Here is a 57671-nt window from a genome sequence, read left to right as displayed (position 1 = left end):
CATTAATTTATGTGAATTCTCATGTCTCTTTAAATGAAGTATGTACAATATTACTTGGAAAAGAGAAGGATAAAAATAATATCTTTTTAAAAGATTTTGCTAATTGGATTAGGAAAAATTATTCTAGTACATGGTATTTAAGCTTTATTGTTGAAAAAGGAGTTGCTACTTATAATAGTAATTTACATAGATCATTAACTCAAATTCAGTTGAGTATATATGAAAGCGAAATGCCACTAAATATAATAGTTTCGACTTCTTCTATTATTGAAGGGGTAAATACTTGTACGAAAAATATAATACTTTGGAGTAATAGAATTAGTAATTCTATGCTTAGTTTTTTCACTTATCGGAATATAATGGGTAGAACTGGAAGAATGTTCAAGTACTTTGTGGGAGAAGCATTTCTTCTAGAAAGGCCACCTGAAGAAGAAGCAGTAGTACTTGATCTAGAACTTCAAGAAGAAGCTTCATTATTATTGGATGAGGATGAGTTTGCGAATGAATTAAGCTCAGATGAGTTAAGTCGGATTATTAATTTCAAAAATAAAATGGCTGATCTTCTAGGGGTAAAATATTCTGAATTAAAGAATATTCAGGAGTTAGATGCTTCTGAATCATCTAATTTACAGAGAATAGCTTATGCTGTTCTGTCTAATCCTTCAAAGTTTACGAACGTAAATTTACTAAATGCAGAATATAAATATTGGGAGAGTCAATTAAATAATATCTTTTATTCAATAAAGCCAACAAGTTTGGGTGCGAAATATTCAGATATTATTAAAGTTCTTTTAGTCATTAGAAATAACTGGATAAAAGAAATACCTGAAATTATTACTGAATTAGAGGATTTTGATCTTAATATAGATGATTTTTTTAAGATTGAGCGTTTAATATCTCATAATCTTGCAAACTTTCTCAAATCTTTTGAAATAATTTATAACAAGAGAATTTATTATAAGCCTATAAATATCAATGCATTTATTGAAAAAATATCTCATTCATTTCTACCTAAAAACGTGTTTTATTTAGAAGAATTTGGTCTTCCTCGTTTTATTTCAAGAAAGATCCATCTTTCACGATTAATTGATTTAGAAAATAATGAAATGGAAGTAAATGATGTCATAAATTCTTTCCTAGAAATTGGTTTTGATAATCTGTTACAACAAGTGAATGATTTAGACACTTTTGATAAATATGTGATTGGTATTTTTTATAAAGGTATTGGCGGATAAAGATAAAACATAAAAAAAGCCCGACATCCTGTCGGGCTTTTTCGTATTTGGTTGCTAGATATGACTCCTGTCGTATCTCACGTCCTGATGCATGAACCTATTATTGTTGTTTTGTGTTCCGGAACATCCTGTTCCTGTATGAACTCATCATAGGAAAAAAGCAGGGAGTCGCCAATCCGCTAAATCCCTAAAAGTTTGTAAGATAAATCGTACAAATAACATTTTTTGCATTTATGCCATCATCATCGGTCGAAATGGACAATTGACAATCACTCTAACTGGGTTATATTCCTGTTTAATATCTATACGATTATAGGAATGCAATCATGGTAACAGCTGGCGAAAAACCCGGAACAGGCTTCTATTTCTGCGCTCAATGTGGCCAGAGAGTGTTTTTAGAAATTAATACAGATCGTTTACCACCATGCACTAAATGCTATTGCACTGAGTTTAAACGTTAAGAATAAAATAATATTTGCGTTCGCATTTAACAAAAAGCCCTGTCACCCGATGGGGCTTTTTGTTAGTTTAAAATAAGACTTACATAACAAGACCCGCGATGGGCACGAAAAAGGAAACCGTTATGGAAACTATCTTAGGTTTATGTATTGGCGTGGGGTTGAGCGCTGCCTGCGGTTTTCGCGTGTTTGTGCCGTTGTTGGTCATGAGCATTGCAACAATGATGGGGTGGTTTGAGCCATCAAAAGGTTTTGAGTGGTTGGCTATGCCATCGGTTTGCTTGGCTCTAGCTGTAGCAACGGTGTGTGAAGTTGCAGCGTATTATATTCCGTGGGTCGATAATGCTTTAGATACGGTCGCGACTCCTGCGGCAATGATTGCGGGTACGTTAACGACTATGGCTGTGAGTAGTGGTGAAATGTCACAGTTCGCAGGTTGGGCAGCAGCGATTATTGTGGGCGGTGGTACGGCAGGTGTGGTGCAAATGAGTACCGTTGCTGCACGTGGTGTTTCAACTGCAACTACGGGTGGCTTAGGAAATTTTGTTGTCGCTACAGGGGAGTGGATTGGAGCAATCTTGCTTTCGGTTTCAGCTTTGTTAGTTCCTGCGCTGGTTGCGATTGTGGTGGTTATTGCTGTTATTTGGGCAATACGTTGGATACGCCATAAAAAGCAAGAACAAGCACATAGTCCGTTATAGGTGAGCGCAAACATCATTTTTAAATGACCATAAAAAAAGCCCAACATCCTGTTGGGCTTTTTCGTATTTGGGTACTAGATATGACTCCTGTCGTATCTCACGCTCCTGGTGCTTGAACCTATTATTGTTGTTTTATGTTCTGGAACATCCTGTTCCTGTATGAGCTCATAATAGTAAACAAGCAGGATGTCGCCAATCCGCAAAATCCCTAAAAGTTTGTAGGTTAAAACGTACATTCAGAAATAATTTAACTTTTCAAAATGAATATGAATAATAGCCACCTTGTTACTTTAAGAAAAAAATCAAATGCGTATTAGAAAATCTTCAAGACTATTAGTTCTGAATGAAAGTCATCAAATTTTGTTATTTAAATTTACCCATACAAATGATGCTTTGGCTGGACAATCATATTGGGCAACTGTCGGTGGAGGGCTTGAAGAAGGGGAAACCTTCGAGCAAGCAGCTTACCGAGAGCTTTATGAAGAGTTGGGCGTAGTACGACAAAATGTAGGCACTCATGTTGCAACACGCAATTTTGAAATGATGTTGCCGAGTGCGGAAATTGTGATTTCTGAAGAAAGACTCTTTATTGTTTTTATTAAAAATGAAGAATTGAATACAGCAAACTGGACTGAACAAGAAAAGCTTGTGATTAGTAAAAGCCGTTGGTGGACATTTGATGAACTAAGTCAAACTGACGAGATTGTTTATCCAAACAACATTCCTAAAATTCTTGCAGAGAGTCTACCTGAGATTTTTAACCCCTAAAATTTCCTAATATTCAGACATAAAAAAAGCCCGACATCCTGTCGAGCTTTTTCGTATTTGGTTGCTAGATATGACTCCTGTCGTATCTCACGTCCTGATGCATGAACCTATTATTGTTGTTTTGTGTTCCGGAACATCCTGTTCCTGTATGAACTCATCATAGGAAAAAAGCAGGAAGTCGCCAATCCGCAAAATCCCTAAAAGCTTGTAGGCTAAAACGTACAAGAATGGGTAGGGTTATTCTTATATAAACGGATTTTCAGTTTCCCAAGGCTTGCTGCTAAAAATGATCTGCCCATTTTCAACACAAAGAATCCATGTATAGAAATACTCTTCTCCTAACCCTCGACATTCAAAATTTGCATTTGGAAATAGAGCGGTAATTTTTTCTATGAGTTGTAAGCAATAAACGGGATCGACATTAAAGGATGCCTGACCATCAGAAAAAGCATCTACTAAATCACCATAAACATCTTCGTGGATTGAATCCTCCGTTAATATTTCTAGGATCTTTTGCTTTTCAGTAGAGAAATCAATCGTGTCAAAATCTGTATAACGGACTTGTAGTTCTGTATAAAAACTCATTTTTATTAGCTCTATGATATTAATCGTAAAAAATACTACTTATTAAACATGACTTTATCGTTAAAAAAGAGTTGAGTATAGAAATATCTAAACTATAAGAGTTCAAATTTCTTAAAAATATTCTTCTTTAGGCCCCTGTGCCACAACAGACTTTAATCTTTTGCGCTGATTTAAAGTAATAAACCATTGCGGCACAGAGATAAAGAGCTAAGCCAAATGCGTAGCCAAGACTACTTTTGTCACACCGCTGCATGACGCTAAAAAAGTAGGGGCAAATTCCTGTGGGAGAACAGGACTTTGCAAACTGAAAAAATCATAGCTACCTAGAACAAAACTTAAAGCCAAAATAGGTTTATAAATTGTCATATTATTCTCATAAAGATTTATATCTATGAGTAGAATAAAAATATAATAGATTTAAATCTTAAAATAATTTTTAGATAATAATTAATCCTCCCATGCATGTAGGGAAATAGAATAATTAAAACTTTAAAATAAAAATAATTTATAAATTTAAAAAAAGGCAATAGAAAACCCGAATTTTAAATAAATAAAATGATTAAATTGGAGATGGAATAAGTTTGAAAAGTGTCATGGTCAACTCCTTAAAATTATGGAGTCCTACCACCAGATTACCGCGAATTAATTTATGGTGGTAGAACGAAAGGGGGTTGACAGACTGGGATCCATGGAACCAGCACGCACGGGGCGTCCCCCATCCGTCCTACCGCAAAGAAAAGGGGACGCAAGGGTCTAACGACTTATAGATTGTACTATAACCCGCCGTGGATCAACGGTCTGTCAAAACCGACTGGCAATGTGGCCAGCAACGAAATAATAATCGGTGATTTTAATTACGTCAATTTAATATTTAAAATATTCTTGATTTAATAATAAATCTAAATATATTTATTAAAATAATAAAATTATTATTAAAATTTTATTTATATTTGATTAGAAAAAATAATAAATATAGAAATATTTTGCCAGTTCCAAAATAGAACCTGATTGTTAAGATCTATTTTTATTATTTTTACAGAGATAAAAATGGAACGTGTTGTAATAACAGGTATGGGAATCAATTCTTGTATTGGAAATACATTAGAGAAAGTAACCGAGTCTTTAAAAGCAGGTCGCTCAGGCATTCGCTATAACGATGTCTATGCAAAATTGAATTTTCGGAGTCACGTCAGCGGCACAGCCGAAATGGATTTTGAAAATATTGATCCAGAATTAAAAAAACATATGGGTGTTTGTGCCATGTATGCATACAACTCGGCGGTCGATGCGCTACAACATGCCGAACTTGATGTGAGTGATATTGCCAACAACTCAAAATATGGCGTGATTGGAGGAACAGGGGGCAGCTCGACGGCTTCAATTATTGACATGCTGCATACCTTAAAAGAAAAAGGCGCAAGCGGAGTATCACCTGATTTAGCATCACGCTATCTTACAAATACGGTGAGTTCTAACTTAGCAAATGCTTTCAACCTAAAAGGTATATCTCAATCCATTGCAAGTGCCTGCGCTACTTCAGCCGACGCAATTGGCTATGCATTTCACCTTATTGCCGCTGGTAAACAAAACTTAATGCTGACGGGTGGCGGTGAAGAAGACCATTGGTCCCAAACAGCAATATTCGATGCGATGGGGGCTTTATGCTCTAAATATAACGATGCACCAGAAACGGCTTCACGCCCATATTCAGTAGATAACGATGGCTTTGTGATCGCTGGCGGCGGTGGCATGGTGATTTTGGAATCTTTAAGTCATGCCCAAAAGCGCGGAGCAAAAATTTTGGCAGAAGTGGTTGGGTACGCTGCCAATAGTGATGGTGTCGACATGGTAGCCCCAAGTGGCGAAGGCGCGACTCGCTGTATTAAGCTAGCACTCGCAGAAGCCAAGCAAAATGGCTCTGAAACGATTGACTATATCAATACGCATGGCACATCCACGCCAGCAGGAGACATTCCCGAACTATTGGCCATAGAAAGGGCTTTTGGTAGCGAAAAAGTACCGCCACTCAGTTCGACCAAGTCGATGACTGGACATAGTTTGGGGGCAGCAGGCGTACACGAAGCCATTTATTCTATTTTAATGCTGCAAAATAACTTTATTGCGCCGAGTATTAATATTACCGAACTGCGAGAAGAAGCTAAAAGTTTTGATATTGTTCAAACGAGCAGAGAAACCGAACTAAAAACAGTTATGAGTAATAGCTTTGGTTTTGGTGGGGTAAATACCTGTCTCGTTTTTAGAAAATGGGAAGGGTAATTTAAAATCGAAATGAATGTGGGCCTTATAAAAACAATAAAATAGGTCATACATGATGTTTTATAAGTAATAGAAATTTATTATTTTTTTAAGTCCAGTCATCTAAAAAATAAGATGCTATTTATTCTAAACTTTTAAGCATTTCTTTGGCATCTATATCGCCTGCATCGGCAGCTTGCTGAAACCATTTCTTTGCCAATTGGAGGTTTTTCGGCGTGCCTTCACCGTTTAAATACATTTGAGCCAAGTTGTACTGAGCATCGCTTTCATTGTGCTCAGCCGCTTTGGTGTACCACTTAAGCGCTTGCTCATCGCTTTGAGCGACGCCGTGACCTTTTTTATATAGCTGAGCTAAATTATATTCTGCGGGTGGGTAGCCTTGGTTGGCAGCACGACTGAACCATTCAAACGCCTTTCTATAATCTTGCGCAGTTCCTTCACCTCTGTCATATAACACCCCTAAGTTATATTGTGCTTTAGCATGACCCTTGGCCGCAGCCTTAGTGAAATAATCAAAAGCGCGCTTGGGATCTTTTTCGACGCCCGTACCTGTGTAATACAGCATTCCTAAACTATATTTTGCCCCCACGCTTCCATTTTGGTCAGCCGCAGTTAGCCATTTAAACGCTTGTTCATAATTTTTAACAACGCCTTGTTCGCCGCTTAAAAGCATCATGCCCAAATGATATTGAGCGACAGCTTGCCCTTGTTCTGCACGATATTGAATATCGGCCACACTCGGTTCAGCAAATGCTGAAGAATGAAGTGAGAAAATCACTGTAAATATATAAAAATCAGACTTTTTTATTTTCATATCTCATCCTGAATTTTATTAATTTTAATATTTATTTTTCTTTAATATCTATTTGAATATAAAAGAAAAATATTAAATATCTTTGGGTGATTTATAGCACTTTAAAATGAGTAAATTTTACGAATTAAATACCCATTTAATAACAAGTTAACGTAAAACCGCATATTTAGACTAGTTACATTTTGAAAATGAGTATAGATAGACAGATTAGTCTTTTTTTAATTAAAATGCGGCCTAAATATAAGTTTGATTGATAATAAAAATGCAGATGAGTGTGTCGAGTATATTGGAGCGTTTAGGCCTTGTTTCACAAAATCGCGCTGTTCATATCCAATTCTCAAATCAGTCTTTAAATCAGCAAGTCTTCTTACAACGTATTGAAGGCGAGCATACCCTCAACCAAGGCAGCGTTGCTGAATTACTGTGTCTGTCGACGAACGCGCATATTGCATTAAAACAATTTATTGGCTGTCAGGTTGCCGTTGATCAGGTGACGGACACTGGCCAGTTCTTTAGAACCACAGGCATTATTACCGAAGCGAGCCAAGGGCAAAGTGATGGCTCACTCACCATTTATAATTTAACCTTAAAAGACCCAACTGCACTCTGGCATAAACGCCGTAATAGTCGCGTGTTTATGAACAAAAGCGTGCGCGATATTAGCGAAATTCTGTTTAAAGAATGGCAGGGGAAAAGCCCGCTATTTGCCTCAAGCTTAACGCTCGATACATCTGGCTTAACGAAAGACTACGATGTGCGTCCATTTGTGATGCAGTCAAATGAAAGCGATTATGACTTTTTAACCCGTTTATGGCGTAGCGAAGGCATTAACTGGCTGGTTGATGAATCACAGCTTTTTGTCGCTGACCCGAATGCATCCATTCAACCACAAGTGTTACGTTTAATTGACGATAACCAAAATTATCAGGCGCTTGAACGCCGTAACTTACGTTACCAACGTAGCAGTGCTACAGAACAGTTCGACACCATTACCCAAGTTAAAGCTGAGCGCCGCTTACAACCAACCTCGGTTCATGTGCAACGCTGGCAAGCTGATGCCCTACAACAAGAAGAAGGCAGCGGTAGCGTACAAGGTAAGCAGCAGCACAGCGAACACTATGACAATGCCAGCCTAAACCTTGAAGATGCATGGCACGTTAGCCCAGCTTGGATGCAGGACTTAAACGGTGAAGACCAAGCCACCGCTTCTGGTAATAGCCAGATTGAACAGCTTAACCAGCACATCAATGCTTACTATCACCTGAGTTCTAAACAATTTACCGTTTCAGGTAACGTTCGTGATGCACAGGTGGGTTACTGGTTTGAACTCAATGACCATCCAGAACTCGATCAACATGACAGTGCTGATAAAGAATTCTTGATCTTAAGCAAGCATTACTATAACCAGAATAATTTACCGAAAGAATTACAACAGCAACTTGAGCGACTATTACCAAAAGACAAGCTCAACGCAGCCGAAATCGACAACCAAAACCCTGAGCAGCGCCACTTTGCTGAACTGAACGTTGTTCGACGCAACATTAAAGCTGTGCCTGAATATAGCCCGCTAGAACACCGACCAGCCGCTTACCCGCAGCGCGCTAAAGTGGTTGGGTTAGAGGGCGAAAGCATTCATGTCGATCAGTGGGGACGTATTAAAGTCCGTTTCTTGTTTACCCGAACTGACGACCATAGTCATGACGGTGGAGCAGGAAGTAACGACAATGACACCGACTCGGCTTGGGTCGATGTACTCACCCCGTGGGCAGGTGCAGGTTATGGCGCACGTTTCTTACCTCGCGTGGGTGAGATTGTTGTCATCGATTTCTTTGACGGGAACATTGACCGCCCATTTGTGGTGGGCCGTATTCATGAAGCTGAACGTCACCCAACGCAATTCGACCAAAAAGGCCAACTACCCGACACTAAAAAGCTCAGCGGCATCCGCTCCGAAGAAGTCGACGGCAAAGGCTTTAACCAACTCCGTTTTGATGACACCACAGGACAAATCAGTGCCCAGCTACAAAGTAGCCATGCAGCAAGCCAGCTCAACTTGGGTAACTTAAGCCATCCAAAAGACAAAGCGGAAAGTGATGGCCGTGGTGAAGGGTTTGAACTCAGAACAGACCAATGGGGCGCAGTTCGAGCTGGCAGTGGTTTACTCGTTAGTACCCATAAACAGGACCAAGCCCAAGGCGTACACCTAGATGCAAATGAGGCTAAACAACAAATCGACGGTGGCCTCAACAATGCCAAGGCACTCAGCGAAGTAGCCAAAAATCAGCAAACTGACCCATTAGAACATTTAGAAAACCTAAAATCTTTTATTGAAAAACTTGAGCAGCAAGACAACGCAAAAGCCAAAACCTTTAAAGAGGCGATTATGTTGTTGGCGAGCCCAAATAGCATCGCGCTGAGCAGTAACGAAGACATTCACTTAAGCGCAGATGGCCAGATAAACCAAACTGCTGGAGACAGCATTAATTTGTCTACCCAAAAGAATTTAATCGCGCATGCCCAAAATAAAATTAGCCTTTTTGCGGCTCAAGAAGGGGCAAGACTGTATGCAGGCAAAGGCAAAGTCGAGATACAAGCACAAGGCGATGGAGCGGATTTAATTGCCCGTAAAGCTGTTCAGATTATTTCAGCAGAAGACAAAATTGAAGCGACAGCAGCCAAAGAAATTGTGCTCACCGCAGGTGGCTCTCAGGTCAAAATTACCGGTTCGGGTATTTTTATGACCACAAGCGGTAAGTTTGAGGTGAAAGCTGGGCAGCATAAGTTTATGGGAGGCGGGAGTGTGAATAGTTCATTACCGTATTTACCTGAACAAGGAAAACAAAAATATGGTGTATGGTTTGATGTAATGGATAAACAAGGAAATAAACTGAAACCAGGCACGGAATATATTATTTTTGATGAACATGATAAAGAAATTGAGCGCGGTAAGTTAGATAGAACAGGCTTGGTCAAGTTAGAAACAGAAGAGCCGAATAAGCAATATAAAATACATGTGGTGATAAACGATGGGCACTGAAGTACAGGCTTATGCTAATTTGGTTAAGACAACAATGGGAACGGTTAATCCTGTGCCAGCAGTTGTACCAGTTCAACTTAAAGTTTATACCCAAAGTTTTACCGCCTTTGTTGGCGGGGCTGCTGATAAATATCCTTTTATATATGGAGATGTTAAACCACCAGGCGTGGGAGATTCTTTAGGGCCTACAGAAATTGTTGGAAATTATGCAAAGAACTTTAATACGGGGAATGCAAAAAATTTAAAACAATATTATGGCTATGAAGAGGCTTATAATAATAGAAAAGTAGCTGCTCCTGCAGCCTCAGGTAAAAGAAATGCTTTTAAAGATATTCTTGATGTTTATACAAAGAATCCACAAACTCAAATTAATATTATAGGTCATAGTCTAGGTGGTTGGAATTCATCAGGTTTAGTTGCAGAACTACACAAAGCAGGGGTACCAGTCAATTTATTAATTACTATTGACCCTGTTGGAGTTTTATTATCAAAAGCAACTCCAAATATATTAGCTACTCCAGCAGTAAGAGCACAAATTTATTTACTAGCACCACGACCTGTTGCAGATAATTGGATAAATATTTTTTGTAAACCAAATAATAATGTTGTCACCGATCTAAAGAATACGGTGCAATGGGAGGGCTATAAACCCAAATGGAAAGGATATAATCCTAGCCCTACTAGTTATACAACAGATGATGTAATTGCTGATGCTGGAGGGCAATGGGATAGTTATCCAAAAGAACACAGCAATACATTTCATGAAACTAAATTTAGTCATGCCTGGTTTAGCAAAATGATGCGTGAAACAATACCTAGTATATCTAAATCACCAGAGCAAATATTGCAAGCCGAATTAAAAAAGGTTCAAGTAAAATGAAATTTTTATCATGTATATGTATATTTTTATTATTTGGTTGTACTTCTAAAAACATAGACTCTCAATCTACCGATATTAATTTTGGAAAATTTAAATATTTCCAATCTATGTATAGTGGAGAAAAAACATACCAAGGTTTTGTTACAAGCTCTTCTTCTTTAAAAGAAATTTCTGAAAAAAATGCATTTCCTATTTCTAAGCTAAATTGTTTGGAAAATCAGTTTATGGTAAGAGGTGGATTAGACTTAGATTCAGAAGAAATTAATAATCAATTATATAGATATATGGCACATGTCGAAATATGTAAAAATGATGATTGTTCAGTCGATATTAAAAAAGCAAAAATTGATACTGAATGCAGAGTTGAATTAAGAAAAAATTACTCAAATGATGCTTATCAATCAAATAAAGCAAAGTTGACGAATGCTAATTTTGAATAAAATGGATGTATAAATATTTGTTAATTGTGCTCAGCCTTTTATTGTCAGGTTGTAATCCTTTAGCCAAAAATGAGAAAGAAAATTTTAAGGATATGGCCCTTAAGAATTTAACTTATTCTCATATGGATGGTATGAGTGGTGATGTTTTTAAATTTAATTTAGAAACAACTGATGATTTAAAGAGTGTTTATCAAAACGGGAGTTATAAATATTCACATTTTAAGTGCGATAATATTAAAAATTATCTTATTGTAGGTGCTATCTCAGTCGAAGGAGAAAAGTTAAAGAATGGAAAACATACTTTGTCTGGATACTTCAAAGTTTGCGAAGATGAATCAATGAATGTATGTATCGCTAAGAACCAATTGGAAAAATTATTAACTAACAATATTTCGTGTAGAGTAGTCTTTGGTGGCTTATTACAAAGCAGTAAAGTTGTGGCAGATAATATTTTAATATCAAAAGAAGCTATAAGAAAATCCAATTTCCAATAGAGTTTTAAATGAAAAAAATTCTTTACCTAACAGGAGTAATTTTTTTAACTGGATGTAGTGAAAAAATTTCAAATTTCACAATAGATCATATTATGAAAAGTAATGAAAAATTAAATTTTGCTATGAAAATTGAAGATAAGGACGTTTTAAATAAAATAAAAAAATCATCATCAAAAAAGTTCATTTGTGAAAATATGATTGATCCTCAGCAAATATTAGATGTGGATGTCGATAGATTCGAGAATAATCAAATTGAGGTATCTGTAGAGAGTTCTGCACAAATAATGATAATAGAAGCTGTGAACCTATAGATATCAGTTCAGTTAAAAAAATCAATTTAGAATGCCAAGCCATTTTCTCTGCAATGATTGGCAATGTGTCTAAATCAGAAAAATTTCCAATTGTATGGGAAGAAAAATAATTAAATAATTTTGCACTCTATAAGCATAAATTTAAAAAGTAGAAGGAGCGTAATAAATTACGCTTCTTCTACCATAAGAAAATTATTTAAGCAGCTTGAATTGCTTCTCCACAAAGAGAAACTGTTTCTTGTTTATGTTGATGTAAATACCAGAACTGCTCCGCAACCGTTTCTGGATGCACCGTGTAGGTTTTATCTTTCGCTTCAGGAGTTCCATCTATAAAACCATTTACAATCACTTGGCTCACGTAAACATTTGAGTCAGCGAGACTATGAGCAAGCAAGTTGGTGGCTTTGTATTGAGCGGCAGCCGTAGTTGCTAATGATGAATATTCTTTAGCAACTAAATCGATACCCACTGCATCAAAAGCAAAAATTCCGTTTGTCGATAAAATACTACCGTGGTTCTTTTCTAAATCACCTAAGCAAGCTTGCACGGTCGCAATATAGCTCGAAACACGAATATGAAAGCTTTTAGTAAGCTCTAGTGGAGGGGTTTTTAAGATATTGCCTTCAATATCATGGAAAGCATTCCAATGGATATTTTTAATCTCTCCTAATCGGTCTTTAATACGATTAATAAGATTTGGTATATCTTCAAGAACCGCTAAATCACATGTAAAAGCGTAAGCTTCAATACCTTGTGTTTTAAGTTCTAAAATGGCTTTTTCGAGTTTTTCAGTATTACGTGCCACTAACCCGATTTTATAGCCTTCTTTACCAAACTTATGTGCTACGGCTTTGGAAATACCTGTTCCATAACCAAAAATTATAATATTGTTGTTCATTATAAAGTTCCAAAAAACCAATTATTTGGTTAGAAATAGTTTATAATATGTTTTTATAATGTATTCAAGCGAAAAAATTAAATCTAAAAATAATGCAGAAAGAACAAGACAAAAATATGAAAAATACTAATTAAGTCAGTTGGTTTTGAATGGTCCAGCTGGCATAGCTTTTATTAAATATTTTTAATTTTATAAAAAATATAGAGTCGCAATTTTCAAATTGAAAAAATCTTTGCTGATAAAATAATTTTTTAATTTGACTTCTCTATCTTCCTATCATAAATTAATTGGAATGATCGTTCCTAATAAGTGTGTTTTATGCGAACTAAAGAATTTGAAACTGATGAAATTGCTGATGCTGCAATGCAGGTTTTTTGGCGTCGCGGTTATGCTGCAACTTCAGTTCAAGACTTAGTTGATGGTACGGGACTATCTAGAAGTAGCCTTTACAGCACTTTTCAAAACAAACAAGGTCTTTATCAAAAAGCGTTACAGCGCTATGAACTTTTAACTACACTAAATAATGTGAAGTTGTTGTCTGGTTCAGGTTCTGCGAAAGTACTTATTCGACAGTTACTTCTTAATATTGTTGAAGATGAGCTAAGTGACCCAGAACACAAAGGGTGTCTTGTCGCAAATGCATGTTTAGAACTGGCTGGCCATGATGAAGATGTCGCTCAATTTGTTGTAAGTAACCTACAGAAACTACAACATGCTTTAGAGAGTTTATTCATTAAAGCTCAAAAGTCTGGTGAAATTCCTTCTACCCAAAACCCACGCGCGTTAGCAAGTTTTTTTGTAAATACTATTCAAGGATTACGTGTTTTGGGAAAAGGCAGCCCGCTTGAACAAAGAAAGCAATCTTTAATGGATGTGGTCGAGGTTGCTTTAAACGTTTTATAAAACTCATTTAAACCTTAACTATGGTTGAGCTGAATAGTTAAGGTTTTTATTTAACTTAAATTGGAACGGTCATTCCGTAATAATGACTTTAGTTCATATGGAGAACAAATGTCTTCCCATCCTAACCTGATAAAACAAGCTTATAGCGATGCAGAACAGAGTAAGTACTCTGCAAAAAAATTTGAGAGTAAAGCTTTATGAATATTAAGAGTAATGAAACATCTCATCAGTTAACTGAAGAATTCTCTACTCAATTACCGATTTGGAAACTGTTGGCTTTTACAGTTGCAGGCTTTCTGACCATCATGACAGAAACCATGCCAGCAGGACTTTTGCCTCAAATCAGTCAAGGCTTACATATTTCAGAAGCTTATGCGGGGCAGCTTATAGCCGTGTATGCCTTAGGTTCTGTTTTAGCCGCAATACCGCTTATTAGCCTTACCCGTAGTTGGAATCGGAGACCCTTATTACTCAGTGCTATTGCAGGGTTACTTTTATTTAATGCGATTACTGCCTTATCAAATGACTATACTCTGACTTTGATTGCTCGTTTTATTGCAGGGATGGCAGCGGGTGTTATTTGGGGGCTTTTAGCAGGTTATGTAAGACGCATGGTCTCTACATCGTATCAAGGACGAGCTTTAGCAATTGCTGGGGTTGGCCAACCTATTGCTTTATCAATTGGTGTTCCTTTGGGTGCATGGTTGGGAACGTTGTTTGAGTGGCGTGGCGTATTTTGGATTATGTCTTTATTGGCATTAATTTTATTTGTCTGGATTCGTTTTAGTATTCCTGATTTTGCAGGGCAGTCAGCACAAAAAAGATTGCCCATTTTAAAAGTTCTTTTAATGCCGGGCATTAGAGCTGTTTTAGCAGTCGTCTTCCTTTGGATATTGGCGCATAGCATTCTTTATACTTATATTTCACCTTTTTTGGCCTCGACAGGGCATACATACAAAGTTGAGACTATCCTGTTTATATTCGGCATTTCTTCAATTGTCGGCATTCTCATTACAGGCATGTTTATCGACCGTTCATTAAGAAAAATAACGCTTTTAAGCTTATTTCTCTTTGCTATCGCAACGGCACTTTTGGGTGTTTATAGTTCTTCAAGTTTTGTTGTACTGGCGGGTGTTGTGTTATGGGGAGTTACTTTTGGTGGGGCTCCGACATTATTACAAACAGCTTTGGCAAATACTGCGGGTCACCAAGCAGATGTAGCGCAGTCTATGTTGGTCACGGTATTTAACCTTGCTATCGCATTTGGTGGAATGATTGGCGGAGGACTGCTTGAAAGTTTTGGGGCAGCTTCTTTTTCGTGGTTTATGCTGGCTTTTGCCCTGATTGGGTTATTTACTGTTTACCATGCTCGGAAACATGGTTTTATTTCTTCATAAAAGACTTTTGCCCTTCATGACTAAAAATGAAGGGTAATTTACTTTTATAGTTTGATGCACTTTTGTCAAAAACAGTTAATGTTTTGGTAAAATAAACCGAAAAATACAAATAAAATGGAATTTAAATATAACTAGTTATGAGTAAATGGGAATAAATTCTTTTAAATTTGCTGAATGGCGTAAAAATTCCCAAAAATATTAAAAATTCGCTTTTCTTAGAAAAACAATCCCGCAGGGTGCTGGCTAAACTATATCTCAAGGGTGTGATAGGGATCGAAAAGAGTAGCATGCACCAAAACGTATAACGTTAGTGTGTACTCACCCAAAAGGTCTCGATTCGGCTTAGGACGCTATAGATCAAAAGTTTATAGGCAAAAGGTTCTAACTTACAAAGTTATAATTGTTGAAGTAAACCATAGATGGTTTCCCTTGACACCCTAAAAAATTCTCTATAATAAAAACGATACTTTACAAGAATATAATTCATGAATAAGCCTTATCTTTCTGCTTTACCTACCGACAGCCAAATCTCATCTCAATTGAACAATGCTTACTTCCACGACTCGTGGAGTATTGTGCTGGGTCAGCCCGACCTGAATGTATTTGGGCAGCTCATTAAATTGTTCCGGCATACTCCGCAGTGGATAGAGTGGAGCATGAATGTGCGTAATAAAATTACTTCAAAAATTGGGCTTAAAGATTTAGGAAGTTTTAAGCAAATTGATTCGAATAAAAAAGAAAATGAGTATGTCGCAGGCGACCGAATTGGAATTTTTACCTTACGACAACGTACCGAAAATGAGTTAGTGATTGGAGACGATGACAAGCACTTAAATGTGACTTTATCTGTTTATAAAAATGAAGATACCCAAGTACTCACCATAACCACAGTAGTACATATTAAAAATTGGCTTGGAAGACTGTACATGGTGCCTGTGATTCCTGCCCACCGAAAAATAGTACCAGCAACTTTACAGATATTGGGTTAGAGCACTATTTTTATTTACGATGTGTTAGGCCGAAATCGTTTATATACTAATCTTATTATCATAATAATGGGCTGAATAATATGGACAATAAAAATCAGTATCGCCAATGCGCCGTATGCGGAAAGAGTTTTCCCTTGAAAGATCTGGTCTCTGGTGAAGTCATTCGAGATGTCATTGGTGAAGAAATCTTGAAAGATTATCCAGAGTGGTCTTTTTCAACTTTTATTTGTCGTGCTGATTTGGCGGACTACCGTATTAAATATGTGCAGTCCCTATTACGTTCAGAAAAGGGGGAGCTAACCACTTTGGAGAATGAAGTAATTGGTAGTATGCAACGGCATGAACTCATTACTCGTAATACAGAGACAGAGTTCGATCAGAATTGGACTTTGGGTGAAAAGTTAGCAGATAAAATAGCTTCATTTGGTGGAAGTTGGGTCTTTTTAACTTGTTTTGGGCTGTTTTTAGTGGCTTGGATCCTTTTTAATACCGTAGTGATGGTGGTGCATCCTGTTGATCCTTATCCATTTATTTTGCTTAACCTGATTTTGTCATGTTTGGCTGCAATTCAGGCACCTGTCATTATGATGAGTCAGAACCGTCAAGAAGCCAAAGATCGCTTACGTTCGCAACATGACTATCAAATTAATTTAAAAGCTGAGCTTGAGATTCGTCATTTACATGAAAAAATGGATCATCTTTTATCGCATCAGTGGGAAAGGCTTGCACATATTCAAGAAATTCAGCTCGATCTTTTAGCTGAAATGAATAAAAAGCGATAAAGATTTTTCGAGTTTCACGTGGAACATGATGAGAGCTTATAGATTGCTTTGCGGTAGGCCTGAAATTTCTTTATGATCTGCCGCCATGCTCCCTTGCTATTTCTACGACCATGCCTTTAAACGACAACTTTGTTTATGCTCCGCCACAAGATCCACTCTCAGTTTTATTTGAAGATGACGATTTAATTGTGGTTGATAAACCTGCGGGTTTGTTGTCGGTGATGGGTCGTTTACCTGAGCATCATGACAGTGCTTATTTAAGGGTGCTGGAAAAGTTCCCTTTGGCTAAAGTGACGCATCGTTTAGATATGGCGACGTCGGGCTTACTTATGTTTGCCAAGCACCGTGATGCAGAAGTCGCGGTAAGTAAAATGTTTCAGGCCAGAACAGTCAAAAAGCATTATATTGCGTTGGTGCAAGGCCAAATCACAGAAGAGGGTAGTGTTGAAGTTCCGCTCATTACTGACTGGGAAAATCGCCCAAGACAAATTGTACATTTTGAATTGGGCAAACATGCTAAAACCTTGTTTCAGCCTCTCACTTATGACGAAAAAACAGATCAGACTCGAGTGTTACTTGAACCAGTCACAGGCCGTTCGCACCAGCTCCGTGTGCACATGATGCACATTGGACACCCGATTATGGGCGACAAGCTGTATCACCCTGAACCTAAACGTTTTCATTTAAGCCGTATGGCTTTACATGCTGCCTATCTGGCTTTTCAGCATCCATTGAAAGGCACAGATGTAGTCATTCAATCCCAAGTGCCTTTTTAAAATTTACATACAATTAAAAATTCAATTTGATGCAATTGGGAACGGAATATATACCCAAACTGCAATAAAAGTCGGGTATTCTAAGTCCGAATAATATTAATACTGCGACAACAACAAGGATCACTTTATGACTCGTGACTACGAACAATTTCCAGATGACGATAACGGCAATGTACTTTGGCAAATGGCTGAAGATGGGGATGATTTAACCGAGCTGCATGAAATTGAATTTTCTATTGCTTTTCAAGATCAAAAGAATGCAGAGCAATGTGCACTCTATTTACTTTACCAAGAACAAAAAGTTTCACTTTTCCAAGATGACTCTGTTGAGCCAAACGAATGGGTAATTACCATTTTTGTGAATATGGAACCTGAGTATTCAGACATTGTTGACTTGGAGCAATGGTTTGCCAGCATCGCTGAAAAATTTCAGGGCGAATATGACGGATGGGGCTGTATGGCCTATGTCTTTGAGGAAGAAAGTGAAGAAGACGACCTCTTACAATAAGGTCTAAAAAGAGTAGGAGATACTCATGCACTTATCTCAAAAACAAATTGCGGTACGGTTTTTAGAACTTGCCGCAGCAGGCGAAGTTGATGAAGCCTACAGCAATTACACTGCGCCTAACTTCAAGCATCACAATCCTTATTATGCGGGTGATGCAACTTCGTTGAAGGAAGGTATGCGTGAAAGCGCGGCTGAAAATCCCAATAAAGTCTTTGATGTTCAGCATGTGATTGAAGATGGGACTTTAGTCGCCGTGCATTCGAAACTTGAAATGCAAATGAATGACAAACCTACCATTGTGGCCGTGGTTCATATTTGCCGTTTTGAAAATGGAAAAATTGCTGAGCTCTGGGACATCGGGCAAATGCAGCCTGAACAGCTTGTGAATGAAAATGGCATGTTCTAATAAAAAAGCCCGAAATAATTCGGGCTTTTTTATTTTATAGATGAATTAAAACTTCCACTGTGCGGAGATTGAAGCATTCAGTGGCTCACCCGGTTGAACCCACAAATCGCTATAGCTTGAAACATAGTAAGTTTTATCAAATAAGTTGTTTACGTTCAGTTGATAGCGTAAACGGTCAGATGGGGCATAGTAAGCATTTAAGTTCACGAGGGTATAGCTTGGTAAATTAAAGCCATTATCAAGATTATGTCCACTGCGTTCACCGACATATGTAAGGTTGGCACCTACACCTGCTTTTGTTGAACCTTCTTGTAGAAATTCATAATTGGTGCTTACTGCACCTTGGTGTTTTGGCACATTGCTCAGACGAGCGCCTTTTGGCAAGTCTTGGTCTTTTTCAATTTGTGCATCGGTATAACTATAGTTGGCATTGATGAACCAACGGTCATTGATTTGGCTATTTAAGTCAAACTCAATTCCTTTACTGCTCACTTCGCCTGCTGCAGTTTGAAAGTTACTGTCAATTGGGTCAGTTGTCAGTACATTTTGTTTTTTCATTTTAAACAGAGCAACACTCAGTACACTTTGGTCGCTTATTTTATATTTGGTGCCTACCTCGTAGCTTTCGCCTTTTTCAGGAGCGAAAGTTTGTCCATTTCGGTTCATGCCACTATTTATGGCAAATGAGCGACCATAGTTGCTATAAAACGCCCATTGGTCAGAGGCTTTAAAATTTACTCCGAAACGCGGACTATTTTGATGAAGTGTCTGGTTGCTTTCAGTCTGTGTCAGGTGATTTTTAAAGTCTTGTTCGACCTGATCAAAACGGTTACCAAATAGCACGCTCCACTGGTCATTAAAAAAGATCTGGTCTTGTACATTAAGCGCAAAGTAACGCTGCTGTTCTTTGGTATTAGTAAACGGAGCTAAGTTCGGTAAATATTTGCCATATTCAGGTTGGTAAATATCAATTGTGTTAGGCATGCTAGCACTGTGATTACGACGAAGCTGGTTTTGTTTATAGTCGAGTTGACCAAGCTCGGTTGAAAGTAAAATTTCATGGCGCGCCCACGAAGTATCAACCTTGCCAAGTAACTCTGTCTGAGCCAGCACATCTTGACTTGTATAATCACGATAGCGACGTTGACGCTCTAAAGTACGGCCATCGGCTTGCATACGACGAGGTTCGGTTGCAAAGCCGACCATTTTGGCATCTTTATAGCTGACTGCACTATTTAGCTTCCAGTCAGGGTTAAATTCGTGACTCAGACGTAATTGGTAAAAGTAATCTTTTATTTTCAAATCGCCGTCGTCAGGTTCACCTGTAAAGGTTTTCGGGTCCATCACAAACTGGTGATTGACTGTGCTGACACCACGGTCAAAGGTTCCTTTATGTTCTGTAAATTCACTATCAAAGTCGAGTTGTGTCTGGTCTGAAATTTTCCATGTGAGCTGTGGTGAAAAGAACCAGCGTTCACTGCTGACATGATCACGGAAGCTTTGGTTATCTTCGTGAGCCACTGCTACACGATAGGCCAGTTCATCGTTAATTGGCGCCGTGTGTTCTAGACTAATTCGATATTGTTCTTGGGTATTGGCACGTAGGTTAACTTCACTTTCGCTTTCCCACTGCGGTTTTTTACTGTTGAGGTTAAGCAAACCACCAGTTTCGCCGCGACCATATAGCGCAGCCATTGGCCCTTTTAAGAACTCTAAAGATTCAATATTTACGACATCTTTTGGCGCACTAATCCCTCGGTTGACACTCAAGCCGTTACGGATCATAGAAGCACCTAAATTGGGATCGGTACTAAAACCACGGAAAGAGTAGTTATCCCAAAAGCCGCCACCAAAACTGTTTTGATGAAAAACCCCACTCACCAAGCTTAATGCGTCATCAATCCGTTGAACGTCTTGTTGTTCCATCATTTGTTTTGAAACATAAGCACGGTTAAAAGGGACATCTAAAACATCGTGAGAAAATTTAGTCGCCGAGCTATTTTGGCTCACACTTTCTTGGGTACTTTCAGCCTGAACGCGTATGGTCTCAAGTACTGTTGAGGTTTCGTCTCCCCAAGAGAATGTTGATATAAAAGATAACCCTAATGAAGACAACAATCCTAATTTATGTTGCATAAATAATCAGCCATGAAAGACAAAAGAACTATAATGTAATAGTATAACGTTACATTATTTTATTTATTACCGCTATGCCTATAGAAAAAAATATTGAACGTTTACAGTCGATTGATGCATTGCGTGGTTTGGTCATCCTGATTATGTTGCTCGACCATGTAAGAGAAACATTCTATTTACATAAACAAGTTACTGACCCAATGGACGTAACAGTAACAGAACCAGCATTATTTGGCAGTCGATTATTAGCACATATTTGCGCTCCGGTTTTTGTACTTTTAACCGGGATTTCTGCATTTTTATTTCAGTCAAAAAAACAAAATTTACAGCAAACACGTGCTTTTCTATTAAAACGCGGCTTATTTTTGATTGTATTAGAGCTTACGCTTGTGAATTTTGCATGGACAGCGACTTTTCCACCCGAAGTCATTTACTTACAGGTGATTTGGGCGATCGGTATTAGCATGGTGGTGCTAGCTTGTTGTGTAAGTTTGCCTTTGCCAGTTCTTGCTGGTGTAGCGTTGGTCATTATTTTTGGGCACAACTTATTAGATTCTGTGCACTTTTCACAAGGCATCCTACAGAATATATGGTTTGTTTTACATGAACGTAGCTGGCTTGAGTTTGCGGGTATTAAGCTTCGCACAAGTTACCCTGTTTTACCTTGGATTGGGGTAATTTTATTAGGCTACGTTTTAGGTCAGTTCTTTAGTTCAAAATATACAGCAAAGCAAAGAGGCCGCGCTTTACTCAGCCTTGGTTTAGCAAGTATTGGGTTATTTGTTTTACTGCGTTTTATCAACGTCTATGGTGACCAGCCGTGGCAACATTTTGAGTCATTACAACTGAGCCTCATGAGCTTTTTTAACCTCACCAAGTATCCACCGTCTTTGTTATTTATTTTGCTGAATGTTGGAATTGGTTTGCTTGTGCTGGTTGCTTTTGAACGTATGCAGCAGCACTCGTTTTTAAAACCATTGGTGGTGTTTGGCTCGGTGCCGATGTTCTTTTATTTATTGCATTTATATGTGCTGAAACTGATGTATATGTTTGCACTCAGTCTATGGGGAGCCAACTACGGAAATTATTTGTCGGTCAGCCATGTGTGGATGTTGTGGTTAATCACAATTGTGCTGTCTTTTGCACTCTACCCAGCGGTTAAATGTTTCTCGAAATTCAAACATCAAAATAAACATATTTCGATTTTAAAATATTTCTAATTTCTAAAATGTGAGTAAAGCGAGTTCAATAATGCTCGCTTTACTTGCTTACATCTAAATATAAAGTTTCTTTCACTTCTTCCATGACCACATAACTGTGTGACGATGCCGATGCGGGGAGTTTCTTTAATAGATCGCCTAATAAGCGGCGGTATGCGCTCATTTCTTTTAAACGTGCTTTTACAAGGTAGTCAAATTCACCTGAAATAAGATGACATTCGAGCACTTCAGGAATCTCAACTAAATCTCTGGCCACTTGATCAAATACATCACCAGATTTGGCAGATAACTTAATTTCTAAAAAGACGAGCAGGTTACGGTCTACGTAAGCTGGGTTTAGACGGGCGTAATAACCCATGATAATGCCATCGCGCTCAAGGCGTTTTACACGCTCTGAACAAGGGGTGGTAGAGAGGTTGACTCTCGATGCCAATTCACTAATCGCAATTCGTCCTTCGCGCTGCAAAATGTCCAGAATCATGCGATCTATACGATCTAAGGGACGCATAGATATTTCCTCTTTTTTTAAAATTCTCGCGAGAAAAACATAAATTTACCTAGATTATACCCTGAAAAACAGTGAAATAAACTATTGAAGCAGAAATATACTAGTTAAATAAACTGGTGTGCGTGAGGGAATGGAAATGCGCGTAATTGTATTAGGTAGCGGCGTTATCGGAGTGGCAAGTGCCTATTATCTAGCTCAACAAGGAGCTGAGGTCACTGTTCTTGACCGTCAGTCAGGTCCTGCTGAAGAAACAAGCTTTGGTAATGCAGGTCAAATTTCGCCAGGGTATTCGACCCCTTGGGCAGCACCAGGAATCCCTTTTAAAGCTGTGAAGTGGATGTTCCAACATCACGCACCGCTTGCGATTAATTTAGATGGCAGCATGTGGCAGTTACAGTGGATGGCTCAAATGCTAAAAAACTGTAATCCACAAAGTTATGCTGTAAACAAAGAACGTATGATGCGTGTGGCTGAATACAGCCGTGATTGCTTACGTGAACTTAGAAAAGATACAGGCATTAATTACGAAAACCGCGCTAAAGGTACTTTGCAGTTATTCCGTAAAGAAGCGCAAATGGAAGCGGTTCAACGCGACATTAGCGTGCTACAAGAGTGCGGCGTAAGCTACGAGTTATTAAATGGCAACGAACTTGGCCGTGTAGAACCAGCGTTGGCAAATGCGCAAGATAAACTCGTTGGTGGTTTACACTTACCAAATGACGAGACAGGTGACTGTTATTTATTTACCAATGCTTTAGCTCAAATTGCTAAAGAGTTGGGTGTTAACTTCCAGTTCAACCAAAACGTAGAAAAATTGATTGTTGAAGGCGATGAAATTAAGGGCGTTCAGGTCAATGGTAAGGTCTTAACAGCAGATCGTTATGTTTTAGCGTTTGGTAGCTATTCACGTGATTTCTTGAAACCACTTGATCTACAGTTGCCTGTATATCCTGTGAAAGGTTATTCGTTGACGATTCCAATTGCTGACCCAGCTTTTGCTCCGCAATCTACGGTGCTTGATGAAACCTACAAAATCGCGATTACTCGTTTTGACCAACGTATTCGCGTAGGTGGTATGGCTGAGTTAAGTGGTTTCAATTTAGGTCTGAACGAAGACCGCCGTGCAACTTTGCAAATGGTCACTCAGGACTTGTTCCCAGGCGGTGATATGGCACAGGCATCTTTCTGGACTGGTCTACGTCCAATGACACCAGACAGCACTCCAATTATTGGCGCGACTCGCTTTAAAAATCTGTTCTTGAATACAGGTCACGGTACTTTAGGTTGGACCATGGCATGTGGTTCAGGAAAATTAATTAGTGACATCGTATTGAATCATAAGACTGAAATCAGTACCGATGGCCTTTCAATTCAGCGTTATTCACACGCGCATGCTGCATAACGGACGTTAGGAAAGTAATCATGCCTCGTCCTATTACCGCAGTGATCCACCGTCAAGCCTTACAAAATAACTTGGCGGTGGTACGCAAGGCTATGCCAAACAGTAAGGTCTTTGCCGTTGTAAAAGCCAATGCTTATGGACACGGAATTGAACGTGTTTATGAAGCATTTAAAGCAGCAGATGGCTTTGCCTTACTTGATCTTGATGAAGCAAAACGCATTCGTGCTCTAGGTTGGACAGGTCCAATTTTGTTGCTCGAAGGGATTTTCTCTCCTCAAGATTTATTTGATTGTGTGCAGTATCAACTCAGTTTCACCATTCATAGTGAAGCGCAAATCGAGTGGGTAGAAAAGCATCCTTATCCAGCTCAATTTGATGTTTGTCTAAAAATGAACAGTGGTATGAACCGCCTTGGTTTTAAACCACAGCACTATGTTCAGGCATGGAAACGTTTAAATAGCTTGGCAAATGTGTCCAAGATTACGCACATGATGCATTTTTCAGATGCAGATGGCGATCGTTTCGGCCAGCAAGGCATTGATTATCAAATCACTGCATTTGAAGAAATTATTAAAGATTTACCGGGTGAAAGGTCAGTAAGTAATAGCGCAGCAATTCTGCGCTATCAAGACCAGCTCAAATCAGATTATGCGCGTAGCGGCATCATGCTCTATGGCAGCTCGCCAGACTACCCGACGCATAGTATTGCGGACTGGGGCTTACAACCGACCATGAGCTTACGCAGCGAAATTATTTCCGTTCAGCATTTAGAACCGAATGAAAGCGTAGGTTATGGCTCAAACTTTGTCGCAGAGCAACCTATGATGATTGGGATTGTGGCTTGCGGCTATGCCGATGGTTATCAGCGTATTTCACCAACAGGTACGCCTGTTTTAGTGGACTCTGTCCTCACTCGTACAATTGGCCGCGTCAGCATGGATATGTTGGCAGTCGATTTAACGGGCATTGAGAGTGCCAAAGTCGGCAGTGAAGTTGTGCTTTGGGGCCAATCAAGTACAGGCGTCGTTTTACCTATTGATGATGTCGCAGTTTCATCCGGTACGGTGGGCTATGAACTGATGTGTGCTGTCACCGCCCGTGTTCAATTTATTAATCAGGTATAAGGAAATCCGAATGTCGAATTCAGATATACAAAAGATTAACACTAACGAAGTCATGAGCGCCGTGACTGTTTTTAACAAAGTGGTTTATCTGTCAGGTCAGGTACCTAAAAATACCGAGCAAGACGTGGCAGGCCAAACTCGTGAAATTCTTGCAACGATTGATGAACTTTTGGCATTAGCCAATACCGACAAATCTCGCTTGCTCTCTGCACAGCTCTATTTGAAAAATCTTTCTGACTTTTCAACCGTAAATGCAATTTGGGTTGACTGGTTAAAAGGGTGTGTTGCTCCATCGCGTGCCACAATTCAGGCCGATTTGGTCAATCCAGATTGGTTAATTGAAATTGCCGTGACGGCAGCACAAAAGTAATTCGTTTTTACTCCAAAAATGATGATGTATCTAACAGAAGGAAGATAGATACGGTTTATCCAGTCATTTTTGGTGAACAGATTCAGTGACCTATGGCATACGGTTCGATTTTCGCCATAGGTTGCTGATCTTAACAAAGGAATTCAAAAAGGAATTTTAATATGACAACGGCTCGTCATTCAGATACGGAAAACTCTCCTGATCATCTGCAACGAAAACTGTCTAACCGTCATTTACAACTGATTGCAATTGGCGGTGCAATTGGAACCGGCCTATTTATGGGTTCGGGCAAAACCATCTCCCTCGCTGGTCCTTCAATTCTTTTAATCTATATGATTATTGGAGGAATGTTCTTTTTCTTAATGCGGGCAATGGGCGAGTTGCTCCTTGCAAATCTGCATTACAAATCTTTTGTTGATATGGCTCATGACTTGATTGGTCCTTGGGCCGGTTACTATTTGGGTTGGACCTATTGGTTAGGTTGGGTGCTGGTGGGTATTGCGGACCTTTCAGCGGTCATTAACTATTTGAGCTTCTGGCTGCCCGATGGCACGAGCTTTTCGCCAACGCAACAAGCCATGATTAGCGCAGGTTGTGTAATGTTTGTTATGGGTCTTAACCTACTGACTGTACGCCTATTTGGTGAAATTGAATTTTGGTTTGCACTCATTAAGATTTTAGCCATTATTGGCCTGATCGGAGTGGGTGGCTATATGATTTTCAGCCATTTCCAAGCTCCACAAGGCGCTGTTGCAAGCATTAGCAATGTTTGGTCGCATGGCGGTTTATTTCCAAAAGGTACAGAAGGCTTCTTGGCAGGATTCCAGATTGCCGTGTTTGCTTTTGTAGGGGTTGAACTGGTTGGTACAACGGCTGCTGAAACCAAAGATCCAGAGAAGAATTTACCGAAAGCAATTAACGCGATTCCTGTACGTATTATTTTGTTCTATGTACTCGCACTCTTTATTGTGATGTCAGTAACGCCTTGGGATCATATTCGCGCAGACAAAAGTCCGTTTGTTGAGTTGTTCTTAAATGCGGGTATTCCTGTTTCAGCTATCATCATGAACTTGGTGGTACTGTCTTCGGTGATGTCTTCAATGAACAGCGGTGTGTTTTCAACCAGTCGTATGCTGTTCGGCTTATCAAAAGACGGTCAGGCGCCAAGTGCCTTGGGGCGTTTATCAAAACGTGCAGTACCTTCAAATGGTTTGATTTTCTCTTGTATTTTCATTATGGGCGGGGCAGTACTTCAGTACTTTGTTCCAAACACCATGGAAGCATTTACTTTGGCAAGTTCACTCTGTGTGATTCTATTCATTAGTGTCTGGAGTCTTATCATGGTGTGCTATTTACGCTATCGTAAATTACGTCCTGAATTACATGAAAAATCTACTTTTAAAATGCCCGGTGGCATTTGGATGAGCTATATCGTTTTGGCATTTATGCTTTTCACTTTAGTCATCTTGGCACTTGAGCCAGATACATTAAAAGCGCTCTATGTCAGTCCAGTATGGTTAGTTATCTTAGGTGTTACCTATCATGTGCTCTATAAACCACGCATGAAAAAACTAGGACGCGAACTCGTCAACGATCATTAAGTTTTATTAAAAGCCAATCAAACATGATTGGCTTTTTTTATTTTCTTTCGATTTTTTATCGGAATAATGTTGTTTATTTTTAACTCAATAGAGCAGTTTAGAGGGGGGCGTAAAAGCGACATCTAGCATTATCACATGCTACACTCCGGCTAATCTGGAGAATCCAGATATGTTAATTAAAATTGCCGTGAAGGCAGTACATAAATAATGTGACTTAAAAAAACAGGACAAACGATTTATCAATTAAGGAAAAAATATACTTGAACATCTTGTCCTGAGGTATAGACTCAGCAACCCACGATATACGGTTCGTTTTTCTCCCTATAGGTTGCTGATTTTAAGTTAAGCAAAATATAAAAAGGACTTCTAATATGACAATGGTTCATCATCCCGATGAGGCAGGCTCCCCTGATCATTTACAACGGAAATTAAATAATCGCCATCTACAAATGATTGCAATTGGCGGTGCAATTGGAACCGGTCTATTTATGGGCTCGGGCAAAACCATCTCCCTCGCTGGTCCTTCAATTCTCGTGATTTACATGTTAATTGGTGGCATGTTTTTTTTCTTAATGCGTGCATTAGGTGAATTACTACTCGCTAATTTGCATTACAAGTCATTTGTCGATATGGCATATGATTTGATTGGCCCATGGGCTGGTTATTATATAGGTTGGACCTATTGGTTAGGCTGGGTACTGGTCGGTATTGCAGATTTATCTGCGGTCATTAACTATTTAAGTTTCTGGCTGCCCGAAGGCGCCAGTTTCTCACCAACACAACAAGCCATGATTAGTGCAGGCTGTGTACTATTCATTTTAGGGCTTAACCTTCTTACGGTGAAGTTGTTTGGTGAAGTTGAATTCTGGTTCGCACTCATTAAGATTTTGGCCATTATTGGCCTGATTGGAGTCGGTGGTTACATGATCCTCACTCATTTTCAAGCTCCGCATGGTGAGGTTGTTAGTGTAAGTAATGTGTGGTCGCATGGTGGCATATTTCCAAAAGGCGTAAGCGGATTTTTGGCAGGTTTCCAGATTGCCGTATTTGCCTTTATTGGCGTCGAATTGATTGGTACAACAGCCGCTGAAACGAAAGATCCAGAGAAAAATCTACCGAAGGCAATTAACGCGATTCCTGTACGTATTATTCTATTCTATGTCCTAGCACTCTTTGTGGTGATGTCAGTAACACCTTGGGATCACATTCGTGCAGATAAAAGTCCATTTGTTGAGTTGTTCTTAAATGCAGGTATTCCAGTTTCAGCCATCATCATGAACTTGGTCGTACTATCTTCAGTGATGTCTTCAATGAACAGCGGTGTGTTTTCAACCAGTCGTATGCTGTTCGGTTTATCGAAAGATGGTCAGGCGCCAAGTGCATTGGGGCGTTTATCAAAACGTGCCGTACCTTCAAATGGTTTAATCTTCTCATGTATTTTCATTATGGGTGGGGCAGTGCTTCAGTACTTTGTTCCAAACACCATGGAAGCATTTACTTTGGCAAGTTCACTTTGTGTGATTCTCTTTATTAGTGTATGGCTTCTGATCATGGCGTGCTATTTACGTTACCGTAAGTTGAGTCCAGAGTTACATGCTAAATCGACTTTTAAAATGCCGGGCGGGGTGTTGATGGCGTATGTTGTCATTGCATTTTTCTTGTTCACTTTAGTGATTTTGGCACTAGAGCCAGATACATTAAAAGCACTCTATGTTAGTCCATTATGGCTAGTTGTTTTAGGCGTTAGCTATCATGTGTTTTATAAACCACGCATGAAAAAACTAGGCCAAGAAAGTTTTGATTAATTATTACTAATTTCAAAAAAGCCAATCATCCGTGATTGGCTTTTTTATTTACACTCTCTAATCAACCAACAAATGCTGATATTTATCGGCTTGTTTACGCAAATAATCCCAGACCAGTTTAATGCGCGGTTCATGCTGTAAATCAACAAAAGTCAGCATCCAGAAGGTATGAGTAAAGCGAACTTGCTGCTCTAAAACGACGTTAAGTTCTGGTTTATCATCTGCTAAAAACTTTGGCAAAATCGCAAGCCCTGCACCAGCACTCACCGCAATTTGTTGGGCTAAAATACTGCTGCTACGGAAGTTGGCATTAAGCTTTAAGGGTAACCGTTCTAAACAGTACAACTCAGGGCTATACACCAGATCATCAATATAGTTAACAAAACGGTGTTGGGTTAAATCTTCTAAACCACGAATGGGTGGGTTTTGCGCCAGATAGTTTTGGCTGCCATAAATTTTTAAGCAGTAGTCTGATAACCGCGTAATGATGTAGGGCCCAGACGTTGGACGATCAATTGACACCACAATGTCTGCCTCACGGTGGGAGAGCTTAATCATTTTCGGTACTGGAATCAGATCGATGGTGAGCAGTGGATATTGAATAGAGAACTCAGCCAGTAAACGGGCTAAAAACGCAGTGCCAAAACCTTCAGGTGTGCCAATTCGCACACGACCTTGCAAAGGTTGATGTGGTTTCTCAATTTGTAAGAAAGCTTGTTCCATTTGCTCAACTCGAGGAACAAGTGCCATCCCTTCGAGTGTCAACTCATAACCAGTCGCTTCACGCTTAAACAACGTTGTACCCAAAGCAAGTTCTAGTGCCTGAATCCGTCTAGCTACTGTACTGTGCTCGACACCAATAATCCGCGCAGCGTTGGTCAGCGTTTTAGTCCGAGCTAAAACCAGAAAAAAATGTAGATGATCCCAATCCACTTTCATTTTTGTTGTCATCCTTGTGCATATTTGCACAACAATCGTGCATGAATTTCCGTTGGTGGTCAAAGTTTTCTTTGCTAGTCTCAATTGAAACTGGAATAAAGAAAATACGATCAAGAAGTATTTTCTAATAATTGAACACAATAAAAATATGGCCTACGGAGAGGTTATGAACACAATCCAAAAAATCGAATTGGAAACCGCTAAATTACTCATTAACGGAAATTTTATCGAATCTGAAACACAGGAATGGCAAGACATTGTTAACCCTGCAACTCAGGAAGTGATTGGTCGTGTACCATTTGCAACGGTTAAAGAAGTTGACGCTGCTATTCAAGCTGCACAAGATGCTTTTGCTTCTTGGCGTCAGACCCCAATTCAGGCACGTATGCGCATCATGCTTAAGTTACAAGACTTAATCCGTGCCAACATGAAGGAAATTGCACAAGTCCTAACGGCTGAACAAGGCAAAACTTTGGCCGACGCAGAAGGTGATATTCAACGTGGTTTAGAAGTGGTTGAACATGCGTGTTCAATAGGCACTTTGCAAATGGGTGAATATGTTGAAGGTGTTGCGCGTGGTGTAGATACTTACACATTGCAGCAACCTTTGGGTGTCTGTGCGGGTATTACGCCGTTTAACTTCCCTGCCATGATTCCACTTTGGATGTTCCCAATGGCAATCGTGTGCGGCAATACCTTTGTTTTAAAACCATCAGAACAAGATCCGTTATCAACCATGATGCTAGTCGAGCTTGCGATTCAAGCAGGCATTCCAGCAGGTGTGCTGAACGTTGTGCATGGCGGTAAAGAAGTGGTTGACCGTCTGTGTACACATAAAGACATTAAAGCGATTTCATTTGTAGGTTCAACTGCTGTTGGAACGCATGTTTATAACCTTGCAGGACAACATGGCAAACGTGTGCAGTCGATGATGGGTGCAAAAAACCATGTGGCTGTTATGCCAGATGCCAATAAAGAGCAAACCTTAAATGCCTTGGTCGGTGCAGCATTTGGTGCAGCGGGGCAACGCTGTATGGCACTGTCGGTTGCGGTAATGGTGGGTGAAAGTAAACAGTGGATTCAAGAGTTAGTTGAAAAAGCGAAAACCTTAAAAGTAAACGCAGGCCATGAGCCAAATACTGACATTGGCCCAGTCATTTCAAAACGTGCCAAAGCGCGTGTACTTGATTTAATTAATAGCGGTGTTGAGCAAGGGGCAGAGTTGCTACTCGATGGCCGTGATGTTCAAGTTCAAGGCTATGAATCGGGCAACTTTGTCGGCGCGACGATTTTTAGCGGCGTAAATACCGACATGCGTATTTATAAAGAAGAAGTCTTTGGGCCTGTACTTTCCATTATTTGTGTAGACACCCTTGAGGAAGCGATTGCTTTAATCAATGCCAACCCATTTGGTAATGGTGTAGGTCTATTTACACAAAGTGGCGCGATTGCACGTACTTTCCAAAACTTAATTGATGTTGGCCAAGTCGGTATCAACATTCCAATTCCTGTGCCAGTGCCTTTCTTTAGTTTTACGGGTTCAAGAGGTTCAAAACTTGGTGATTTGGGGCCATACGGCAAACAAGCTGTACAGTTCTATACCCAAACTAAAACCATTACCAGTCGTTGGTTTGAAGATAGCCATGAAGTTGGCGGTGTAAATACAACCATTAGTTTACGTTAAGGGGATCACGGATGAATATCGCCTTTATCGGTCTAGGGAATATGGGCGGCAGAATGGCCCATAACCTACTTAAAGCCGGAATCAAAGTTTACGGATATGACCTCAGTGAAGTTGCTATTCAGCACTTCGCCGAGGCAGGTGGCATAGTATGCGACAGCCCACAGGCAGCAGCAAAACAAGCTGATGTGGTCATTAGCATGCTACCTGCGGCCAAGCACGTTAAAGAAGTTTACTTGGGTGAAAATGGTGTATTGGAAGTGCTAAAAGCAGGTAGCTTATGCATTGATAGCAGTACTATTGACCCACAAACCATTAAAGACATTGCCGCTGTTGCACATAGCAAAAATATTAAAATCTGTGACGCACCCGTCTCTGGTGGAACCATTGGTGCCCAAGCAGGAACTCTAACCTTCATGGTGGGTGCCGATGAGCAAACCTTTAATGAAGTAAAACCTGTGCTTAGTCACATGGGCAAAAATATTGTTCATTGTGGTGATGTCGGTGCAGGTCAAATTGCCAAAATCTGCAATAACCTGATTTTGGGTATTTCAATGGCTGCTGTTGCCGAAGGTATGGCACTTGGTGTGAAGTTGGGCATCGACCCACAAGCATTGGCAGGCGTTATTAACACCTCAAGTGGTCGTTGCTGGAGCTCGGATGTGTGTAACCCATGGCCACATATTAATGAAAATGCGCCAGCATCTCGAGGCTACCAAGACGGCTTTGCGACTCAGCTGATGCTAAAAGATTTAGGACTCGCTGTAGAGGCCGCGGGCCAAGTCAAACAGCCAGTTGTATTAGGTGGCATGGTACAGCAGCTCTATCAGCAAATGTGCATGCGCGGGAATGCCAATCTCGATTTTTCGAGCATTATTCAGCAATACCTGCCACAAGAGGCGTAACGGTAAAGCCAAAGGATGGCTTTAAACACATTAAACCCTGTCGTGAATAACAACAAATCCGGACTGAGGGAAAAGATATGATGGATTATCAAAATGCTGCACAGGCTTTCGATTTGGAAAGTACTGCAAAACAGATGTTATCAGGTTCACTTGATGCCTTAAATGCTTGTTATGAATGCTGTGATCGACATGCAGATGGCGACAAAATTGCGCTGTATTGGCAAGGAAAAGACGGACGAAAAGAGCAATATACCTTCCGTGAATTAAAAGAATGGTCGAGTCAATTTGCTAACTTTTTAAAATCACAAGGTGTGAAAGCAGGTGACCGTATTTCAGGTCTATTACCAAGAACACCTGAACTGGTCGTGACGATTTTTGCAGCTTGGCGAATTGGTGCCGTCTATCAACCACTATTTACTGCATTTGGCCCAAAAGCGATTGAGCACCGTATTCAGCTTGCACAAAGTAAGCTGGTGGTGACCGATATGGGCAACCGTAGCAAGCTTGATGAAATTGAAAATTGCCCTGCAATTGTGACGGTGGCCGACGCACAAGGTACTCCGCTTAAAGCAGGCGATTTTAACTTTTGGAATGAAGTGAAACAGCAGTCCGATCAATGCGATCTGGTGATGCGTAGCATTCAAGATCCTTTCTTGCTCATGTTTACTTCAGGTACTACAGGTCCTGCTAAACCCTTGGAAGTGCCATTAAAAGCACTGATTGCCTTTGGTCGATATATGCAAGATGCCATTGGTTTAACCGAAGAAGATTCATTCTGGAATATTGCCGATCCAGGTTGGGCATATGGCCTGTACTACGCGATTACTGGGCCATTATTTTTGGGCCACGCTACTTTGTTCTATGAAGGTGGTTTCAGCACGGATAGCCTATGCCAAATTGTGAAAGATTATAAAATTAACAACTTGGCAGGGGCACCAACGGCCTACCGCATGATGATGGCAGCTGATCCAGCACAAATGGCGCCGTTAAGAGGGCAGTTCCGTGTAGTGAGCAGCGCAGGCGAGCCGCTTAACCCAGAAGTGATTCGCTGGTTTAAACAAGTGCTTGATGCTCCGATTTATGATCACTATGGGCAAACTGAAGTGGGCATGGTGGTGTGTAATCATCATGGTTTAAAACATGAAATTCATGCCGGTTCAGCAGGTTTCCCAAGTCCGGGCTACCGTGTTGCGATTGTCAATGAACAAGGTGAAGAGCTTCCAGCGGACACCCCAGGAATTTTAGCAGTCGACATTAGCCAGTCTCCAATGATGTGGTTCGGCGGCTATAAAGAAAGCCGAAAATCACCATTTGTTGGTCATTACTATTTAACTGGCGACACTGCCGAGTTACATGCCGATGGCAGCATGAGCTTTGTTGGCCGTAGCGATGATGTAATCACCACATCGGGCTATCGGATTGGGCCATTCGATGTGGAAAGCGCTTTACTCGAACATGATGCAGTGGTTGAGGCTGCAGTGATTGGTGTGCCTGACCCAGACCGTACCGAAGTGGTTAAGGCATTTGTAATTTTAGCTACGGATGCTCAACCTTCAGATGCACTTGCTGAACAGCTCAGCCAATTTGTTAAAAGACGACTTTCTGCACATGCGTACCCACGTTTAGTTGAATTTGTGAGTGAATTACCTAAAACTCCAAGTGGTAAAATTCAGCGCTTTTTATTGCGTAATCAAGAAATTGCTAAACAACAAGCTAAAGCAGGGTAAAGGAAATAACAATGCAATTTACCGAAGAACAATTACTCATTCGTGATATGGCGAAAAGTTTCGCCCAAGAACAAATTAAGCCTCATGCCAGCGATTGGGATCGAGACGGGACATTCCCAAAGGAAACCTTGGCTCAAATGGGGCAACTCGGTTTTATGGGTATGCTTGTTTCAGAGCAATGGGGTGGTTCTGACACTGGTAACTTAGCCTATGTACTAGCCCTCGAAGAAGTTGCGGCAGCAGATGGCGCAACCTCAACCATCATGAGTGTACATAACTCGGTTGGCTGTGTGCCTATTTTAAAATTTGGTACTGATGAGCAAAAAGAGCGTTTTTTAAAACCTCTGGCGCAAGGTGAAATGATCGGTGCTTTTGCTTTAACCGAACCACATACTGGCTCAGATGCGGCAGCTCTTAAAACCCGAGCGGTGAAAGATGGCGATGATTACATTTTAAATGGTGCCAAGCAGTTTATTACCTCGGGTGATAATGCGGGTGTCATTATTGTGTTTGCAGTGACTGATCCGAGCGCGGGTAAAAAAGGCATTAGTGCATTTCTAGTCCCACGTGAAACTCCGGGTTATGAAGTGATTCGTGTTGAAGAAAAACTAGGTCTGCATGCTTCAGATACGTGTCAGATTGCGCTGACCGATGTACGTATCCATAAAAGCCTCATGCTTGGCAAAGAAGGTGAGGGCTTGAAAATCGCTCTTGCCAATTTAGAAGGTGGACGTATTGGTATTGCTGCACAAGCAGTCGGTTTAGCACGTGCGGCGCTCGAAGAAGCAACTCGTTATGCCAAAGAACGTATTACTTTTGGAAAACCAATTTTTGAGCATCAAACCATCGCTTTTCGCCTTGCCAGTATGGCAACTGAAATTGAAGCAGCGAGACAACTGGTTCACTACGCTGCGCGTTTAAAAGAAGCAGGTCAACCGTGTCTCAACGAAGCTTCAATGGCCAAGTTATTTGCTTCAGAAATGACTGAGCGTGTGTGCTCGAGTGCGCTACAAGTGTTTGGTGGCTATGGCTATCTCAGAGATTTCCCAATTGAACGTATTTATCGTGATGCGCGTATTTGTCAAATTTACGAAGGCACAAGCGATATCCAACGTTTAGTGATTACACGTAGTCTATAAAATCAGAACAAGGAATAAATAATGCAGTGGCAAAGTATTTTATTAGAAAAGCGTAATGGGGTTGGACTGATTATATTAAATCGCCCTCAAGCGCTCAATGCTTTAAACAGCGAATTAATTAGTGAAATTAATCAGGCATTAGATCAGCTCGAAAAAGACCGCGAAATTGGTTGCATCGTATTGGCAGGCTCTGAAAAAGCTTTTGCCGCAGGTGCAGACATTAAAGAAATGGCTGATTTAGCATTTCCTGATATTTATTTTGATGACTTTTTCCATCTTGCAGACCGTATTGCACAGCGCCGTAAACCTCTAATTGCAGCGGTGAGTGGCTATGCGTTAGGTGGTGGCTGTGAATTGGCGCTTATGTGTGATTTTATTTATTGTGCCGACAACGCCAAGTTTGGCTTACCCGAAGTGACCTTAGGGGTAATTCCGGGTATTGGTGGCACTCAACGCTTAACCCATGCCATTGGTAAAGCCAAAGCAATGGAAATGTGTTTTACCGCTCGTCAAATGGGCGCTGTAGAAGCAGAGCAAAGTGGTTTAGTCGCACGTGTGTTTAGCAAAGAAGAATTACTTGAACAAACCTTGCAAGCAGCTGAAAAAATTGCGGCACGCTCTTTAACTGCAAACATGATGCTTAAAGAAACCATTAACCGAGCTTTTGAAGTAAACCTTACTGAAGGCTTGCGTTTTGAAAGACGTATGTTCCATTCAATATTTGCAACATTTGACCAAAAAGAAGGAATGCAGGCATTCGTTGAAAAACGAAAGCCAAATTTTAAAAATCAATAAGAGATCAATAAAATGAATACAGAAAATCACTTAATGATTGAGCGACAAGGTAAGCTTGGCGTCATTACCTTAGACCGTGTGACTCATCTCAATGCATTGTCGCTAGATATGATCAAAAGTATTGGTGCCCAATTGGAACTGTGGCGAAATGATGCTGCTATTCAGGCCGTTTTAATCAAATCAAATAGCCCAAAGGCCTTCTGTGCAGGCGGTGATATTCGCTATCTCTATGACAGTTATAAAAATGGCACGGCCGACTACAAAGGCTATTTTAGTGCCGAATATAAAATGCTGAATGTACTGCGTGAATATGCAAAGCCAGTCATTGTTGTACTTGATGGCTATGTATTAGGTGGCGGTTTTGGCTTGGCTCAGGCTTGTCACATTGTGGTGAGCAGCGAAAAGTCCAGATTTGCTATGCCTGAAACAGCAATTGGCTTTTTCCCAGACGTTGGTGCAACACACTTCTTGTCTCGTCTTGATGATATTGGTGTTTATATGGCCATTACGGGTGAGCAGATCAGCAGTAGTGATGCGCTTTACCTCGATTTAATTGACTACCATGTGCCAAGCGAGCAGTTACAAGCTTTGCAAGATGCTCTCGTTGAAGCACCAAGTTTAACTAAAGAGGGAATTGAACACATCATTACCCGATTTATTACTCGTCCTGCTGAAAGTGAGCTCAAACAGTTGGCAGAAGGTATTCGTAAACACTTCGGATATCAGCATTTAGATGAAATCGAGCAAAGTCTTGAAAATGAACAAGATGAAAGCTTAAAAACTTGGGCAAGTAAGATGCTTAGTATTTTGCAGCAGCGCTCATTTATAGCCAAGCAAACCAGTTTGAAACTGCAACATTTAGGCCGTGGGCTTTCTTTACCGCAGTGTATGCAGCTTGAACGTGATTTACAGGATATTTGGTTTGAGCATGGTGACTTTATTGAAGGTGTCCGTGCTCTCATTGTCGATAAAGACAAACAACCGCAGTGGCAAGAACGTAATTCGAAATTTGAGCCAATTTTAGAAAAATTGAGCTAAACCGCATTACAAAAACATAAAAAGCTTAAGGAGATAAAGCGAGACCTGAAAATGCTTATGGTCAGGGCTGGTCATAAGCATAAAAAAGATAAAACAAGAAAATCTAAAAAGGATATTACGATGCAAACAGTACATGGAAACGGTTCAAATACTAAAAAGTCGTCACATCGATTAGCAGGCATCTCTAGCATGGTCGGCACGACCATTGAGTGGTATGACTTTTTTATTTACGGTGCGGCGGCGGCGCTGATTTTTAATAAATTATTTTTCCCAAATCTGGATGCCCTTACGGGTGTGCTTGCTGCATTTGCCACCTATGCCGTTGGGTTTATTGGGCGACCACTAGGGGGCTTAGTCTTTGGTCATTTTGGTGACAAGATTGGCCGTAAATCGATGTTGTTGCTAACGCTGATGCTCATGGGGATTCCGACTGTACTCATTGGCCTCTTACCAACTTACGAATCAATTGGTTACTGGGCTGCAATTTGTTTGGTTGTCTTACGATTCATTCAAGGGATGGCAATGGGCGGTGAATGGGGCGGTGCTGTGCTCATGGCCGTTGAACATGCACCCGAAGGCGGTAAAGGGTTCTGGGGAAGTTTGCCTCAAGCCAGTACAGGTGGCGGTTTAATGCTAGCCTCAATCGCGTTGGGTCTGGTGTCGTTATTACCTGAACAAGCACTGTTTAGCTGGGGGTGGCGTTTACCGTTTCTTGCCAGCATTATTTTACTCGCAGTAGGTTGGTACATTCGAGTGAAAGTACCTGAATCACCAGATTTTGAAAAAGTAAAACAGCAGTCCGAAGAAGTCAAAGTTCCTGCTTTACAAGTTTTTAAAAACCATCCAAAGCAACTCATCACCATTATTTTGGCGCGTGCTGCCGAAAACGCATGGTTTTATATTGCTTCAACCTTTACTTTGGCTTATACCACTGCACAACTTGGGATCGCACGCCAAGACATTTTGTTTGCCACCATTTGCGGTGCAATAGTCATTCTATTTATGACACCATTATGTGGACATTTGTCAGATAAAGTCGGTCAACGCAATATGTTCATGTTTGGTTTATGCATATTGGCACTTTATTGCTACCCATTTTTCACCATGCTCAACACAAAAGACCCAGTATTAGTCTGGACAGCAATTGTTTTAGCAATTGGCGTGGTCTTTCCCATTATGTACGCACCACAAGCTCAGCTTTTTGCCCGTCAATTTCCGGCAGAAATTCGATATAGCGGAATCTCAATTTCGGTACAGTTGGCTGGGGTGCTTGGTGGTGGTTTAGCACCGTTAATTGCGACCAAACTTTTAAGTATCGGGCAGGGTAATCCTTACTTAATTATGATTTATATTGGATCTATGGCTATCGTTGCGATCATATCGACTTCATTTATGCCACGTGATTGGCAGACTAAAACTGATGAGGCTTACCATAAGAAATCAGAATTAAATTTGAAAACCAAAATTACTGAGCAGTCTTAATATTAAGTTTGATTCTTCAAATAAAGAAAAGCCCTAATCTTTTGACTAGGGCTTTTAACGTTGAGCGAGCGAAACGAGATTCGGGCTTAAGGCTTTAATCTTTGCAATGTCACTAATATTCTTAGACTTTGATTAGCAAACTACACTTCAATCAAGCATGCAAACATGGCATATCCCTCGATAACCATTGGCGGTCCTGCACGATGGGCGCGAAAACCCGCGGCACGTAATAACCGCTCTACCCCAAGAGGTGAGGTCGTAATGAGTTGTTTTGCACCTTGTTTTCTTGCAAAGTTGATCGCTTCTTGCAGAATTGCAATAGAGACTGGGGATGACACTGCTTGATTAGCAGAGGTCGGTGGATTCGAGAAATCTACGGCTGAAAACCTTGATAATTCCCAAATTTCTGGTGAGCAAGGAATAGGCATTCCATTCATTAATTGAGGAAATATTTCACCCAGTAAATAGGGTTGAGTCGTGGGTAGTAGTCTGGCACAGCCAATAATATTGGATTCTCTATCTTGAGCGACGACGTAAGCTGTATCGACTTTATCAAATTGATCTAGTTCTTCATTATTTGGACAGTTCAACTCCCAACCCAAATGTTCAACAAATACCTTGTAGCGATAACTTTTAAATTTGGTATATAGGACTTCTGAAAAATTGTTTTGGAATCCAGCAATAACATTCATTACAAGTGCTTCCACTTATTTTTCAGGCGACTTTACTCGACAGCTGAAAAGGTGGTAACTGTAAGAATTTACAGGTTTCTAAGAGAAATTTGGACTTAATTTAGTCTTTGTTTGTGTTGTATTGATTTGAGCATAAATGAACTGTTCCCAAAACAAAGAATCTATTTTTTTTTCGATTAATGTTTCAGTAACATCAAATCCAATATCTGTACCAGATAAATCAACAATCATGATATTGCTTCGAGGTAGCCCAATTCGTTTTAAGCTAGCAATTCCATTGTTCTCAATAAATTCCCAGTCCCATCCGGTACTTAAAGCTGGACTCCGTGATGTTGCCCATTCAGTAAACCCACAATATAGAATTCGAGAGTCTTCAATTTGTGTAGTTTCAACAATAGATATGAGGTGTTGGAGGGGGTAATTCATAAGCTGGATTTCATTCATCCGAATAAAACCATCTGTTGAGATTGAAAAATCAGGGGGGATTGTGACCATGCTACCTATTCAAGTGACTTGAATTACAGTTCTATAGATAAATAACATAAATTATTGCCAACAAAATACTGTTAAGTTTTACAGGTTAGCCGTAATCTGGTGATACACAACGTTAAGCTGTTCTTTAGAAAGTACTTCGGGTAGGAAGTTTTACTTACGCGGAAATTGACCCATCTATAGCTTCAATATGAGAGTTGCTTGTTTCAAGATTATCAACAGCTTAAGTTTTTCATATGTATTGTAGATAATATCTATCATATTATTAAAATAATATTTTAGAAATCATTATCATTATTATGCGTTTCATTAAATAATAAATAAAAATTTATACTTCTAGTATCACTAGGAGATGTTATTATTTAGTTAAATTAATAGAAATATACAAATAAGAAGAAATAATAGGCTCCTTTTAAAAATAAAAAATACTCATTTTTGGAATAAAATGCATCCTGTAAATTTGAGACTTTCAAGCATAATTCGCATGTGCAATATAACAACCTTAAAAAGCTTTCTGAAACCAGTTTATCCGGAAAATTTATCACCCTCTCAGGCTCAAAAATGTTGTTAATTGGATTATGTATTCACTATATGCAACTAAATAAAAATGATTTATGCATGAGGTTTAATGAGAATAAATGGAAAATTGGCAAGAAGATCTACTATCAGCATCTCTGGTAGTAAAAAATGAATATCAGCTATTTGAGGTAGTCAAATCTACAGCTTCAAAGCTTGGATTTGATTATTGTGCTTATGGTATGCGGTCGCCATTATCTATTGCTGAACCAAAAACAATTATGTTGAATAATTATCCCGAAGCATGGCAGAAGCGTTATGTTAAACAGCAATATGTGAGAGTAGATCCAACCGTACAGCATTGTATGCTATCACTTCAACCTCTTGTCTGGTCGAGCCAATCTGCAAACACACAATCTCAAAAAGATTTTTGGGAGGAGGCGCGTTCTTATGGTTTAAACGTCGGTTGGGCACAGTCAAGTCGTGACTTTATTGGTACAAGAGGAATGCTAACTCTAGCAAGATCTACTGACCAATTATCAGAAAAAGAGCAGAAAGCTCAATATACCAATATGTTTTGGTTATCTCAGACAGTACATTCCAGTATTGCTAAAATTGTGAATGAAACAGAATTTGCTCAGTTTAATCTTTATTTAACGAATCGGGAAAAAGAGGTTCTACGTTGGACTGCGGAAGGAAAAACGTCAGCAGAGATTGCTCAGATTCTCGGTGTAACTGAAAGAACAGTAAATTTTCATCTCTGTAATTCAATGCAGAAGTTAAATGTGAATAATAAAATTTCAGCAGCGATTAGAGCCGTGATGTTAGGAATTTTATAAAGTTAAATATATAGAAATATAATAATTAATTTTGATAAAATAAATTATTATTAGATGTTTATTTAAAATGGAAGTAATTAAAAAATTTTAATTAAAATCGAATTTATATAGATAATCTTATTTATAAGGGTTTTTAAAATTGATTTTATGGGGTGATTTAATAATATTTTTACTTGGAGATAAAGTAAAAATAAATGAAATTTATAATTAAAAATATTTTATTAATATTGTTATTTTAAAATTTGGTATTCGCGTTTTATCGGTTCTTAGAAGATGAAATTTATTAATTTATAGGATTATATATCCTTCAAGATGCTATACATAGTTTTAAGCTATTCAAGTACAAATTAAAGCAGATTTCTTTAGTAGCTTTATCCTTATAAATAAAGGCTGTGAAGGGGCCTTACCTGAATCATTTATTGCCCTTAAGAAAAGCAAATAAACAATACAACAAGATATTCAATCAAGAGACTCACAAAATAAGAATACGAACAGGCCATATAGTTGGCATGCTAAAACCTTGCGAAACATTATTAAACATTAACGAAATAAGGGCAAAAATTGAGTTAGAGGTTTAATTTAATTGCCGGCCTTCACAATATTGAACTGAATAAAAATAATTTATGAAAGATATCCAATTTCTTAATTCTTAATAAAAACAGGCCAACCTGTAAAACCTTACAGGTGTAATAAAAAACACTCGCACATAAAATATAATGTGAATTTATATTTTAAACAAAAAGTATATTCATTTTTTATTAAAAGCCCCAGCTAGAAGTGTCATGTCTGAATTAGCGAGTTTAAAGGGTGAATTATAATTAATCGGAGTAAGTTATGGCTGTAATGGGTACGGATAATATCATTGCAACTTTGGAATCCCACGCAAATTCAAATGGAGCTAGGGTTGCTTTCGAGTATTTAGGGCGCCAATCCGGTGGGATTCAATCTCTGACGTATGCAGAGCTGAACGAGCAAGTTCAACGTCAGGCCCAAATCTTAATGAATCTTGTCGATAGCGGTGATCGTGCCGTGTTGCTGTTTGAGCCTGGATTGGACTTTATCGTATCGTTCTTTGCCTGTTTAAAAGCTAAAATTATTGCAGTACCTGTCAGCTTGCCTTTTAACCGTAACGGTTTTTCTAATATTTTGAATATTATGAATGACTGTGAGCCAAAGATAGTACTCACAACCAAAAAGATTCTTGAGCTATCGGGTCTTATCACATTAAAAGCCCAAAACGAAAGTTTAATATTGCATGCTGTTGATGCCCAATTGCAGCGTGATTTAGTGGAAAAGGATTTTCCACATATTGCTGAAGACGATATCTGCTTCCTTCAATACACTTCAGGGTCAACTGGTTGGCCTAAAGGGGTAATCGTCACTCATAAAAACATCATGGCAAATGAAGTCATGATTGCTGAAGCTTTTGGTACACAAGCCGATGATATCGGTCTTACATGGCTACCTGTTTATCATGACATGGGATTGATCGGCTCAGTTTTGCAGACCGTGTATGTAGGTCTGACCTGCTATGTAATGTCACCGCTGGATTTTATTCGTAAGCCACTTAAGTGGCTGCAATTTATTAGCGAAAAAGGTGTCACGATTAGTGGCGGACCAAACTTTGCTTATGAATTGTGTCTGCATCGCATCTCGGATGAGGACGCAGCAGCGCTTGATCTGAGCCGTGTGCGTGTGATGTTTAACGGTGCCGAGCCAATCAAAGCCCATGTTATGCAAAGCTTCATGGAGAAGTTCAATACTCAGTCGAAATTGAGAATGGATACTTTCTTGCCGTGCTATGGCTTGGCAGAAGTTACGCTCTTAGTCAGTGGTGTGACTGGTCCGCTTAATACTATTTCAATTGATCGTGAAAAGTTGAATGCCAATTTGGTGCAGACCAGTCAAGATCAGACAGCCGTGCAAATAGTAAGCTGTGGCAAAATTTCCGCACACATTGATTGCCGTATTGTTAATCCACATACCCGCAAAGAGGTAGGGGCTGATGAAGTTGGTGAAATCTGGCTAGCAGGTGAGAGTGTCACTGCGGGTTACTGGCAGAAGCCTGAGGTCAATCAGGAAACCTTTGCTGCAACCCTCCTCGATAAGGCAGATAAGCCTAGTCAAGTGCACTACTTGAGAACTGGTGATATGGGCTTTGTTAAAAACGGAGACCTGTATGTGACTGGTCGCCTTAAGGATGTGATCATCATCCGTGGAAAAAACTATTACCCACAAGATATCGAGTGTTCTGTTGAAACAGCACATCCTGCTGTTCGTAAAGGCTGTGTCGCAGCAGTGAATTTCGGTAATTCTGATGGTGTCACGGTTGTGCTTGAGATCAAAAAGAAGTCGATAGACAAGGCACTTAATTTTGAAACCATCAGAACTCACGTTAAAGAACAAGTCGCGGCTGATATCGGTTTGCCTGTAGAAGGTGTTTATTTGCTGCATCAAGGTCGGATCAACAAGACCACTAGCGGAAAAATTAGAAGAAGAAAAATTAAAGAGCAGATCGAGCGCGGTCAACTGATCTGTTTAACCCATCCAAACCGTAGAACGGTGATGGCTCGAAACTATGTCAAAAATGGCTTAGAAATCATCCGTGATCGTGAGCAGCGGGGGCAACTGATTCGTTATAGCTCCAATCTACTCAACTCAATGATCAAGGAACGAGAAGTGCGCGCGCTCATTTTTAATCGATTGAAAAGTGCTTTGTTTTAATCCTTACCCTTTAATCATTTGAGCAAAAACTCATGTCACTTACATCTAATTTGCGGCAGTTTCAATCTGCTGCTCGTCTGGAGCAAATTTTAGGCTCCGTACATGATACCAATAATGATTTTTCTTGGTCCGCTGCTATTGAGCGTGATGAGAAGGAACAATACCCTCAGCGTGCTGTTGATTTTCTAAATGCCGTAGGCATGAACCGTTTTTATGTACCTTCAGAGCTTGGTGGTCGCATGGAAATTGGTGAAGAGTTGCTATATCTGCATCGTGTGTTGGCACGACGTGATCTAACCATCAATTCGACCTATAGCACGAATGCTTGGTCTGTGATTGTATGGATCGGTGGTAATGCGAACCAATGCCAAAACATTGCTAGTCGAATTTTGAGTGGTGCTGCACCAGCGCTGGCTTATAGTGAAAAAGCGCATGGAGCTGACCTTTTATCTAGTGAAGTAACTGCACAAGCTACTGAAAGCAAATACGTTTTGAATGGCGAAAAATGGTCAATCAATCGCGCTACTCTAGGTGACTCTTTAAGTCTGATTGCTAAAACGTCGGATGACCGTGGACCACGTAGCCTGAGTGCATTCTGGCTTGATAAGCGTCATATGGTTTCTAAGGGAACTTATAGCCTGAACCGTCTACCAACAGTGGGTATGCGTGGGTTAGATATCAGTGGTATTGGCTTTAACAATGCTGAAATTCACAAAGATGCTCTGATCGGTGAAGAAGGTCAGGGCTTAGAGCTTGGGCTCAAGACGCTACAGGTGACGCGTGCATATTGCAGCAGCTTCTCTTTGGGTGCGGGCGATACGATGCTGCGCATCGCGACTGAGTTTGCTATTGAGCGTGAGTTATATAACAAAAAAGTAATAAGCATTCCGCTAGTGCGTGAGCAACTGGCTACAGCCTATGCCTATCTATTGGTGGCTGAGGTGTTGTCACTCGTTGGTGCGCGTGGGTTACATGTTTGTATCAATCAGTTCAGTACATGGTCACCGATCATTAAGGTACTGGTGCCTGAGTATGTAGAGTCACTCGCTAAGATCACCTCCTCAGTGCTTGGGTCGCGTTTTTTCTTAAGAAATGCATATGCGGATGGAATGTACCAGAAAGCTTTCAGAGACCATCTGATTGTTAGTGTGTTTGACGGCAGTAGCACCGTCTGTCTAGACAGCCTGAGTTTTCAGCTCAAGTCTGCCAATAAAGGCCGTAGCAAAAAAGTAAACCATCTCGACCAAGCCGAAGCTAAAGCACGCTATCACCAGTTATATGACTTACAGGTGAAGACGGATGCTATTGATTTTCGTGAGCTTGAGATTTTCAACCGCGATGGTGACTTGGTGATGGAGTCACTGGGAACGATCATCGAGATGCTCAACGATGCGGACGTTACAGAGGGACTGACTGCTGAGATTCTGTCCCCGTTACGTGAACGTGCTGATCAACTTCTTATCGAGCAGCGCACGCTAGATCAAAAAATTCAGGATTATTTCTCAAATTCAGAAGCGGCTAAAGAGTTTGAAACATTACGTTTCAGCTTGGCCCGTGACTATGCCGAGTTATTTGCTCGCATTGCTGTGCTGGGTTTTTGGATATTTAACCGTCATGGTTTAAGACCTGCTTTGCAGGATGGTGCATGGCTGATCATTTTCCTAAATGCTGCTGAAGGGCAGGCATCCCCTCCAATGACATCACTACGTGAAAGCACATTGGCAGATCTGCTAGACCGAATTTCAACCAACCATATGTTATCTGTCATCGATTTTGCACTGGCACCACGTGATGCCAAACCGGTTAAAGAGGAGATTACCCCATGAATAAAGATAAAGCTTACTGGAGCGCAATCATTCGTACGCTAGTAGCCAAAGAAATGCGCGTAGAGCCTGAGACGATTAATCCAGATCAAAAATTTACCAGTTACGGTCTTGATTCGATCGTTGCTTTGTCTGTGTCTGGGGATTTAGAAGATCTGACAAAACTAGAGCTTGAACCGACATTACTATGGGATTACCCGACAATTAATGCCTTGGCCGAATATCTTGTTTCTGAGTTGCAACAGGGAGTTGCTTCGTGAATAACCTTGTACGACTAGAACCAGAAGTTCTGTCACGTCATGCGATTTCTGCAGAACAGCTCGGCATCTGGTATATCCAGCGCCTTGAGTCGACCTGTAGTGCCTACAATATGGTGGTGGCCTTTGATGTGAAGGTCAACCAACCATTAGGCAATAAGCCGATGGAGATTCTAGAAGCGGTAATGCATGATTATCCGCTGCTACGTGTAAGTATGCCTGCCAATGATCAGGGTATTGAGCAACTTATCTGGGATCGAATCTATCCTAATATCGTCTTCTCTGATGCTCGCCATGTCGATGCATCTGATTTGACACAATTGGTCGAGCAGGATACTAAACAGCCGTTTGATCTGACTCAGCCACCGCTGTGGCGTATTCATTGTTATGAACGTGGTGAAAATCACTATGTGATTGCAGTCGTGATTCATCATGCCCTCATGGATTTCTGGTCGATTGGTCTCTTACTGCGTGATGTCGGCAAACGTTTTGGACTAGTTACAGAGTCAGGCGTAGTGAACGGAATCGAGTTCGCACAGTATGCTGATAAGCAGCAGAGTACTGCGATTGACGATGTTGATGAGAGTCTAGTGTTCTGGAAAAATGCGTTACAACATGCACCACATGTACATAGCATTCCGCTTGATTATCCTCGTCCGGCTGTGCAGCAACACAAAGGTAGCTCACTGGTGTTCCGTGTGCCTGAGTCAGTGTCGTCTGGTCTTGTGAACTTAGCGAAAGATTATGAAATCACGCTGTTTGGACTCGTACTATCTGGCTTCTATATCCTGCTACACAAGCTATCAAATGAAAATGAACTCGTTATTGCTACACCTGTAGCTGGTCGACTTGAGCGTTCGTTGCGCAATGCGCTGGGGCAGTTTGTCAATACGATTGCTATTCACATGGACATTGATGCTGACCAGACTTTACGTCAATTTACACAGCAGGTTCAGGAACAATTAAGACAGAGCCTCAAGCATCAAAAAGTTGCCTTTTCCAGAGTAGTTGAAGCTGTTTCACCAAAGCGTGATGGCAGTATTAACCCATTAGCTCAGGTGGGAATGTTCTGGGAACGTCTAGGTGGCATGGATGAGTTTAAAGATCTACTCTTGCCAATCCAGACCCCAGCGACTTTGGTCGGCCAAGACCTGACCTTAGGAAGTTTTCCAGTTCGCCAGCAAGAAGGTCAATTAGATCTTACGCTGGAAATGGGCGGTGAATATCAAGGCGAATTGGTTGGTGTATTGAAATATAACTCCGAGTTATTTTCTGCACAGTCTGCCGAGAATATGGTGCAACTGCTGCAATCTGTACTATCAGAGATGGTAGCTCACCCTGAACGTAAGATCGTTGAGTTAGATATTGCGCCTGATTATGTGGATGGCATCCAGTTCGACACCCTTAGTGGACAGGCGACTGATTATCCTCAACATGATCTACTGGCAATGATTCTAAAGCAGATTGATGAGCGTGGTGACAATCATGCTTTGACCTCGAAGGATCATGCGGTTAGCTATCGTGAGTTAGGTCAACATATCGCTGGTATTGCTGAATATTTGCGTGCGCATGGCGTTACTCGTGGCGATCGTGTAGGTCTGATGTTAGATCGTACAGCTTTATTGCCAGCAGCAATCCTCGGGATCTGGGCGGCGGGAGCAGCTTATGTACCGCTAGATCCTAATTTCCCAAGTGAACGTCTACATAACATCATCGAAGATGCTGAACCTAAAGTCATCTTAACTCAAACCGAGTTGATGGATGCTCTTAATGTTTCTGTGCCGCGTTTAGATATCAATCAAGCTGGCGTTGTGCCGCTAGAGCAAGTGCGCGAGACGCTGGCCTTTGGTGAAACTGCTTATGTGATGTACACCTCTGGCTCGACAGGTAAGCCTAAAGGCGTGCGTATTGGGCATCCTTCAATCATCAATTTCTTGCTATCTATGAATGATAGATTGCAAGTAACAACTGAGACTCAGTTGTTAGCAATCACCACTTATGCATTTGATATCTCGATTCTTGAGTTGCTCATTCCGCTGATGTACGGCGGTGTAGTACATGTTTGCCCACGTGAGGTATCACAAGATGGCAATCAATTGGTGGATTATCTAAATACTAAATCTATCAATGTTTTGCAGGCAACACCGGCTTCTTGGAAAATGCTCTTAGATAGCGAGTGGAGCGGCAATACAGAATTGACTGCACTCTGTGGAGGCGAAGCGCTAGATACTATTCTTGCAGAAAAACTTCTGGGTAAAGTCGGCTGTCTCTGGAATGTCTATGGACCGACCGAAACTACAGTGTGGTCTAGTGCAGCTCGTATCACCGATGCAAAGTGTATTGATTTAGGCGAACCACTAGCGAACACCCAGCTTTATGTCCTTGATGAACAGCAACGTTTAGTCCCACCGGGCGTCATGGGAGAGCTTTGGATTGGGGGTGATGGTCTAGCAGTTGATTACTGGCATCGACCTGAACTGACAGATGCTCAATTTAGAACATTGCCATCTCTACCAAATGCTGGTCGACTCTATCGTACCGGAGATAAAGTTTGTCTGCGTACGGATGGAAGTTTGACTCATCATGGACGTCTAGATTTCCAAGTCAAGATTCGTGGATTCCGTATTGAACTAGGTGAAATCGAGAATGTTATCAAACAGATCGACGGTATCACCGATGCAGTTGTACTGGTTAAGAGCACAGCCAGCAACGACCAGAAACTGGTGGCCTATTTAACCGGCCATGAGATTGATATTGCTAGTTTGAAAAAGACGATGCAAATCCATCTACCAGCTTACATGGTACCAAATACGTTTATGACGTTGGATGAATTTCCAATGACGGCCAACAATAAGTTGGATCGTAAAGCGTTTCCTGAGCCTGTGTTTGAACAAAGTAACGATTATGTTGCACCACGTGATCCGATTGAAATTGAACTCTGTACTACTTTTGAGCAGATTTTATCGGTTAAACGGGTTGGTATACATGATGACTTCTTTGACTTGGGTGGACATTCGTTACTTGCTGTGAAGCTTGTTAATCACCTTAAAAAAGCATTTGGCACCGAACTATCAGTTGCTTTGTTGGCCCAATATTCCACTGTGGAGAGTTTGGGTGAGATCATTCGTGAAAATAAAGAAATTAAGCCTTCTATTGTAATTGAACTACGCCGTGGAACTTACGAGCAACCACTGTGGTTGTTCCATCCAATTGGTGGTAGCACCTTCTGTTATATGGAGCTTTCGCGCCATCTCAATCCGAAACGTACCTTGCGTGCTATTCAGTCTCCTGGACTGATTGAGGCAGATGCTGCGGAAGTGGCAATCGAAGATATGGCAACGCTCTATATTGCTGAAATGCAAAAGATGCAGCCTGAGGGACCTTATTTCCTTGGTGGATGGTGCTTTGGCGGTGCGATCGCCTACGAGATCAGTCATCAGTTGCGTCAAATGGGACAGCAGGTCACAGGTATTGTCATGATCGATACCCGTGCTCCAATTCCAGAGAATGTGCCTGAAGATGCTGATGATGCGATGCTTTTGTCTTGGTTTGCCCGTGATTTGGCTGCGCCTTATGGCAAGAAGTTGACGATCCCAGCGCAATACTTGCGTGAATTGAGTCCAGATCACATGTTTGATCATGTGCTTAAAGAAGCCAAGGCCATTAATGTCCTGCCTCTAGATGCAGACCCATCAGATTTCCGACTTTACTTTGATACCTATTTGGCGAATGGCATCGCACTCCAGACCTATTTCCCAGAGCCTGAAGAGTTTCCGATTCTTTTTGTGAAGGCCAAAGATGAACCAGAAGATTTTGGGGAAAGCCTAGGTTGGGATCAATTGGTTAAAGACACCTTTAAACAGGTGGACCTTCCTGGTGATCATTCATCAATTATGTACGCTGAGAATGTCGTGGCTGTTGCCCAGACAATTGATCAGATGTATCCAATTCCCGCATAAGAAATACAAGAAGGTAGAACCACTATGGTGACCATAGAACATGCTTTCCTCATACCGGCCGAGATTGACAAGGTTTTTAACTATCTTGCAAACCCGGCCAATGATGCAGGTTGGCAATTGTCGTGTAAGCATTCTGAACTGCTAGACAATACTCCACGTGTGGGCAGTAAGTATGAAATCGGCTTTAGCTTTATTGGTCGTGAGATGTCCTTTAAAGGTGAAATTACACATCTAGTACCGAATGAATTGTATGCGTTTAAAGTAGTGGAAGGACCCTTTCACTACACTGGAACTTACCGTTTCAAACCATATGCAGAAGGCACCTGGATTGAATGGGTGTTTGAGGCAGAGCCAGGCAGCTTTTTTGGTGTATTGCCCCCAGCACTGCTAAAAAAGATGGTTCTTGCTCAGTTTAAAAAAGATGTTGCTAATCTTGAGGCATTGGCTCAGAAGGGTGAAGCCTATGAGTCGGTTGGCAACGATGGTAAGCAAACGCATGAGACCAATAGTAAACCACTTCGTAAAACTCATCAGATGATGGAACAATACGCGCGTTGGATTCTCAGACATCGCCGTATTGTACTGACTGTGGTGATGCTTTTAACGCTTGCCTTGGCATATCTCGCATCTGGCGTAAAAATTATTATTGATCCAGATGCGCTTGCCCCCAAAGGTCATCCTTATATCACCTCCACCAAGCTGATTGAAAAGAAATTCGGCTCCAAGTACATGGTCGTGATCGGTATTACACCGAAGCAGGGTGATATTTATCAGCCGCAAGTGTTAGAAAAAGTTAAACGTATTACTGAAGAAGTTGATAATGCTCCGGGCGTGGTTCGATCTACTCTAATGAGTCTGGCTGCACGTCAGGCCAAAGGGATTACCGCTAATTCGGATGGATTTGATGCCAAGAAACTACTGCCGAACAGTTCTGTGACCGAAGGTGATGTTGATCACCTGAAAAAACTGTTGGCGCTGAATCCAATCTACATGAATTCGGTCGTATCTAAAGATCAGAAAACTGCTGCTATTTTGCTTGAGCTTGAGGAAAGTCCAGAGGGCTTCCAAAAGATGATGGGCCCAATCAACAAAATCGTAGCGGCTGAACAGTCTAAGGATATGACCATCAGTGTCGGCGGCAATCCTGTTTATTTGGATAAAGCCGAAGATTACTCTAAACGGATCAATATCTTGTTCCCGATTGCCATACTGGTCATTGGGTTATTGCACTTCGAAGCATTCCGAAGTAAGCAGGGTTTGATCCTTCCATTAGTTACAGCTTTACTGGCTGTGGCATGGGGTATGGGTATGATGGGTCTGTTCAAACAGCCAATGGATATCTTTAACTCTCCTACACCTATTCTGATTCTGGCCATTGCGGCAGGGCACGCCGTGCAGTTGCTCAAGCGATACTATGAAGACTTTGATCGACTGACTGCCCAAGGTATGGAACCTAAAGCTGCGAATAGTGAAGCCGTGGTGCAGTCTATGGTTCGTGTTGGTCCGGTTATGATATTGGCTGGCGGAATTGCAGCGGCTGGATTCTTCTCGCTGTTGACCTTTAATATTCCGACCATCCGTTCATTCGGTATTTTTACAGGAATCGGGATCATCAGTACGCTGATTATTGAGATGACTTTTATTCCTGTACTTCGCTCGATGCTACCACCGCCTTCGGTTACCAAGGTCGCACGCAAAGGTTTACCGATCTGGGACTGGATTCCAAAACGCATTGGCGATGTCATTTTGTCAGTTCGTCCGCGAATGATGCTAATGACTGTGATTGCAGTACTGGGTGTTTTTCTTGCTATTGGCACTAGCCGTATTGTGGTGGATAACGATAGCCGTAACTTCTTCTCGCGCGACCTACCAATGCAGCAAGATGACAGGTTTCTGAATCAGTCTCTTGGTGGTACAAACAGTCTCTACATCATGGTCGATACAAAGGTTCGTGATGGTATTGAAAATCCAGAAATTCTAAAAGCGATTGATAATACAGAAAAGTTCGCGAATTCAATTCCAGAGGTCGGTAAAACCATCTCTATTGTGGACTATATCAAGAGAATGAATCAGGCAATGAATGCCGATCAGCCACAGGCATTTCAGGTTCCTGCAACCAAAGATGTTGTTGCTCAGTATCTGCTGCTGTATTCAATGTCTGGTGAGCCGACTGATTTTGAATCTTATATTGATACAACTCAACGCTATGCCAAGATCACGATTCTGCTAAAAACAGGTAGTAATCACCGTATCAAAGAAATCCTTGAGTCGCTAAAAACATATATGGCGGGTCAATTGGGTGATAAAGCAGTCGTTAGTTTTGGTGGTGATGTGACTCAAACCATCGCTTTAACTGAAACTATGGTTCACGGCAAGCTTATGAATATTCTACAGATTTCACTTGCCGTATTCTTTATCTCTGCGTTAGTTTTCCGGTCGTTCTCTGCGGGACTTATTGTCCTGACGCCACTTCTATTCTCGATTCTTGCGATTTTTGGTGTGATGGGCTGGCTCGACATTCCGCTCAATATTCCGAACTCTCTGATCTCAGCCATGGCGGTTGGTATTGGTGCAGATTATGCCATTTACTTCCTCTATCGCTTGCGTGAAATCTTGAGTGAAGAAGGTGGTGATATCAAAGATGCTATTCGTAAAACTTTAAGTACTGCTGGTAAGGCTTCGCTTTTTGTTGCGACTGCTGTTGCTGGTGGGTATGGCGTATTGTCCTTATCGCAAGGCTTCCATGTGCATCAATGGCTAGCGATGTTTATTGTGATTGCGATGCTTTTCAGTGTATTTGCAACCTTAATTATGGTACCTACAATGATTCTAATGTTGAAACCTCGTTTTATCTTTCCCTCAAATAAGAAGAACATTACCGTTGCACAAACTGTTGTTACAAGTCTCTTGTTGGGTACGGCGCTCACAATGTCGATGCCTAAAACATCTCATGCAGATGAAGTTCAAGACATTGTTAACCGTAGTGATGATGCCTCTAAGTTCTTGTCTTCAAGTGCTAGTGCTAAATTTGTGCTGACCTCTAAAAGCGGCGAGCAACGCGTACGTTTGACTAAAAATATGACTAAGCTTGCTGGAAATACCCAGAACAATATGCGTTTGACTGAATTCATCTCACCAGCAGATGTACAGGGAACCACGACACTGTTGATTGAGAATGCAAAAGGCAGTGATAGCATGTTTGTCTATTTGCCTGCATTGAAAAAAGTACGTCGTCTTGCATCAGCGAATAAGGGTGATGCTTTTATTGGTACGGACTTTAGTTATGGTGATGTACTTGGCTATAAGCTAAGTGACTGGAAGTATACTAAACTGGCAGATGGCAAATTTAATGGCAAAGATTGCTACACGATTGAAGCAACGCCAATCAATAATACTGTGAAGAGTGACTTTGGTTATAGCAAACGTCGTATGTGCATCCTCAAAGACAACTTTGTTACAGCAACCATCGACATTTGGGATACTGCAGGTAAACCGTTAAAGCATATTGAGTTCACGGATATCCGCCCTTACGGCAAAGTGAAACCAAGATGGCAGGCCATGAAATCTATGGCGAAAAATCTGCAAACTCAGCATATGACACAAGTGATCGTCAATGATTTTGTAGCAGAAAAAACCTTATCCGATAAGCTTTTCTCACCGCAGAGTCTTGAAAAATGACACAAGGTGCCTATTGGGTATTTGCATGCTGCAGTAGCTTTATGCTACTGCAGCATGCTCATGCAGATGACAGCGAAATTAGTTTTGTGAGCCAGAACTCAGCCAGACTCGATGTGTGGTCATCAGATCGTGATTTAAGTTCGTTAAAAAACATTGGACAAGCAAGCTTCTGGTCCAATGGTACCCTCAAGTTTAATCCAGAGTTTAAGATCCATTACGACATAAATATTGGAGACGAAACGGACCATACTGTAAACCCAGATCAGGTGAGTAAGGTAAATCGCAACTTACGTGAGTTGTATGCCTCTTATAACTGGGATCAGACAGTCTATGTCGATGTTGGTCGCCAGATTGTGGTTTGGGGGAGAGCTGATGGGATTAATCCGACAGATAATCTATCACCCCGTGACTATACGCGCCTAGTGCCCGATGAAACAGATCAACGTCTTGGAAATGATGCAATCAAATTGACATATATTCCTGAATCAGGAACCAATAAATGGACAGCATTGTGGTATCCGCGTAGCCGTTCAGATGTGATTCCATTGCGCCAGATTTCTGGTGTCCAGTATGAAATAGATAAGAAGAGCCGTCCTGCATTTGCAATGCGCTGGGATTATTCTGTAGATGGTCTAGATGTTGGGGCATCGTATTTCTCTGGTTTGGATCACATGCCCGATCTGTCAGTTCTTTCAGCATCTCCAACAGGGGAGGCAACATTGCAGCTGAAAAATAATCCTATGTCCGTCTATGGATTTGATTTTAGTTATAACCATAACGATATCGTATGGCGTGGTGAAGCGGCATATACTCACACTGACTCGAATGGTAGTGAAGATCTTACGCACAAAAAAAATAATCTGACCGTGGTCATGGGTCCAGAATTAGCATTGAAGAATTCCACGCTAAGTTTGGTTGGCGTATACAAACATACGGAGGACTTTAGATCTGCCGACAGCTTAACAAATCCATCATTGAGCGCAGTCTACCGTTATCAGCAAACAATCAGTAACCAGTATCAGCAAAATCAGTATGGAGCTATGCTGCGCTATGCACTTAACTTACTGAATGATAATCTGAAATTAGAAGTGACAGGACTCTACTTTGCACCAGAGCCTAATGAATTGTTGAGAGTACGTATTAATTACAGCCTTGATGATCACTGGCAATTGAATGTAGGTGGAGATCGCTTCTGGGGTAGAAATGATACGGTGTTAGGACAATTTAGAGATAACAGTCTGGTGTATGCCCAGGTTCGATATAATTTTTAAGATAATTCGCTCCAAAACAATGCTGGGAGTGCCCAGTCCCTAATAAGGTGATTTATGGATAATTTAAATAACGCAAAAAAAGATAATTTTTCACGGAAGACCATATTAGTAACAGGTGCAGCAGGTTTTATTGGTAGCAGACTGATCGTTGATCTTCTGCGTGAAGGTCATCAGGTGATTGCTGCGCTGCGTAATGCCGCAACCAAGAAAGATAAGCTGTTAGGTTTTATTGCAACAGAAGGGCTGGTCGATCCGTCTATTTCGTTTGTCGAATATGATTTAAGTCGCGATTTTAAGCTGGACTCTCTGCTAGCGGATGCTCAGGCAAAGATCCATGTGATTTATCATCTTGCCGCATCCTTTAATTGGGGCATTAGCAAAGCTGAAGCTGAGCGTACCAATATTAAGTCAGGACTTGCCTTAATTGAATGGGCTGCAACATTGAAGCAGCTTGAGCGATTTATCTGGATTGGTGGATATCGTGTGGCGGCTCCGCCACACGAGTCGGCTGATGAGTTGTATTGCAAACATGGTGGCTATGAAGCTTCAAAAATTTTGGGTTATCAAGCTTTTATTGAGGCCTGTAAGCGTTTAAATGTGCCATGGACTGCAATAAATCCAGCGACGGTCATTGATGGTTTTTATAACTATGGCGATATGCAATATATCGGTATTGCTGACATGATTGACAAGCTCTATCAGGGACGTCTGCTGGCATTGCCAGGTGGTCGTGATACATTCCTGCCACTATGCAATATGCAGTATATCGTGAGCTTTTTGATCCGAACGATGTCTTATCCTGAGACTATTGCTCAGGAGTATATGTTACTTGATCCTGCGACGCCGAAATTTCATCGTCTCGTTCACCTGGCTGCCGAGCATTTGGGAGTCAGCACACCACATTTACAAGTACCCAAAGGTCTATTAGAGAAATTACCTGAGGTATTGCTTGATGGTTCTAAAGAACAACTCTCTTTCATTTCTACCGAGCACTATCATGTTGCTGGGGCAGAGGCGATGGCAGCGAAAATGGGCATCGCAGACCTGATCAATGTCACTCCTTATTTCTCTCGTTGGATTGATCGTTTGGTGCTTACACGCTTTGGTCGTATGCAAGTATCAACACCTAGTCATTTCAGCTATCAGAATCGATATTGGACAGAAATTTATACTAAAAAGCCGATTAGTTCTGACACCTCATCTGCATTATTTTTACATGGGATTCCATTTGATAGTGCATGCTGGTCTCCAATCATTAATAAAATCACATACGATCAGGTCGCTATGATGGACCTGCCGGGACTTGGGCGTTCAGGCAGTTATGAGATGATGGAAGACAACAATCATCAATTTATTGATGCCGCTGCAAAGCTTTTAGCGCCAAATAGTGTTGTTGTTGCGCATTCGTTAGGATGTCTTTTTGCTTTGAATCTTGCAAAGAAATATCCAGATAAAGTTGCACGCCTCATCCTCATATCGCCTTATTTTGTTCAGGCACAGGCCGCTAAAATGTTTCAGATAAAAACCATATCTAATCTGATTTTCCGTTTTGTGCCAAAAGATATGATTGCTAAAGACCTACATCCACATGGACAACAAAATCCGTCTGTTGGTTATGCGATGGATTCATTACGTCGAGTGTCGGTAGTCAAGCATATTAGTGAGTATATGCACCGTATTAGTTTGCCGCAGCAGCGAGCAACTCAGACAGCTTTGTTAAATGAACTTAGTTCTAAAGTTGAAATCATTGTGGGAGATAAAGATCCAATTGTTACCACAATAAGCGCAGATATCCCTATACATATTATCGCTGGCGCAGGCCATAATCCACACGTTACACATGTAGATGCGGTTTCTGACTATCTCGCACCTGTTCTAATGAAATACAACAGCACTACCGCTTCCTAATGTCTGATCGTGCCCAAGTGCAGGTTTATGTCTGCCCAGTTTCACGGGTACCACAAGACCATTTGGTATTGAGTCATTATCTCGGCTTTCTCAGTTCGGCAGAGAAGCTGAGATATGATCAATATCATCCTAAGGCGGCTCGCCTTTTCTTGATCTCTCGCGTATTAGTGAAGACTGTCTTGGCGGATAAGCTAGGCATTTCCCCGCATGAGGTCAACCTCCTATTACATCCCAACGGCAAGCCTTTTGTAGAAGGTAGCAAGGCTGTGTATTTTAATCTTACTCACTCAGCGGACGTTATTATCCTCGCTGTGACTGAAGAAGGGGAAATAGGAGTGGATATTGAACAAGTGGATCGTGAGTTCGAGTGGATGCGTGTTGATAGTGTGTTAGCACCGATTGAAATTGAATGGATTAAAGAGAATGAACTCACTGATCCATTCAGTGTATACCAGCGGTTTTTTCAAATATGGACCTTAAAAGAGGCTTATATCAAATGTACTGGCGAAGGAATGAGCCGTCATTTAAAGAAGCTCAACTTTCATGTGTTGCCTGAGCATATACAGTTTCTCGACTCAACCAATGATGCTCAAAAGACAGAAGAGTATTATTTTGAAAGCTATATATATGATTCTAATTTCATCTTTTCTATCTGTTTACAACAAAGTTGTAGCCTAGAGCGCTTTAACTTGGACTGTTTTCAATTATTACCCTTTATATCTAGGCATCGAATAACTCCAACGCCTTGTACATATAGCTAGATTGAATCGTTATAACTGACGATTTAAAAAAGTAAATCTAGTAAGGAAATATTTGGCTTTGAGCTAAACCATTCTCAATGAATTACGCTGTGAATAGATAGACCGTAAAAAAATTATGAATCAATGAAAAGAAAAAAGCCCCAGTCTTTCGACTAGGGCCTTTTAAATTTGGAGCGGGAAACGAGACTCGAACTCGCGACCCCAACCTTGGCAAGGTTAT

Annotated in this window: 47 protein-coding genes and 1 pseudogene (1 of these 48 running past the window's edge); 39 read left to right on the top strand and 9 right to left on the bottom strand. The window is 40.7% G+C overall.

The window, feature by feature from the left end; genetic code table 11:
* The 4 genes and pseudogenes from QLG01_RS07165 to QLG01_RS07150 all read left to right on the top strand — a co-directional run.
* Positions 1-1235: the 3' portion of a DEAD/DEAH box helicase gene (locus QLG01_RS07165; protein WP_282496118.1), read on the top strand. It extends 850 nt beyond the left edge of the window; 1235 of the gene's 2085 nt are visible here — the last part of the coding sequence; its start codon lies off the left edge, out of view; its stop codon occupies positions 1233-1235.
* Positions 1236-1561: 326 nt separating this feature from the next.
* Positions 1562-1696: a zinc ribbon-containing protein gene (locus QLG01_RS07160; protein WP_004640417.1), complete on the top strand. Its 135-nt coding sequence runs from the start codon at positions 1562-1564 to the stop codon at positions 1694-1696.
* A gap of 122 nt (positions 1697-1818) precedes the next feature.
* Positions 1819-2394: a DUF4126 domain-containing protein gene (locus QLG01_RS07155; RefSeq protein ID WP_144735310.1), complete on the top strand. Its 576-nt coding sequence runs from the start codon at positions 1819-1821 to the stop codon at positions 2392-2394.
* A gap of 266 nt (positions 2395-2660) precedes the next feature.
* A pseudogene (locus QLG01_RS07150) lies at positions 2661-3162 on the top strand (NUDIX domain-containing protein).
* 243 nt (positions 3163-3405) lie between these two features.
* Here the strand turns inward: QLG01_RS07150 and QLG01_RS07145 are convergent.
* Positions 3406-3747, bottom strand: a complete 342-nt coding sequence (locus QLG01_RS07145) for a hypothetical protein (RefSeq protein ID WP_282496116.1) — start codon at positions 3745-3747, stop codon at positions 3406-3408.
* Positions 3748-3954: 207 nt separating this feature from the next.
* Entirely contained in the window at positions 3955-4113 is a 159-nt protein-coding gene (locus tag QLG01_RS07140; RefSeq protein WP_282496115.1) for a hypothetical protein, read from the bottom strand.
* A gap of 681 nt (positions 4114-4794) precedes the next feature.
* On the opposite strand from QLG01_RS07140, the gene QLG01_RS07135 reads away from it, so the two are divergent.
* Positions 4795-6024, top strand: a complete 1230-nt coding sequence (locus QLG01_RS07135; RefSeq protein WP_282496114.1) for a beta-ketoacyl synthase N-terminal-like domain-containing protein — start codon at positions 4795-4797, stop codon at positions 6022-6024.
* A gap of 121 nt (positions 6025-6145) precedes the next feature.
* Here QLG01_RS07135 and QLG01_RS07130 read toward each other — a convergent pair whose 3' ends face one another.
* Positions 6146-6838, bottom strand: coding sequence for a tetratricopeptide repeat protein (locus tag QLG01_RS07130; RefSeq protein ID WP_282496113.1), 693 nt, complete (start codon positions 6836-6838; stop codon positions 6146-6148).
* A gap of 262 nt (positions 6839-7100) precedes the next feature.
* On the opposite strand from QLG01_RS07130, the gene QLG01_RS07125 reads away from it, so the two are divergent.
* The 5 genes from QLG01_RS07125 to QLG01_RS07105 are packed head-to-tail and all read left to right on the top strand — an operon-like array spanning position 7101 to position 12000.
* A complete protein-coding gene (locus QLG01_RS07125) occupies positions 7101-9875 on the top strand; it encodes a type VI secretion system Vgr family protein (RefSeq protein WP_282496112.1) in 2775 nt (924 codons plus the stop codon).
* On the top strand, positions 9865-10755 hold the full coding sequence (locus QLG01_RS07120) for a hypothetical protein (RefSeq protein ID WP_217487710.1): 891 nt from the start codon (positions 9865-9867) through the stop codon (positions 10753-10755). The genes QLG01_RS07125 and QLG01_RS07120 overlap by 11 nt, the downstream gene beginning before the upstream one ends.
* On the top strand, positions 10752-11195 hold the full coding sequence (locus QLG01_RS07115; protein ID WP_238612742.1) for a hypothetical protein: 444 nt from the start codon (positions 10752-10754) through the stop codon (positions 11193-11195). Before QLG01_RS07120 ends, QLG01_RS07115 begins: the two co-directional genes overlap by 4 nt.
* 5 nt (positions 11196-11200) lie before the next feature.
* Complete coding sequence (locus QLG01_RS07110; RefSeq protein WP_282496111.1) at positions 11201-11689, top strand: hypothetical protein; 489 nt, start codon at positions 11201-11203, stop codon at positions 11687-11689.
* Between the two features lie 8 nt (positions 11690-11697).
* On the top strand, positions 11698-12000 hold the full coding sequence (locus tag QLG01_RS07105) for a hypothetical protein (RefSeq protein WP_282496110.1): 303 nt from the start codon (positions 11698-11700) through the stop codon (positions 11998-12000).
* A gap of 196 nt (positions 12001-12196) precedes the next feature.
* Here the strand turns inward: QLG01_RS07105 and QLG01_RS07100 are convergent, their stop codons facing one another.
* A complete protein-coding gene (locus tag QLG01_RS07100) occupies positions 12197-12898 on the bottom strand; it encodes an SDR family NAD(P)-dependent oxidoreductase (RefSeq protein WP_282496109.1) in 702 nt (233 codons plus the stop codon).
* A 318-nt stretch (positions 12899-13216) separates the two neighbouring features.
* Between QLG01_RS07100 and QLG01_RS07095 the strand changes: the two genes are divergently transcribed.
* From QLG01_RS07095 to QLG01_RS07065, 7 genes are all read left to right on the top strand, one after another.
* Positions 13217-13801, top strand: a complete 585-nt coding sequence (locus tag QLG01_RS07095; RefSeq protein ID WP_282496108.1) for a TetR/AcrR family transcriptional regulator — start codon at positions 13217-13219, stop codon at positions 13799-13801.
* Positions 13802-13998: 197 nt separating this feature from the next.
* Positions 13999-15198: an MFS transporter gene (locus QLG01_RS07090; protein ID WP_282496107.1), complete on the top strand. Its 1200-nt coding sequence runs from the start codon at positions 13999-14001 to the stop codon at positions 15196-15198.
* A 485-nt stretch (positions 15199-15683) separates the two neighbouring features.
* Positions 15684-16187: a DUF2867 domain-containing protein gene (locus QLG01_RS07085; RefSeq protein WP_282496106.1), complete on the top strand. Its 504-nt coding sequence runs from the start codon at positions 15684-15686 to the stop codon at positions 16185-16187.
* An 80-nt stretch (positions 16188-16267) separates the two neighbouring features.
* Positions 16268-16969: a DUF1003 domain-containing protein gene (locus QLG01_RS07080; RefSeq protein WP_023274344.1), complete on the top strand. Its 702-nt coding sequence runs from the start codon at positions 16268-16270 to the stop codon at positions 16967-16969.
* A 110-nt stretch (positions 16970-17079) separates the two neighbouring features.
* Positions 17080-17745, top strand: coding sequence for an RluA family pseudouridine synthase (locus QLG01_RS07075; RefSeq protein WP_282496105.1), 666 nt, complete (start codon positions 17080-17082; stop codon positions 17743-17745).
* Positions 17746-17872: 127 nt separating this feature from the next.
* Positions 17873-18253 carry a ribonuclease E inhibitor RraB gene (locus tag QLG01_RS07070; RefSeq protein WP_004706008.1) on the top strand — a complete coding sequence of 127 codons (381 nt, stop codon included), beginning with the start codon at positions 17873-17875 and terminating at the stop codon, positions 18251-18253.
* Positions 18254-18278: 25 nt separating this feature from the next.
* Complete coding sequence (locus QLG01_RS07065; protein ID WP_282496104.1) at positions 18279-18659, top strand: nuclear transport factor 2 family protein; 381 nt, start codon at positions 18279-18281, stop codon at positions 18657-18659.
* A 45-nt stretch (positions 18660-18704) separates the two neighbouring features.
* Here the strand turns inward: QLG01_RS07065 and QLG01_RS07060 are convergent, their stop codons facing one another.
* The gene (locus QLG01_RS07060; protein WP_282496103.1) at positions 18705-20795 is read right to left on the bottom strand and encodes a TonB-dependent siderophore receptor; all 2091 of its coding nucleotides are present in this window, start codon (positions 20793-20795) and stop codon (positions 18705-18707) included.
* Between the two features lie 74 nt (positions 20796-20869).
* Here QLG01_RS07060 and QLG01_RS07055 point away from each other — a divergent pair, with 74 nt between their 5' ends.
* A complete protein-coding gene (locus tag QLG01_RS07055; RefSeq protein WP_282496102.1) occupies positions 20870-22015 on the top strand; it encodes a heparan-alpha-glucosaminide N-acetyltransferase domain-containing protein in 1146 nt (381 codons plus the stop codon).
* 40 nt (positions 22016-22055) lie between these two features.
* Here the strand turns inward: QLG01_RS07055 and QLG01_RS07050 are convergent, their stop codons facing one another.
* Positions 22056-22523: an Lrp/AsnC ligand binding domain-containing protein gene (locus QLG01_RS07050; RefSeq protein ID WP_001247568.1), complete on the bottom strand. Its 468-nt coding sequence runs from the start codon at positions 22521-22523 to the stop codon at positions 22056-22058.
* Positions 22524-22659: 136 nt separating this feature from the next.
* On the opposite strand from QLG01_RS07050, the gene QLG01_RS07045 reads away from it, so the two are divergent.
* The 5 genes from QLG01_RS07045 (at position 22660) to QLG01_RS07025 (ending at position 28825) form a co-directional block, all read left to right on the top strand.
* Positions 22660-23925: a D-amino acid dehydrogenase gene (locus tag QLG01_RS07045; protein ID WP_282496101.1), complete on the top strand. Its 1266-nt coding sequence runs from the start codon at positions 22660-22662 to the stop codon at positions 23923-23925.
* 20 nt (positions 23926-23945) lie between these two features.
* Positions 23946-25049, top strand: coding sequence for an alanine racemase (alr, locus tag QLG01_RS07040; protein ID WP_282496100.1), 1104 nt, complete (start codon positions 23946-23948; stop codon positions 25047-25049).
* Positions 25050-25059: 10 nt separating this feature from the next.
* Entirely contained in the window at positions 25060-25419 is a 360-nt protein-coding gene (locus QLG01_RS07035) for a RidA family protein (RefSeq protein ID WP_000071347.1), read from the top strand.
* A 161-nt stretch (positions 25420-25580) separates the two neighbouring features.
* Positions 25581-27020: an amino acid permease gene (locus QLG01_RS07030; protein ID WP_282496099.1), complete on the top strand. Its 1440-nt coding sequence runs from the start codon at positions 25581-25583 to the stop codon at positions 27018-27020.
* Positions 27021-27397: 377 nt separating this feature from the next.
* Positions 27398-28825, top strand: a complete 1428-nt coding sequence (locus tag QLG01_RS07025; RefSeq protein ID WP_081399393.1) for an amino acid permease — start codon at positions 27398-27400, stop codon at positions 28823-28825.
* 57 nt (positions 28826-28882) lie between these two features.
* Here QLG01_RS07025 and QLG01_RS07020 read toward each other — a convergent pair whose 3' ends face one another.
* Positions 28883-29764 (bottom strand): LysR family transcriptional regulator, encoded by an 882-nt coding sequence (locus tag QLG01_RS07020; protein WP_282496098.1) that lies wholly within the window; start codon positions 29762-29764, stop codon positions 28883-28885.
* Between the two features lie 166 nt (positions 29765-29930).
* On the opposite strand from QLG01_RS07020, the gene QLG01_RS07015 reads away from it, so the two are divergent.
* The 7 genes from QLG01_RS07015 to QLG01_RS06985 all read left to right on the top strand — a co-directional run bounded on the left by QLG01_RS07015 (position 29931) and on the right by QLG01_RS06985 (position 38531).
* Positions 29931-31448, top strand: a complete 1518-nt coding sequence (locus QLG01_RS07015; RefSeq protein WP_151767853.1) for a CoA-acylating methylmalonate-semialdehyde dehydrogenase — start codon at positions 29931-29933, stop codon at positions 31446-31448.
* A gap of 11 nt (positions 31449-31459) precedes the next feature.
* Positions 31460-32350 carry a 3-hydroxyisobutyrate dehydrogenase gene (gene mmsB / locus QLG01_RS07010; protein WP_282496097.1) on the top strand — a complete coding sequence of 297 codons (891 nt, stop codon included), beginning with the start codon at positions 31460-31462 and terminating at the stop codon, positions 32348-32350.
* 77 nt (positions 32351-32427) lie between these two features.
* A complete protein-coding gene (locus QLG01_RS07005; RefSeq protein WP_282496096.1) occupies positions 32428-34077 on the top strand; it encodes an AMP-binding protein in 1650 nt (549 codons plus the stop codon).
* Between the two features lie 11 nt (positions 34078-34088).
* Positions 34089-35216, top strand: a complete 1128-nt coding sequence (locus tag QLG01_RS07000; RefSeq protein WP_282496095.1) for an acyl-CoA dehydrogenase family protein — start codon at positions 34089-34091, stop codon at positions 35214-35216.
* A gap of 21 nt (positions 35217-35237) precedes the next feature.
* Positions 35238-36011: an enoyl-CoA hydratase gene (locus tag QLG01_RS06995; RefSeq protein ID WP_057085473.1), complete on the top strand. Its 774-nt coding sequence runs from the start codon at positions 35238-35240 to the stop codon at positions 36009-36011.
* Between the two features lie 12 nt (positions 36012-36023).
* A complete protein-coding gene (locus QLG01_RS06990; protein WP_282496094.1) occupies positions 36024-37049 on the top strand; it encodes an enoyl-CoA hydratase/isomerase family protein in 1026 nt (341 codons plus the stop codon).
* Positions 37050-37169: 120 nt separating this feature from the next.
* Positions 37170-38531 carry an MFS transporter gene (locus tag QLG01_RS06985; RefSeq protein WP_151828301.1) on the top strand — a complete coding sequence of 454 codons (1362 nt, stop codon included), beginning with the start codon at positions 37170-37172 and terminating at the stop codon, positions 38529-38531.
* Between the two features lie 140 nt (positions 38532-38671).
* Here QLG01_RS06985 and abaI read toward each other — a convergent pair whose 3' ends face one another.
* Entirely contained in the window at positions 38672-39238 is a 567-nt protein-coding gene (gene abaI / locus QLG01_RS06980; protein ID WP_282496093.1) for an acyl-homoserine-lactone synthase AbaI, read from the bottom strand.
* 63 nt (positions 39239-39301) lie between these two features.
* Entirely contained in the window at positions 39302-39718 is a 417-nt protein-coding gene (locus tag QLG01_RS06975; RefSeq protein ID WP_151989265.1) for a DUF4902 domain-containing protein, read from the bottom strand.
* A 635-nt stretch (positions 39719-40353) separates the two neighbouring features.
* Here QLG01_RS06975 and abaR point away from each other — a divergent pair.
* The 9 genes from abaR (at position 40354) to QLG01_RS06930 (ending at position 57451) form a co-directional block, all read left to right on the top strand.
* Positions 40354-41070: a LuxR family transcriptional regulator AbaR gene (abaR, locus tag QLG01_RS06970; protein WP_282496092.1), complete on the top strand. Its 717-nt coding sequence runs from the start codon at positions 40354-40356 to the stop codon at positions 41068-41070.
* 834 nt (positions 41071-41904) lie between these two features.
* Entirely contained in the window at positions 41905-43794 is a 1890-nt protein-coding gene (locus QLG01_RS06965; RefSeq protein WP_282496091.1) for a fatty acyl-AMP ligase, read from the top strand.
* A 50-nt stretch (positions 43795-43844) separates the two neighbouring features.
* On the top strand, positions 43845-45620 hold the full coding sequence (locus tag QLG01_RS06960) for an acyl-CoA dehydrogenase (RefSeq protein WP_282496156.1): 1776 nt from the start codon (positions 43845-43847) through the stop codon (positions 45618-45620).
* Positions 45617-45877, top strand: coding sequence for an acyl carrier protein (locus tag QLG01_RS06955; RefSeq protein WP_004795344.1), 261 nt, complete (start codon positions 45617-45619; stop codon positions 45875-45877). The genes QLG01_RS06960 and QLG01_RS06955 overlap by 4 nt, the downstream gene beginning before the upstream one ends.
* Positions 45874-49833 (top strand): non-ribosomal peptide synthetase, encoded by a 3960-nt coding sequence (locus tag QLG01_RS06950; RefSeq protein ID WP_282496090.1) that lies wholly within the window; start codon positions 45874-45876, stop codon positions 49831-49833. The genes QLG01_RS06955 and QLG01_RS06950 overlap by 4 nt, the downstream gene beginning before the upstream one ends.
* 24 nt (positions 49834-49857) lie before the next feature.
* Positions 49858-53511 (top strand): outer membrane lipoprotein-sorting protein, encoded by a 3654-nt coding sequence (locus QLG01_RS06945; protein WP_282496089.1) that lies wholly within the window; start codon positions 49858-49860, stop codon positions 53509-53511.
* On the top strand, positions 53508-54782 hold the full coding sequence (locus tag QLG01_RS06940; RefSeq protein WP_282496088.1) for a DUF1302 family protein: 1275 nt from the start codon (positions 53508-53510) through the stop codon (positions 54780-54782). The genes QLG01_RS06945 and QLG01_RS06940 overlap by 4 nt, the downstream gene beginning before the upstream one ends.
* A gap of 54 nt (positions 54783-54836) precedes the next feature.
* Positions 54837-56690, top strand: a complete 1854-nt coding sequence (locus QLG01_RS06935; RefSeq protein WP_282496087.1) for an alpha/beta fold hydrolase — start codon at positions 54837-54839, stop codon at positions 56688-56690.
* The gene (locus QLG01_RS06930) at positions 56690-57451 is read left to right on the top strand and encodes a 4'-phosphopantetheinyl transferase superfamily protein (RefSeq protein ID WP_282496086.1); all 762 of its coding nucleotides are present in this window, start codon (positions 56690-56692) and stop codon (positions 57449-57451) included. Before QLG01_RS06935 ends, QLG01_RS06930 begins: the two co-directional genes overlap by 1 nt.
* The last annotated feature ends 220 nt before the right edge of the window (positions 57452-57671 follow it).

Origin of the sequence: Acinetobacter sp. V89_4 (genome assembly GCF_029967875.1) — a bacterium.
Classification (GTDB): Bacteria; Pseudomonadota; Gammaproteobacteria; order Pseudomonadales; family Moraxellaceae; genus Acinetobacter; species Acinetobacter oleivorans.
The sequence above is the reverse complement of the archived record's forward strand: the minus strand, read 5'-3'. Positions and strand labels throughout refer to the sequence as shown.

Coding starts and splice junctions, on each gene's coding strand:
- QLG01_RS07160 (WP_004640417.1), top strand. CDS start 1,562: ATGGTAACAGCTGGCGAAAAACCCGGAACAGGCTTCTATTTCTGCGCT.
- QLG01_RS07155 (WP_144735310.1), top strand. CDS start 1,819: ATGGAAACTATCTTAGGTTTATGTATTGGCGTGGGGTTGAGCGCTGCC.
- QLG01_RS07145 (WP_282496116.1), bottom strand. CDS start 3,747: ATGAGTTTTTATACAGAACTACAAGTCCGTTATACAGATTTTGACACG.
- QLG01_RS07140 (WP_282496115.1), bottom strand. CDS start 4,113: ATGACAATTTATAAACCTATTTTGGCTTTAAGTTTTGTTCTAGGTAGC.
- QLG01_RS07135 (WP_282496114.1), top strand. CDS start 4,795: ATGGAACGTGTTGTAATAACAGGTATGGGAATCAATTCTTGTATTGGA.
- QLG01_RS07130 (WP_282496113.1), bottom strand. CDS start 6,838: ATGAAAATAAAAAAGTCTGATTTTTATATATTTACAGTGATTTTCTCA.
- QLG01_RS07125 (WP_282496112.1), top strand. CDS start 7,101: ATGCAGATGAGTGTGTCGAGTATATTGGAGCGTTTAGGCCTTGTTTCA.
- QLG01_RS07120 (WP_217487710.1), top strand. CDS start 9,865: ATGGGCACTGAAGTACAGGCTTATGCTAATTTGGTTAAGACAACAATG.
- QLG01_RS07115 (WP_238612742.1), top strand. CDS start 10,752: ATGAAATTTTTATCATGTATATGTATATTTTTATTATTTGGTTGTACT.
- QLG01_RS07110 (WP_282496111.1), top strand. CDS start 11,201: ATGTATAAATATTTGTTAATTGTGCTCAGCCTTTTATTGTCAGGTTGT.
- QLG01_RS07105 (WP_282496110.1), top strand. CDS start 11,698: ATGAAAAAAATTCTTTACCTAACAGGAGTAATTTTTTTAACTGGATGT.
- QLG01_RS07100 (WP_282496109.1), bottom strand. CDS start 12,898: ATGAACAACAATATTATAATTTTTGGTTATGGAACAGGTATTTCCAAA.
- QLG01_RS07095 (WP_282496108.1), top strand. CDS start 13,217: ATGCGAACTAAAGAATTTGAAACTGATGAAATTGCTGATGCTGCAATG.
- QLG01_RS07090 (WP_282496107.1), top strand. CDS start 13,999: ATGAATATTAAGAGTAATGAAACATCTCATCAGTTAACTGAAGAATTC.
- QLG01_RS07085 (WP_282496106.1), top strand. CDS start 15,684: ATGAATAAGCCTTATCTTTCTGCTTTACCTACCGACAGCCAAATCTCA.
- QLG01_RS07080 (WP_023274344.1), top strand. CDS start 16,268: ATGGACAATAAAAATCAGTATCGCCAATGCGCCGTATGCGGAAAGAGT.
- QLG01_RS07075 (WP_282496105.1), top strand. CDS start 17,080: ATGCCTTTAAACGACAACTTTGTTTATGCTCCGCCACAAGATCCACTC.
- QLG01_RS07070 (WP_004706008.1), top strand. CDS start 17,873: ATGACTCGTGACTACGAACAATTTCCAGATGACGATAACGGCAATGTA.
- QLG01_RS07065 (WP_282496104.1), top strand. CDS start 18,279: ATGCACTTATCTCAAAAACAAATTGCGGTACGGTTTTTAGAACTTGCC.
- QLG01_RS07060 (WP_282496103.1), bottom strand. CDS start 20,795: ATGCAACATAAATTAGGATTGTTGTCTTCATTAGGGTTATCTTTTATA.
- QLG01_RS07055 (WP_282496102.1), top strand. CDS start 20,870: ATGCCTATAGAAAAAAATATTGAACGTTTACAGTCGATTGATGCATTG.
- QLG01_RS07050 (WP_001247568.1), bottom strand. CDS start 22,523: ATGCGTCCCTTAGATCGTATAGATCGCATGATTCTGGACATTTTGCAG.
- QLG01_RS07045 (WP_282496101.1), top strand. CDS start 22,660: ATGCGCGTAATTGTATTAGGTAGCGGCGTTATCGGAGTGGCAAGTGCC.
- alr (WP_282496100.1), top strand. CDS start 23,946: ATGCCTCGTCCTATTACCGCAGTGATCCACCGTCAAGCCTTACAAAAT.
- QLG01_RS07035 (WP_000071347.1), top strand. CDS start 25,060: ATGTCGAATTCAGATATACAAAAGATTAACACTAACGAAGTCATGAGC.
- QLG01_RS07030 (WP_282496099.1), top strand. CDS start 25,581: ATGACAACGGCTCGTCATTCAGATACGGAAAACTCTCCTGATCATCTG.
- QLG01_RS07025 (WP_081399393.1), top strand. CDS start 27,398: ATGGTTCATCATCCCGATGAGGCAGGCTCCCCTGATCATTTACAACGG.
- QLG01_RS07020 (WP_282496098.1), bottom strand. CDS start 29,764: ATGAAAGTGGATTGGGATCATCTACATTTTTTTCTGGTTTTAGCTCGG.
- QLG01_RS07015 (WP_151767853.1), top strand. CDS start 29,931: ATGAACACAATCCAAAAAATCGAATTGGAAACCGCTAAATTACTCATT.
- mmsB (WP_282496097.1), top strand. CDS start 31,460: ATGAATATCGCCTTTATCGGTCTAGGGAATATGGGCGGCAGAATGGCC.
- QLG01_RS07005 (WP_282496096.1), top strand. CDS start 32,428: ATGATGGATTATCAAAATGCTGCACAGGCTTTCGATTTGGAAAGTACT.
- QLG01_RS07000 (WP_282496095.1), top strand. CDS start 34,089: ATGCAATTTACCGAAGAACAATTACTCATTCGTGATATGGCGAAAAGT.
- QLG01_RS06995 (WP_057085473.1), top strand. CDS start 35,238: ATGCAGTGGCAAAGTATTTTATTAGAAAAGCGTAATGGGGTTGGACTG.
- QLG01_RS06990 (WP_282496094.1), top strand. CDS start 36,024: ATGAATACAGAAAATCACTTAATGATTGAGCGACAAGGTAAGCTTGGC.
- QLG01_RS06985 (WP_151828301.1), top strand. CDS start 37,170: ATGCAAACAGTACATGGAAACGGTTCAAATACTAAAAAGTCGTCACAT.
- QLG01_RS06975 (WP_151989265.1), bottom strand. CDS start 39,718: ATGGTCACAATCCCCCCTGATTTTTCAATCTCAACAGATGGTTTTATT.
- abaR (WP_282496092.1), top strand. CDS start 40,354: ATGGAAAATTGGCAAGAAGATCTACTATCAGCATCTCTGGTAGTAAAA.
- QLG01_RS06965 (WP_282496091.1), top strand. CDS start 41,905: ATGGCTGTAATGGGTACGGATAATATCATTGCAACTTTGGAATCCCAC.
- QLG01_RS06955 (WP_004795344.1), top strand. CDS start 45,617: ATGAATAAAGATAAAGCTTACTGGAGCGCAATCATTCGTACGCTAGTA.
- QLG01_RS06945 (WP_282496089.1), top strand. CDS start 49,858: ATGGTGACCATAGAACATGCTTTCCTCATACCGGCCGAGATTGACAAG.
- QLG01_RS06940 (WP_282496088.1), top strand. CDS start 53,508: ATGACACAAGGTGCCTATTGGGTATTTGCATGCTGCAGTAGCTTTATG.
- QLG01_RS06935 (WP_282496087.1), top strand. CDS start 54,837: ATGGATAATTTAAATAACGCAAAAAAAGATAATTTTTCACGGAAGACC.
- QLG01_RS06930 (WP_282496086.1), top strand. CDS start 56,690: ATGTCTGATCGTGCCCAAGTGCAGGTTTATGTCTGCCCAGTTTCACGG.